The 57,671-nt window shown below is 37.6% G+C and carries 51 protein-coding genes (2 of these 51 running past the window's edge); 26 read left to right on the forward strand and 25 right to left on the reverse strand.

All coding sequences use genetic code 11. The features are described from left to right. The 4 genes from IW16_RS01850 to IW16_RS01865 all read left to right on the forward strand — a co-directional run. Nucleotides 1-2,334: the 3' portion of a TonB-dependent receptor gene (locus IW16_RS01850; RefSeq protein ID WP_034739111.1), read on the forward strand. 240 nt of this gene lie to the left of the window's left edge; only the last 2,334 of its 2,574 coding nucleotides appear in the window; the start codon falls outside the window, past its left edge; the stop codon is at nucleotides 2,332-2,334. A 94-nt stretch (nucleotides 2,335-2,428) separates the two neighbouring features. Beyond that, complete coding sequence (locus tag IW16_RS01855; protein WP_034739113.1) at nucleotides 2,429-2,866, forward strand: hypothetical protein; 438 nt, start codon at nucleotides 2,429-2,431, stop codon at nucleotides 2,864-2,866. 76 nt (nucleotides 2,867-2,942) lie between these two features. Further along, the gene (locus IW16_RS01860; RefSeq protein ID WP_034739116.1) at nucleotides 2,943-3,935 is read left to right on the forward strand and encodes an aspartate-semialdehyde dehydrogenase; all 993 of its coding nucleotides are present in this window, start codon (nucleotides 2,943-2,945) and stop codon (nucleotides 3,933-3,935) included. Between the two features lie 53 nt (nucleotides 3,936-3,988). Next, on the forward strand, nucleotides 3,989-5,005 hold the full coding sequence (locus IW16_RS01865; protein ID WP_034739118.1) for a cation diffusion facilitator family transporter: 1,017 nt from the start codon (nucleotides 3,989-3,991) through the stop codon (nucleotides 5,003-5,005). Here the strand turns inward: IW16_RS01865 and IW16_RS01870 are convergent. Together IW16_RS01870 and xrtF are read right to left on the reverse strand one after the other, a co-directional pair. Next, the gene (locus IW16_RS01870; RefSeq protein ID WP_034739120.1) at nucleotides 5,002-5,436 is read right to left on the reverse strand and encodes an exosortase F system-associated membrane protein; all 435 of its coding nucleotides are present in this window, start codon (nucleotides 5,434-5,436) and stop codon (nucleotides 5,002-5,004) included. The genes IW16_RS01865 and IW16_RS01870 overlap by 4 nt on opposite strands. Further along, nucleotides 5,423-5,953, reverse strand: coding sequence for an exosortase family protein XrtF (gene xrtF, locus IW16_RS01875; RefSeq protein WP_034739122.1), 531 nt, complete (start codon nucleotides 5,951-5,953; stop codon nucleotides 5,423-5,425). Before xrtF ends, IW16_RS01870 begins: the two co-directional genes overlap by 14 nt. A 231-nt stretch (nucleotides 5,954-6,184) precedes the next feature. Here xrtF and IW16_RS01880 point away from each other — a divergent pair, with 231 nt between their 5' ends. From IW16_RS01880 to IW16_RS01905, 6 genes are all read left to right on the forward strand, one after another. Further along, nucleotides 6,185-7,204: an aminoglycoside phosphotransferase family protein gene (locus IW16_RS01880; RefSeq protein ID WP_034739125.1), complete on the forward strand. Its 1,020-nt coding sequence runs from the start codon at nucleotides 6,185-6,187 to the stop codon at nucleotides 7,202-7,204. A gap of 109 nt (nucleotides 7,205-7,313) precedes the next feature. Next, nucleotides 7,314-7,721: a RapZ C-terminal domain-containing protein gene (locus tag IW16_RS01885; protein ID WP_034739128.1), complete on the forward strand. Its 408-nt coding sequence runs from the start codon at nucleotides 7,314-7,316 to the stop codon at nucleotides 7,719-7,721. Between the two features lie 19 nt (nucleotides 7,722-7,740). Then, a complete protein-coding gene (locus tag IW16_RS01890) occupies nucleotides 7,741-8,454 on the forward strand; it encodes a nucleotidyltransferase family protein (RefSeq protein WP_034739130.1) in 714 nt (237 codons plus the stop codon). An 8-nt stretch (nucleotides 8,455-8,462) separates the two neighbouring features. Continuing rightward, nucleotides 8,463-9,215, forward strand: coding sequence for an LOG family protein (locus tag IW16_RS01895; RefSeq protein WP_083536094.1), 753 nt, complete (start codon nucleotides 8,463-8,465; stop codon nucleotides 9,213-9,215). Between the two features lie 58 nt (nucleotides 9,216-9,273). Next, the gene (locus IW16_RS01900; protein ID WP_228376895.1) at nucleotides 9,274-9,744 is read left to right on the forward strand and encodes a DUF6702 family protein; all 471 of its coding nucleotides are present in this window, start codon (nucleotides 9,274-9,276) and stop codon (nucleotides 9,742-9,744) included. A 196-nt stretch (nucleotides 9,745-9,940) separates the two neighbouring features. Further along, nucleotides 9,941-10,396 (forward strand): hypothetical protein, encoded by a 456-nt coding sequence (locus tag IW16_RS01905; RefSeq protein ID WP_034739134.1) that lies wholly within the window; start codon nucleotides 9,941-9,943, stop codon nucleotides 10,394-10,396. A 108-nt stretch (nucleotides 10,397-10,504) separates the two neighbouring features. Here the strand turns inward: IW16_RS01905 and IW16_RS01910 are convergent, their stop codons facing one another. Together IW16_RS01910 and IW16_RS01915 are read right to left on the reverse strand one after the other, a co-directional pair. Continuing rightward, complete coding sequence (locus tag IW16_RS01910) at nucleotides 10,505-11,932, reverse strand: DUF5689 domain-containing protein (RefSeq protein WP_034739137.1); 1,428 nt, start codon at nucleotides 11,930-11,932, stop codon at nucleotides 10,505-10,507. Between the two features lie 25 nt (nucleotides 11,933-11,957). Next, nucleotides 11,958-14,834 (reverse strand): carboxypeptidase regulatory-like domain-containing protein, encoded by a 2,877-nt coding sequence (locus IW16_RS01915; RefSeq protein WP_034739139.1) that lies wholly within the window; start codon nucleotides 14,832-14,834, stop codon nucleotides 11,958-11,960. 246 nt (nucleotides 14,835-15,080) lie between these two features. On the opposite strand from IW16_RS01915, the gene IW16_RS01920 reads away from it, so the two are divergent. Then, nucleotides 15,081-16,268, forward strand: a complete 1,188-nt coding sequence (locus IW16_RS01920) for an endonuclease/exonuclease/phosphatase family protein (protein ID WP_034739142.1) — start codon at nucleotides 15,081-15,083, stop codon at nucleotides 16,266-16,268. Between the two features lie 56 nt (nucleotides 16,269-16,324). Further along, nucleotides 16,325-16,744: a DUF6146 family protein gene (locus tag IW16_RS01925; protein ID WP_034739144.1), complete on the forward strand. Its 420-nt coding sequence runs from the start codon at nucleotides 16,325-16,327 to the stop codon at nucleotides 16,742-16,744. A gap of 93 nt (nucleotides 16,745-16,837) precedes the next feature. Here the strand turns inward: IW16_RS01925 and IW16_RS01930 are convergent, their stop codons facing one another. Both IW16_RS01930 and rho read right to left on the reverse strand, forming a co-directional pair. Further along, complete coding sequence (locus IW16_RS01930) at nucleotides 16,838-17,434, reverse strand: superoxide dismutase (protein WP_034739147.1); 597 nt, start codon at nucleotides 17,432-17,434, stop codon at nucleotides 16,838-16,840. Nucleotides 17,435-17,665: 231 nt separating this feature from the next. Next, nucleotides 17,666-19,528 carry a transcription termination factor Rho gene (gene rho, locus IW16_RS01935; RefSeq protein ID WP_034739149.1) on the reverse strand — a complete coding sequence of 621 codons (1,863 nt, stop codon included), beginning with the start codon at nucleotides 19,526-19,528 and terminating at the stop codon, nucleotides 17,666-17,668. Between the two features lie 145 nt (nucleotides 19,529-19,673). Here rho and IW16_RS01940 point away from each other — a divergent pair, with 145 nt between their 5' ends. The 4 genes from IW16_RS01940 (at nucleotide 19,674) to IW16_RS01955 (ending at nucleotide 23,670) form a co-directional block, all read left to right on the forward strand. After that, nucleotides 19,674-20,063: a DUF4293 domain-containing protein gene (locus IW16_RS01940; protein ID WP_034739152.1), complete on the forward strand. Its 390-nt coding sequence runs from the start codon at nucleotides 19,674-19,676 to the stop codon at nucleotides 20,061-20,063. Between the two features lie 291 nt (nucleotides 20,064-20,354). After that, a complete protein-coding gene (locus IW16_RS01945) occupies nucleotides 20,355-21,275 on the forward strand; it encodes a M28 family peptidase (protein WP_034739154.1) in 921 nt (306 codons plus the stop codon). Nucleotides 21,276-21,462: 187 nt separating this feature from the next. Next, nucleotides 21,463-23,295 (forward strand): ABC transporter ATP-binding protein, encoded by a 1,833-nt coding sequence (locus IW16_RS01950; RefSeq protein ID WP_034739156.1) that lies wholly within the window; start codon nucleotides 21,463-21,465, stop codon nucleotides 23,293-23,295. A 27-nt stretch (nucleotides 23,296-23,322) separates the two neighbouring features. Continuing rightward, entirely contained in the window at nucleotides 23,323-23,670 is a 348-nt protein-coding gene (locus tag IW16_RS01955) for a DUF1801 domain-containing protein (RefSeq protein WP_034739158.1), read from the forward strand. Between the two features lie 153 nt (nucleotides 23,671-23,823). On the opposite strand, the gene IW16_RS01960 is transcribed toward IW16_RS01955, so the two are convergent. The 5 genes from IW16_RS01960 to rsfS form a co-directional block, all read right to left on the reverse strand. Then, nucleotides 23,824-24,477: a phosphatidylserine decarboxylase family protein gene (locus tag IW16_RS01960; RefSeq protein ID WP_034739160.1), complete on the reverse strand. Its 654-nt coding sequence runs from the start codon at nucleotides 24,475-24,477 to the stop codon at nucleotides 23,824-23,826. A gap of 4 nt (nucleotides 24,478-24,481) precedes the next feature. After that, complete coding sequence (locus tag IW16_RS01965; RefSeq protein ID WP_034739162.1) at nucleotides 24,482-25,354, reverse strand: phosphatidate cytidylyltransferase; 873 nt, start codon at nucleotides 25,352-25,354, stop codon at nucleotides 24,482-24,484. Between the two features lie 24 nt (nucleotides 25,355-25,378). Next, nucleotides 25,379-25,960: an LUD domain-containing protein gene (locus IW16_RS01970; protein WP_034739164.1), complete on the reverse strand. Its 582-nt coding sequence runs from the start codon at nucleotides 25,958-25,960 to the stop codon at nucleotides 25,379-25,381. A 135-nt stretch (nucleotides 25,961-26,095) separates the two neighbouring features. Further along, nucleotides 26,096-28,111, reverse strand: a complete 2,016-nt coding sequence (gene ftsH, locus IW16_RS01975; RefSeq protein WP_034739167.1) for an ATP-dependent zinc metalloprotease FtsH — start codon at nucleotides 28,109-28,111, stop codon at nucleotides 26,096-26,098. A gap of 22 nt (nucleotides 28,112-28,133) precedes the next feature. After that, nucleotides 28,134-28,496: a ribosome silencing factor gene (rsfS, locus tag IW16_RS01980; protein ID WP_034739170.1), complete on the reverse strand. Its 363-nt coding sequence runs from the start codon at nucleotides 28,494-28,496 to the stop codon at nucleotides 28,134-28,136. Nucleotides 28,497-28,581: 85 nt separating this feature from the next. On the opposite strand from rsfS, the gene IW16_RS01985 reads away from it, so the two are divergent. Further along, entirely contained in the window at nucleotides 28,582-29,298 is a 717-nt protein-coding gene (locus IW16_RS01985; protein WP_034739173.1) for a biotin--[acetyl-CoA-carboxylase] ligase, read from the forward strand. On the opposite strand, the gene IW16_RS01990 is transcribed toward IW16_RS01985, so the two are convergent. The 4 genes from IW16_RS01990 to IW16_RS02005 all read right to left on the reverse strand — a co-directional run bounded on the left by IW16_RS01990 (nucleotide 29,292) and on the right by IW16_RS02005 (nucleotide 32,703). Then, nucleotides 29,292-30,401, reverse strand: coding sequence for an LptF/LptG family permease (locus IW16_RS01990; protein WP_034740478.1), 1,110 nt, complete (start codon nucleotides 30,399-30,401; stop codon nucleotides 29,292-29,294). The genes IW16_RS01985 and IW16_RS01990 overlap by 7 nt on opposite strands. A 17-nt stretch (nucleotides 30,402-30,418) precedes the next feature. Further along, complete coding sequence (tgt, locus tag IW16_RS01995; RefSeq protein ID WP_034739176.1) at nucleotides 30,419-31,549, reverse strand: tRNA guanosine(34) transglycosylase Tgt; 1,131 nt, start codon at nucleotides 31,547-31,549, stop codon at nucleotides 30,419-30,421. 72 nt (nucleotides 31,550-31,621) lie between these two features. Further along, complete coding sequence (locus IW16_RS02000; protein ID WP_034739179.1) at nucleotides 31,622-31,990, reverse strand: DUF4296 domain-containing protein; 369 nt, start codon at nucleotides 31,988-31,990, stop codon at nucleotides 31,622-31,624. After that, nucleotides 31,987-32,703, reverse strand: coding sequence for a polyprenol monophosphomannose synthase (locus tag IW16_RS02005; RefSeq protein ID WP_034739181.1), 717 nt, complete (start codon nucleotides 32,701-32,703; stop codon nucleotides 31,987-31,989). Before IW16_RS02005 ends, IW16_RS02000 begins: the two co-directional genes overlap by 4 nt. A gap of 76 nt (nucleotides 32,704-32,779) precedes the next feature. On the opposite strand from IW16_RS02005, the gene IW16_RS02010 reads away from it, so the two are divergent. From IW16_RS02010 to IW16_RS02025, 4 genes are all read left to right on the forward strand, one after another. Next, the gene (locus IW16_RS02010) at nucleotides 32,780-33,448 is read left to right on the forward strand and encodes a DUF4271 domain-containing protein (RefSeq protein WP_051889847.1); all 669 of its coding nucleotides are present in this window, start codon (nucleotides 32,780-32,782) and stop codon (nucleotides 33,446-33,448) included. A gap of 12 nt (nucleotides 33,449-33,460) precedes the next feature. Next, nucleotides 33,461-34,201, forward strand: coding sequence for a uroporphyrinogen-III synthase (locus IW16_RS02015; RefSeq protein WP_034740481.1), 741 nt, complete (start codon nucleotides 33,461-33,463; stop codon nucleotides 34,199-34,201). A 177-nt stretch (nucleotides 34,202-34,378) separates the two neighbouring features. Beyond that, nucleotides 34,379-36,424 (forward strand): S9 family peptidase, encoded by a 2,046-nt coding sequence (locus IW16_RS02020; RefSeq protein WP_034739182.1) that lies wholly within the window; start codon nucleotides 34,379-34,381, stop codon nucleotides 36,422-36,424. A gap of 123 nt (nucleotides 36,425-36,547) precedes the next feature. Beyond that, the gene (locus IW16_RS02025) at nucleotides 36,548-36,889 is read left to right on the forward strand and encodes a hypothetical protein (protein ID WP_034739184.1); all 342 of its coding nucleotides are present in this window, start codon (nucleotides 36,548-36,550) and stop codon (nucleotides 36,887-36,889) included. A 174-nt stretch (nucleotides 36,890-37,063) separates the two neighbouring features. Here IW16_RS02025 and IW16_RS02030 read toward each other — a convergent pair whose 3' ends face one another. Further along, nucleotides 37,064-37,549, reverse strand: coding sequence for an SRPBCC family protein (locus IW16_RS02030; protein ID WP_034739186.1), 486 nt, complete (start codon nucleotides 37,547-37,549; stop codon nucleotides 37,064-37,066). 201 nt (nucleotides 37,550-37,750) lie between these two features. Between IW16_RS02030 and IW16_RS02035 the strand changes: the two genes are divergently transcribed. The 5 genes from IW16_RS02035 (at nucleotide 37,751) to IW16_RS02055 (ending at nucleotide 43,958) form a co-directional block, all read left to right on the forward strand. Next, nucleotides 37,751-39,298, forward strand: coding sequence for a sensor histidine kinase (locus tag IW16_RS02035; RefSeq protein ID WP_034739188.1), 1,548 nt, complete (start codon nucleotides 37,751-37,753; stop codon nucleotides 39,296-39,298). 134 nt (nucleotides 39,299-39,432) lie between these two features. Further along, complete coding sequence (locus IW16_RS02040; RefSeq protein WP_034739191.1) at nucleotides 39,433-40,119, forward strand: response regulator transcription factor; 687 nt, start codon at nucleotides 39,433-39,435, stop codon at nucleotides 40,117-40,119. A 79-nt stretch (nucleotides 40,120-40,198) separates the two neighbouring features. Next, nucleotides 40,199-40,825, forward strand: coding sequence for a hypothetical protein (locus tag IW16_RS02045; protein ID WP_034739195.1), 627 nt, complete (start codon nucleotides 40,199-40,201; stop codon nucleotides 40,823-40,825). Nucleotides 40,826-40,844: 19 nt separating this feature from the next. After that, the gene (locus IW16_RS02050; RefSeq protein ID WP_051889849.1) at nucleotides 40,845-41,204 is read left to right on the forward strand and encodes a hypothetical protein; all 360 of its coding nucleotides are present in this window, start codon (nucleotides 40,845-40,847) and stop codon (nucleotides 41,202-41,204) included. A gap of 69 nt (nucleotides 41,205-41,273) precedes the next feature. Further along, nucleotides 41,274-43,958 carry a TonB-dependent receptor domain-containing protein gene (locus tag IW16_RS02055; RefSeq protein WP_034739200.1) on the forward strand — a complete coding sequence of 895 codons (2,685 nt, stop codon included), beginning with the start codon at nucleotides 41,274-41,276 and terminating at the stop codon, nucleotides 43,956-43,958. Nucleotides 43,959-44,124: 166 nt separating this feature from the next. Here the strand turns inward: IW16_RS02055 and IW16_RS02060 are convergent, their stop codons facing one another. From IW16_RS02060 to IW16_RS02100, 9 genes are all read right to left on the reverse strand, one after another. After that, nucleotides 44,125-44,622, reverse strand: coding sequence for a cupin domain-containing protein (locus IW16_RS02060; RefSeq protein WP_034739204.1), 498 nt, complete (start codon nucleotides 44,620-44,622; stop codon nucleotides 44,125-44,127). Between the two features lie 49 nt (nucleotides 44,623-44,671). Next, the gene (locus tag IW16_RS02065) at nucleotides 44,672-46,942 is read right to left on the reverse strand and encodes a GH92 family glycosyl hydrolase (RefSeq protein ID WP_034739206.1); all 2,271 of its coding nucleotides are present in this window, start codon (nucleotides 46,940-46,942) and stop codon (nucleotides 44,672-44,674) included. 4 nt (nucleotides 46,943-46,946) lie between these two features. Next, nucleotides 46,947-47,822, reverse strand: coding sequence for an ROK family protein (locus tag IW16_RS02070; protein ID WP_034739208.1), 876 nt, complete (start codon nucleotides 47,820-47,822; stop codon nucleotides 46,947-46,949). A gap of 140 nt (nucleotides 47,823-47,962) precedes the next feature. Next, nucleotides 47,963-50,377, reverse strand: coding sequence for an endo-beta-N-acetylglucosaminidase H (locus tag IW16_RS26025; RefSeq protein WP_084694482.1), 2,415 nt, complete (start codon nucleotides 50,375-50,377; stop codon nucleotides 47,963-47,965). A gap of 51 nt (nucleotides 50,378-50,428) precedes the next feature. Continuing rightward, on the reverse strand, nucleotides 50,429-51,856 hold the full coding sequence (locus tag IW16_RS02080; protein ID WP_034739210.1) for a glycoside hydrolase family 125 protein: 1,428 nt from the start codon (nucleotides 51,854-51,856) through the stop codon (nucleotides 50,429-50,431). Between the two features lie 32 nt (nucleotides 51,857-51,888). After that, nucleotides 51,889-54,123: a GH92 family glycosyl hydrolase gene (locus tag IW16_RS02085; RefSeq protein WP_034740484.1), complete on the reverse strand. Its 2,235-nt coding sequence runs from the start codon at nucleotides 54,121-54,123 to the stop codon at nucleotides 51,889-51,891. 129 nt (nucleotides 54,124-54,252) lie between these two features. Continuing rightward, nucleotides 54,253-55,224, reverse strand: a complete 972-nt coding sequence (locus IW16_RS02090) for a glycoside hydrolase family 130 protein (protein WP_034739212.1) — start codon at nucleotides 55,222-55,224, stop codon at nucleotides 54,253-54,255. 41 nt (nucleotides 55,225-55,265) lie between these two features. Further along, nucleotides 55,266-56,552, reverse strand: a complete 1,287-nt coding sequence (locus IW16_RS02095) for an MFS transporter (RefSeq protein WP_034739214.1) — start codon at nucleotides 56,550-56,552, stop codon at nucleotides 55,266-55,268. Between the two features lie 190 nt (nucleotides 56,553-56,742). Further along, nucleotides 56,743-57,671: the 3' portion of a SusD/RagB family nutrient-binding outer membrane lipoprotein gene (locus tag IW16_RS02100; RefSeq protein WP_034739216.1), read on the reverse strand. The gene runs 709 nt beyond the window's last position; only the last 929 of its 1,638 coding nucleotides appear in the window; its start codon lies beyond the right edge, outside the window — the gene reads right to left on this strand; the stop codon is at nucleotides 56,743-56,745.

The following is a 57,671-nucleotide window of genomic DNA, read 5'->3' on the forward strand; positions in this document are numbered from 1 at the left end:
ACACCTTCTGTATACGCTACAAAAGGAGGAGGAGGTTTTGGAGACTCTCAAATTACCATGCGTGGTTTCGAATCAAGAAACATTGCAGTAATGGTAAACGGTATGCCGGTTAATGACATGGAAGGTGGTGCAGTTTATATGTCAAACTGGACAGGTCTGTCGGATGTTACCAGCACTATGCAGGTACAGAGAGGACTTGGATCTTCTAAATTAGCTATTGCTTCTGTAGGAGGTACCATGAACTTCATTACCCGTTCTGCAGACATGAAGCAAGGTGGAGCCATCAGATTAGGTATTGGAAATAATGATTTCCTAAAAACATCTTTCGCTTATAACACCGGTAAATCAGAAAACGGATGGTCTGCATCATTCTTGGCAAGCAGACAGTCAGGAGCTACTTACGTACAAAATACAGATTACGAATCATATACTTATTTCTTCGCATTAGGTTATCAGCCAAGTGCAAAGCACAATTTACAGTTTATGATGACGTCTTCTCCACAGTGGCATGATCAGAGATCATATGCACCAACGATCAGCAACTATATTAAATACAACCCAGACCATGACGGTTCACCATACAGACAATACAACTCTGATTATGGATATTATACTACACAGGATGGAGTAAGACAGAATCTGGCTAACGCTATGAACTACTACTCTAAACCGGTTGTAATGTTGAACTGGGATTGGACGATGAGCGAAAAATCTACTCTAAGTACGGTAGCATACATGTCTAACGGACGTGGTGGTGGAGCAAGAAACCTTGGTAAACTTGGAACTAAAACGATTAACGACGCAAGTTTCATTGACGGAGAGGGTCATTATAATTACGATGCCATTTTTGCAGCCAATGCAGCTGTAACTCCAACTGCAGGAGTTGCCGGTAATACATTGATCCGTAGTTCAAGTGTGAATTCTCACAACTGGTATGGAATTTTAATGAACTTCCAGCACAAAATCAATGATAACTGGAACTTCTCTATTGGTACTGATGACAGATACTATTACGGATACCATTATCAGGTTGCTTCAGATCTTTATGGAGCTAAAGGGTATACAGATAATTTTAACAAAAATTTACCAACAGGTAATATTATACGTAATACTTACGACTATCAAAAGCTAAACTGGAATCCTTTCGGTGGAAAAAATGCACCGATGGAAGACAGAGCTGCATTCAGTAATGACGGTGAAGTACTTTGGTACAGTGGTTTTGGACAGGTAGAATATACTACTGAAAAATTAACAGCTTACGTACAGGGGTCAGTATCTAATCAGGGATACCAGAGAATTGATGATTTCGTAAAGCCTGGAACACTTCAGCAAGGTCAGCCTGTTGAGAGAAAAACAGGATTTAAAAATATGTTTGGTTACAACATTAAAGGGGGAGCCAACTATAATATTGACAACCACAATAACGTATTTGCCAATATCGGTTACTACAGTAAGCAGCCAATGATGAGTGCGGTATTTCCAAGTAACCAACAGGTGATCAATCCGACCTTAACCAATGAAAAAATATTCTCTGTTGAATTAGGTTACGGATTCAAAACAGGTAACTTCAACGCAAAAGTTAACTTATACAGAACTGAGTGGAAAGACAGATGGTACAGAAGAGGAGGTGTAGACTTCGGAAACGGTATCAGAGGTTATTCTGAAATCAGCGGAATTACACAACTTCACCAGGGTGCTGAACTTGAGGCAACTTACAAGGTAAATAGGTTCTTAGAATTTCAGGGAATGTTCTCTTGGGGTGATTACCAATATAAAGGGAACGCATCAGGATCTAACTTCCAGGATGACAACACTCCTATCGAAACTAACGGATCAAATACTTCTACACTTTATTTAGATAAAGTAAAAGTTGGAGGCAGCAACAACAGTATTCCACAAACAACAGCTTCATTAGGATTTACAGTGAGCCCGGTTCAGGATCTTAGAATTTACGGTAACTGGCAGTACACAGGAAGAATTTATTCTGCAATGAATATGGCAGACTTCGTTACTCCTGGAAAAGAAGCGTTGCAATTACCTGATTTTAATTTATTCAATGTAGGTGCATCTTACAAAATTAAATTGAAGAACGAGAGTCAGTACTTCACACTTGGTGTAAACGTTTACAACCTGTTTGATACTACTTATATTCAGGATGGTTCAACTAACATCAAAACAACAGATCCAATTAATCCAACTGCTAAGCCAGGTGCTGCTGATTACGGTATAACTTATGAGCAAGCAGGAAGAGTTTATAAGGGTATTGCTGATGGAAACAGAGTTTACTTCGGATTTGGAAGAACATGGTCTACAAGTTTATCATTCAACTTCTAATAAGATCATAATATTAGATTTTATAAATATCAATCCCGGCTTTTCGCCGGGATTTTTGCTATATTTGTGACTAGAAAAATAGAAAAAATTGAATATGGATTTTTACAAGATTTTGCTTAATGCACACAAAGGATTCGGATATCTCGAACTTCTTTTGACCTCATTATTTATTATTGCTCTTTTAACCACGATGTTTGGTTTCAGTGGCAAAGTGAACAAATTTTTAAAGAAGATCACCCTCTTCACGATGATTTTCTTTCATGTACAGTTCCTTTTAGGAATATGCTTACTGTTCACCTCTCCCGGTTTTAAAGCAGCAATAGCAGCCGGAACATTAATGAAAGATGCATACAGCAGACAAACATTTGTAGAACACCCATTTGCTATGCTGATCGCAGCTGTATTGATGACTATCATCAATAAAAAAGTAAAATCCAACGATACGATCTCTTTAGGAATCGTAATTATGGGTCTTATCGCTGTAGGTTTATTTGCATTTGCATTCCCTTGGATGAGAGTCTTTGGGGCCTAAAACATAAAATAATAATTGATTGGCAATGAGCTGGTCAATTGATAATAGTTTAACCTTAAATTTTTTAATTAAATCAATGAAAGTAGCTGTAGTCGGTTCAACAGGAATGGTTGGACAAGTTATGCTGAAAGTTTTGGAGGAGAGAAACTTCCCTGTAACAGAATTAATTCCGGTAGCATCCGAAAGATCTGTAGGTAAGAAGGTGAAGTATAAACAGGAGGAATTTACGATTGTAAGCATGAAGGACGCTATAGCTGCCAAACCGGATATTGCCATTTTCTCTGCCGGAGGAGATACTTCTCTTGAGTTTGCCCCTCTGTTTGCAGAAGCCGGTACCACCGTCATTGATAATTCTTCTGCATGGAGAATGGACCCTACAAAAAAATTGGTTGTTCCGGAAATCAATGCACATGTTCTTACTAAAGAAGACAAGATCATTGCCAATCCGAACTGCTCTACCATTCAGTTGGTCATGGTATTGGGGCCATTAAATAAAAAATATGATCTGAAAAGAGTGGTTGTTTCTACCTACCAGTCTGTAACAGGAACTGGAAAAGCTGCCGTAGATCAGTTGAATGCTGAAATAAGCGGAGACGACAGTGTTGCCAAAGTATATCCTTACCAGATCTTCAAAAATGCTCTTCCTCACTGTGATGTATTCAGCGATGATGATTACACTAAAGAAGAGATCAAATTAATGAAAGAGCCTAAGAAAATTTTAGGTGACGATACATTCAATCTTACCGCAACAGCAGTAAGGGTTCCCGTTCAGGGAGGACACTCAGAAAGTGTGAATATTGAATTCGAAAATGAATTTGACCTTGATGAAGTAAGAAAAATCTTATCTGAAACACCGGGTGTAGTAGTAATGGACAATGTGAAAAACAACGAATATCCAATGCCCCTGTATTCAGAAGGTAAAGACGATGTATTCGTCGGCAGGATAAGACGGGATCTTTCACAGCCCAAAACGCTGAATCTCTGGATCGTAGCAGACAATCTGCGAAAAGGAGCAGCAACAAACGCTGTACAGATTGCAGAATACTTAGCAGCCAACAACTTAGTTTAAACTAACAAAATAAAAAAGAGTCTCAAAATTGAGATTCTTTTTTTTATCAAACAATGGAAAATAAAAAGACAATCAGCACCAAAGACAAAATAGGGTTCCAAAAGCTTATTGCCGTTTTCGGAGTCATCTTATTTATCGGAAAGATTATCGCATGGAAACTCACAAATTCTGACGCTGTGTTTTCAGATGCCATGGAAAGTGTTGTTAATGTGATCAGCGCATTTATGGGACTTTACTCCCTCCATCTTGCAGCAAAACCGAAGGACGAAGACCATCCTTACGGCCACGGAAAAGTGGAATTTGTAACATCCGGCATTGAGGGTGCTTTAATTGCTATTGCAGGGATCATGATCATCTATGAAGGCATCAACAGCCTCGTTGTCGGAAAAACACTGGCTAAACTTGATCTCGGAATATGGATCATCGCTGCAACAGCTATCATTAATTATCTTCTTGGATATATTTCGATTAAAAAAGGTCAGGCTGAAAACTCACTGGTTCTTGTTTCATCCGGAAAACATCTTCAGTCTGATACGGTGACAACATTAGGTGTGGTGATGAGTTTAGTTGTCGTTTACTTTACAAAAATTTACTGGCTAGATTCTGTTGTAGCTCTTATTTTTGGTTTTTACATCATCTATGTCGGGTATAAGATCGTCAGGAAATCTTTAAGCGGCATTATGGATGAGCAAGACCCTGATCTACTGAATCAGATCATCAAAGTACTCGAAGAAAACAGAAGAATAGAATGGATAGACGTTCATAATATGAAGATCCAGCAATTCGGTGCGAACCTCCATATTGACGCCCATATCACGCTGCCCTGGTACTACAGTCTTAGGGAAGCTCACAATGAAATGGAAAAAATGATTATCGTTCTGGCAAAAAACACGAAAAGAAGTGTGGAATTTAACTTCCATATGGACGACTGCAAAACAGTTTCATGTCCGGTCTGCCAAATCAAAGACTGTCCAGTCCGTGAAAAAGATTTTGTGAAACGGGTGCAATGGACTCCTGAAAATGTAACGAGTGTAGAAAAACACACAGTAGATGAACTTACAGACAGTTAGACTGATTGGTCCAGCTGCTTTCTATAATAAAACATCGGAACAATCAGTAACAAAGCCAGAGGCTGGATTACAAACCTTCTCATATAAAAGGAAAAAAGATAACCAATGTCGAACCGGTCATAGATACAGTAAAGATAGATCGGGAAAGTAATCACAAAAATAATCGTGATCAGTAATGCTCCCTGTACCGTCCACTGCCTATTTTTAAAAAGACATTGGATAATCAGGCAGGAAAAAATAAGATTGAGTATAAATCTAAAAAGATGCCCTACAATTAATTTTCCCCATTCAAAACCAGGAAAAGCAATGTTTTTATTGGCCTCATGAAAGTACTCCAGAAAAGGATCATAAAATATTCTGTCTTCAAGGATACGCACCCCCATAAGACCGCAGATTCCTGCTATTACCAAAAGCCAGTTAAGAATTCTCATTTTTTAAAGCAAAGAATTTAATCCATACCAGCCAAAGAACCACCACCGTTCCATAAATAACTGCAGGAAAAATAAAATCATGAAAAATTTTTCCATATTCCTTATAATCCACCATGACGACATTCAGTCCAATGATCCGGAGCAGATTCATAATGTAAAGGAGAACAAGCCCGGCAAGAGCAAAAACAAAGGTTTTTGAGCCCTTATAAAATGCAAAAACGAAGGCTATAAAAAGGATCATAACAGAAATTGCATTACACCCCTCCACCATTCTTGATACATAATTTCCCCTGACATAAAACCACATTTGTTCATTTTTCACATCATCATAAAGTAATGTAGGAAATCCTGAAGCCTTTTGAATCGACACAACCTGGTCAGCGATCATTCTGGAAAAAGGATCCAACCCATCTTCTTTACCTGAATTCAGATAAAACTGATAGGCAAAAAGCAACACCAGATAAATGACGATGAACCTCAGTAAAATGTTTAAGACTGGTTTAAAATCCTTTAGCATAATACAAAGATAAAAATTAGAGTGAAACTTAAGGTAAGAAATTTGAGGTTAGAGATTTCAGACACTAGATATCATGCATGTTATCGAGATGCGAGATCTGGATTACTATTCAAAACTCTATTTTTAAAACTCTCAAACCCGAATCTTAAACCCCACAACTCTCAAGCCTTAAAACTCTCAAACTCCGCAAACACCAAACTCCCATTAAATTAGTATATTTGTTTCCATATTATGACTTCCGAAAACGCAAAACGATTTTTTGAAAATTATCTGGGTGAGCCATCTTCTGAGTTCGTTACACTGGCTCAAAGCGGCTCTGCAAGGGTGAATTTCGTGGCAGCCTCCGGCACCGTAAAATACATTGTTACCAGCAACGAAAACATTCCGGAAAACGAAAGTTTTATTTATTACTCTGAAATATTCTCTGAACTGGATCTCAATACACCTGCAATTTTTGCAGTTTCAGAGGACAGAAAAATATATGTACAGGAATTTCTGGGAGGACAGACACTTTCCGAAATCATTACCAAAGAAGGTCTTTCTCCTCATGTAAGATCACTGGTAAAACAAACTCTGGAAAAACTTTTTCAGCTTCAGACCAAAACTCAGGGAAAAATTGATTATTCAAAAACTTTTGAATATGAAAAGTATGATGAGCTGCCCGTAATCCATGACCTCTACTATTTTAAAAACTTCGTAGCAGATGTCCTCGAATTGGAATACCGTAAATCTGTACTGCTAAAAGAATTTAAGGAGATCGCTATACGTATAGAAAATCTTGAACCGAAAGGAATCATGATTCGTGATTTTCAGGCAAGAAATATTATGGTCAACGAAGAAAGTAAAGTTTCGTTTATCGATTACCAATCTGCTATGGAAGGCCCATTGATGTATGATGTCATCTCCTTCCTGTTTCAGGCTAAAGCGGATTTTCCGGAAAATTTTAAAAGTGAGATGCTAGACTATTACACGAATCACTTTGACAATCAGGAAACTAAAATTAAACTAAAAAAATCGGTAAAACCAATTCAGATGATGCGCTTCCTTCAGGTACTTGGAGCCTATGGTTTCAGAGGACTGATTCAAAGGAAGTCTCATTTTTTAGCCAGCCTTGAAAAAGGAATTCAAAATATTGCCGATTTTGCCGCATCTTGGGAACAGATGAAAGACTATCCCGAACTGAAAAAAGTGATAGAACAGCTTTCTTCAGAGGAATCAAAATTAAAAATTAATGCAATTTTGAACCGTTAAAATTCTTAAGTAACTGCATAATATTAAAAATGTCAGCCTCAGCAAAATCCAAGGCTTTGATAAAGATACAACACATAAACTCTAAGGGTTTATATAAAAAATAAATAAAATGTTACACATCGACATACACAGTTTTTCATACAAAAAAGGAGGAATTCCTAAAGACCATTCAGGGAACGGCGGAGGCTTTACCTTTGACTGCAGAGGAATTTTGAATCCGGGAAGAATTGAAGAATACAAAATTCAGACAGGAAATGATATCGGGGTTCAGGAATATCTTGAAACAAAGACGGAAATGCCCAGGTTTCTGGAGCTTGTGAAATCTATTGTATCCATTAATATTGATAATTATCTGGAAAGAGGATTTGAAGACCTGCAAATTAATTTCGGATGTACAGGAGGCCAGCACAGATCCGTGTATTCTGCCATCAAAATCGCTGAATTCATTAGAGAAAAATACCCTGAAGGGACAGAAATAAGCCTTCACCACGACGAACAGCACCACTTGAATCCATAATGATCAATTATAAATAGAAATGAAAGCTTTAATCTTCGCAGCCGGAAAAGGTACAAGGCTAAAACCTTTTACAGACCATCACCCAAAAGCGCTGGCCAAAGTCAACGGCATTCCCCTTTTGGAGAGAAATATTAATTATCTTAAAAGCTTCGGAATAAAAGATTTTGTGATCAATATCCATCATTTTGGAAATCAGATTGTTGAATTTTTAAATAAAAACAGTAATTTCGGATGCAACATTGAAATCTCGGATGAAGCCGATGAATTGCTGGAAACCGGAGGCGGCTTGATTTTTGCTAGAAGATTCCTCGATCACGGGGAAGATTTTCTGATCATGAACGCTGATATTTTAACGGATATCAATATTGACGCTCTTGTCGAGTATCATAAAAAGATAAAAGATTTTGCTACTTTAGCGGTTTCCGACAGAGATAGTTCAAGAAAATTACTTTTCAACAATGATATGGTTTTAAGAGGATGGCTCAATGTACAGTCGGGAGAGCAGAGGCTTGCGGAATTCAATAAAGGATTTAAGGCTCTTGCTTTCAGTGGCGTTCACTGTATCAACCCTGCTATCTTTGAAAAAATAAAAAGAACCGGCAAATTTTCTATTATGGAGGAATATCTTGACCTGATGCAGACAGAGCATATCCACGGATTTCTGCATGACAGCATTCTGATAGATGTAGGAAGACCAGAGTCTGTAATAGAAGCCGAAAAACATTTTAAATAATTTTTGCAATGGAAATGGATGGAAACAGAGATGAAAGCTTAGTAAATCCGGCATTAGATATAAACGAAACAAAACTTCACAATAGCCTCAGACAGAAAACATGGGACGAAACCATTACCAAGGACAGCTGGATGGTTTTCAAAGTAATGGCTGAATTTGTAGATGGTTATGAAAAACTGGCTAAGATAGGCCCCTGCGTTTCAATATTTGGTTCTGCAAGGCTAAAACCGGAAAGCAAGTATTACGAAATGGCCGTAGAAATCGCAGAAAAGATCACCAGGCTTGGTTTCGGAATTATTACCGGAGGTGGCCCCGGGATTATGGAGGCAGGAAATAAAGGCGCTTTCAATGGAAAAGGAAGATCAATTGGACTTAATATTGACTTACCGTTTGAACAGCATTTTAATCCTTATATTAATAAATCTTATTCTATGAACTTCGATTACTTTTTTGTCAGAAAAGTAATGTTTGTAAAATATTCTCAAGGTTTTGTGGTAATGCCGGGAGGTTTTGGTACCTTGGACGAACTTACAGAAGCAATGACCCTGATACAGACGAATAAAATCGGCAAGTTTCCGATTGTACTTGTCGGCAGTGAATTTTGGGGAGGACTATTGGATTGGTTTAAAGCAACCCTGCTGAAAGAAGGTATGATTGCTGAGGATGATCTGGATTTGTACAGAGTGGTAGACACTGCTGATGAAGCGGTAGCCCACATCAAAGCATTTTATGATAAGTATTCTGTAAATGTAAATTTTTAATTGGCATATTATTTGTGACCTATAACTAGCAAGTATGATTGTAAATCTATTAATTAAGATGAAAAAACTTTTATATATATCAGGAATTTTAACATTTTTTGTGTTAATGAGTTTTATGTATGTAGACTTTTTCTCTTCAATGACAAAAGTGGATTATATAGATGGAAGCAAAACATTGAAGTTTACCACAAAAATGAATACCAACCATATTTCTGATGCTATTAAAATCAATCCTAATACAGCAGGGTTTGAGGCAGAGGTTAAAAAATATGTGAACAATAATTTTGATGTGTATGTCAATGGCTCTCCGAAAACTATAACCTTCACCGGAAGTCAGATAAGCGGAGAAACAGTATGGGTATATTTTGAAACCGGCGGTGTGTCGGACATCAGTACCATGAAGATTAAAAACACGATCCTTTTAAGTGCTTTTCCTAAGCAGATCAACATTGTTAGTGTTGCTTATAAAGGTAGCCAGAAAGTAATGAACTTCCAGCGGGGAAAAGAAGTGAATGAAGTTTCTTTCTAATAACAGATTAATTTAAAAAATATAGACCACTGCTGACGCGGTGGTTTTTTTGTGTAATTTTTCCTGAATTATTTTTTTACCATCCACTGAACTATTTGTAAATTTATAAAAGAGTTATAATGCCCTATCTATGCTAAAAACTCTCTTAAATTCAATATAGCTGAATATATCAGTAGTGGTAATTAAATAATATTTCATGGAGGGAAAAATTGTCATATCGGTAATAATCATCTGTTCCCTGGCTTGGGGAATCTATTTTTTTACATTTTTATCCATAAAGCCGGCAACGGCAGTAATCCTTAAAAATGCCAAATATACGGTAGGAGAAGTAACTTCTGCCTATTATGGGGACAGAAGATATAGAAAAGGTAATGATTATCAATTCAAATTTCAAGATGGTACCGTAAAAGAAGGTCATCAGGATGGAGAATTTACTGAAGGAAGAAAATATCTTGTGGTATATGATTCTACAGATTTGAGAAATGGGTTTTTAATACTGGACAAATTTGATATAACGGATTCTTTGGAAAACGATCATATCCATAAAAATTACGATTATTATGATCTAGGTTGGTCACTACCCCAAATACCATTCAAATATGATAAAGGCGACATTGACTATGAGGTAAAAATGCATCTCAGATGTGAATAAGGTGATTTTTGAAAATCTTAAATATTATCTTTACAGAATAAAAGAAGCCTGCTCATATGAGCAGGCTTCTATATCTTAAAGTTGTAACAGAAGTATTACATTAGCGTATTACTCAATTTTGATATTGTCGATCTGAATATCATAATTTCCGTTAGAACCAGTTTTGATAGCAAACATATCTTTTCCAGCTGTTAGATTAAGCTCTCCCAGACCTGTAAGATTAAGTTCAACCAATCTCCACTGACCATTGGTGTTAATTGTTCCTGTATATGAGTTTGCATTAGCAGAATCCGCATCTAAAACAGCTCCTGTACTGAATGTTCCCAGGTTGAATGTGTAGAAAGCAGAGGTGCTGCCCATTGTTTTATATACGTTGAAAGAAAGTGACTTTCCGGTTGAAGTACCTTTGATATAAAAAGTAATTCTTTTTGGAGTGGCCGGTAACCCTGAAGCTGCTATAGATGTAAATACGTAATCATTAGCTGTTGGAATACCCTTGATCTGAAGTGAGTTTGTTCCATTAAATCCTAAACCAACACCTTGAGTTGCATATGGCTTCAGGCCAAAACCGTTCACACTTGATAAGAAAGTAGTCCAGTTTTCAAAATCAGAACCTGCAAAAAGATTGATAGCAGAAGGTGATGGATTCTCTGGAACTCCTGGAGAAAATCTTTCGCCATTAAAGACAAGATCATCCAGGTTTCTGATATATGCCTGCTCGGTAAAGATAGTAGCCGAAGGATTACTTGGACTTGTATAACGGCTTAAAAGAAGTACAATATCACCGCTTTTTGCGTACTTAGGAGAAATCGGAGATTTAGCAAACGTTGCAAAATTACTGAAACGAAGGTCTAATCTTGCTGCTTTTTTATCTGTGATATAACGATCTCCTGTTGCAGCATCATCCGCGAAATTTTTGGTCAATTCTGCATCTTCAAACTGAACATTTTTAATTTTTACAAGTTGGTTGATGTGAGCTCCATTTTTAAGTGCTTCAGCTATTGAATTAAATTCCAATGGCTTCATAACAGCAACGACAGGTTTCTGGCCATCACAAACTCTTGCCATATAATCTGCAATTCTGTTTGGATTGATTCTTCCTACAGAATAGTTTGGATCATAAGATCCTATTTTAATGTTACCATTGGAAGCCTGAACGATAAGTCCCTTAAGATTAATTCTAACCAAAGATCCTGTCGGAAAAGCCAGATACTGATTCCCTCCGTCTATATCAACTTCAATACCCTGAGTTGGATTTTCAGGTTTATCCTGAAGAAACAACATTTTGTAAATATTCCCTGATTCATCACTTGAGCCAACATAAGCTTCAACGATATAATCTTCTTTAATAATATCCGCTTCACCTGGTTTTGGCTTTGCGATAGTAGCAAGATCTGTTAATGGGTGATTAGCTGCAGGAAATCTGTTTGTACATTTAATTTCCGGAACATCATAATCATCGGATTTTACACAAGACGATAACGCCAACATTGAAATGGCACTAAATACAACTGCCTTAAAATATATATTTTTCATTGTTTTCGATTTTTAAATTTATTGATTAGAATCTAAATTGAAGATTAACAAAGTAAGATCTTCCCTGAGAGTACCAGTATTTAGGAGCAAATACCATATTTCCACTATCGTAATCATTTGAATAATCCGTATAGTTTACATTTCTCGTCTGCTCAAACCCTCCAGTAATATAGTTTTTATTATTAAGGATATTATTAACAGATGCAGACACCAATACATAGTATTTACCGATCATCCATGATTTACCAGCATTGGCATTCAGGAAGAATTCACTCGGAAGTTTTGTAGGAGTAAGTACTCTGGCCAATTCTTCAGGGGTTACATTATCGTAAGGTACTCCCGGTGTACTTGGATTAGAATAAAATCTTTCTGTTCTGGTTACAGGAGATGGATCCAGGAACGAATGTCCAAAATAGTTCCAGCTTGCTCCTACCCACCAGTATTTAGGACTGCTATATCTAAGACCTAAGTTATAAGCCTCCTGAGGCGTTCCTCCCTGTCTGTAGTTTTTCAAGGTAGCTTCTCCCATATTGGTATAAGATCTTGATACAAGATTTCCATTTCCATCAAGTTCTCTGAATGTTCCAACAGCGTCTGATGCAAAATAAACAGTAGGATTATTGGTATACGTGTATTGTCCTAAACTTAACAAACCATTGGCCGTTAAGGTAGGCGTAATTTTCACCTGTGCACCAAGCTCAATACCCATATTTCTCTTATTAGCACCTGCAAGTACCTGAGTAATAAAAGCACCATCCTGAACAGGAGCCTGTTCTCCACTTTCTGTAAGTGTCGTTAATTTAACTCCTTGCGCAAAATATCTTTGAACGCTTGTTTCATTCTGAGTATTAACAAGATATCCAGTTAACCTAATTTTAACAATTGGCGTAGATATTACGTAACTTAAATCATTGGCATCAATCACAACATTCTTGATATTTGGAGTGGTAACCCCACTTACTCTTGTATTAAAGTAAATATCATTCAGGAATGGAGACTGAGAAAAGTAAGCTCCGTTATATACCAAGAAATTTCTACCATTGATTCTATAGGTAACCTGACCTTTTACCCCTACATTCCAGAAGTTTTTATCCCCTCCTTTTCCGTAAGATGACGGATACAGGTAATGCTGGAATAAGCCTTCTCTGCTGTTGTTCGTATATCCGAACATTCCGGAAACAAAAACATCAAATTTACCTGTTGAGAATTTAAATGCAGGATTTATTTTTACTTCCTGTCTTCTGAAAATATAACTGTATCCAATCTTATCTCCTTCTCTTTTCGCAACAGAAGCATCATCTTCATTGACGTTATACTTGGCGTAGAATTTACCTGCATTGGTATTAGGTCCAAACGGATCCATATTCAGGGCAAAATCAGCACCTAACAAATCGTTTACCTCTCTATACTGCTCAGATTTATAATTTTGATAAGACAGGTTTAAAATGAAACGTGAAGTATCAGTAAAGTTATATGTATAATGGGTAGACGCATTGAATGTTTTATCATCCTTTACATCATCCACAAGATAATATGCCGCTCTGTTCCCACCAAATTGAGAATCGTAAAGATTTTCACTTCTGTTGGCAGCATAAAGATTATCCCAGTTGATCTGTGTGTAGGCCTCATCATTATTAGTCCATCTGTCATTCCAAATTCCTATATTCTCAGCCTGAGACGGAGCAGGATTCTTGAAATTCAACCAATAGCTAGGCAGATTACGGTAATAAGTAGGTGATGGGTTATTAGCTCTGTACCAATCAAGTCTTGAACTATAGTCTTTACCAAACTGATAGGAAACAGAGGTCCATAATTGAGAGTTCTTGTTAATTTTCCAGAAATCCTGCAATTGAAGCAGCGGCTGGAAACCTCTTCTTACCCTCTCATTTCTTTTCTCTCCACCTTGCCATCCCCAATAGGAGTTGTAATGAATTCCTCTGAAATCATATACTTCCTGAGTATTCGGACTGGCAGTGCTTCTTGTGTATTTGGAACCAATTGCATTAAATGTCAGGGTATGATTGTCACTGAATTTCTTTTCAATTCCAAGATAACCACTGTATGCGTCATAAGAAGTTCCATCCTGTATTCCTTCCTGAGCCCATCTTCTGGCGATCATTCCGGTAAAAGCCCATCCTTTTTTATTCATCCCTGAAGAGAATCTGTAAGAAAGTCTGTTGGTATAGTTTCTGTTAGTCAGTGAATAGGTCAGTTGACTTCCCTTTCTATACTCACTGGCTTTTGTATTTTTATAAATAACCGAACTGTTTCCACCAAATGCATATTCTGATGGCGCATGATTTGCTGAAATTTCAGGATATCTTGTGATCTCATTAAGTCCACCCCAGTTTCCAAAATCAACATTACCATTATCAGATTCCACCATAGAAACACCATTCATCATAGATTCTACTGATCTCCCGTCGATTCCTCTTGGACGGAACCAGTAAAAACCCAGATCAAATGCTGCAATTCTACTGAAAACATCCTGAGAAGACTGCAGTAAACCTACTGTAGAAGTCTGTCCGCTATTACTATCTTCGCCATCTCCACTATTTTCAATAATGGCCAATCCCTGATCTGCGTTTGTAAGTGCAGAATAAAGGGTAATTACCCCTAAATCCTTTCTTTTCTCATCGGTTACGTCAAACTCCATCATTTTGGTTTCGAAGTTTGGTTTCGTAATCATAATTTGATAATGGCCCGGCTTCAGGTCTACAAACTGGAAATATCCAATTTTATCAGCCGTTACATCATTTTCACTCTCTTTAAGATCTACCTCTGCCCTTTCAACAGGCTTTCCGTCAGCATCCTTAAGATACGCAAACACAGTGGTCTGCGCAAAATAAAATGAAGCAGGAAGTAAAGTAAACAAAGAGACTAATGATAGTTTTTTAATCATGAGTATATTTATTTTTTTTAATACTTTTCTTATTAGTTTTCAACAGTTTAAAAGTTGGGGGCACAAATTTAGTCAAAATTTAGAATTTCCAACTTTTTTAACTTTATTTTTTCTTAACATTGCAAACTTTTATGATTCATTATGTAAGAGAATTATTTTATATTGTTTTAAATTTACAAATATTTAAAATGGGTTGAATTAAAAAAAAGTAAATTTGTCGTTTAAATAATATTAATACTCTAGAGGATGAAGAGATTTATGAGTTTTATGGCCGTCGTTTTTTCGATCATGGCTTTTGCACAACAGGGGAAACTGAGAAAAGTGGCTGCTGTTGGTTTTTTGAATGTAGAAAACCTTTGGGATACTATACGTTCTGCTGATTATATTGATGGCACCAAAGACATTCGTAATCCGGCTTTCCACAGAAGCATCCCCATTGATTCCATCCAGTTTTTAGAAGCAGAAAAATATGATGGGCCATGGAGTGATGGTGCCCTAATTGGCAAAAAAGCAGTAAGATACCAAAGTGGAGCTGAAGAGTTCACGCCAAAAAGCGCAAAAAATTATACTACTAAAATATATAAGGCTAAATTGGCCAATGAGGCAAAAGTAATTGCTGAAATGGGTGCACAATATACCAAAACAGCTCCTGCTGTAGTAGGACTTATTGAGGTAGAAAACAGACAGGTAATAGAGGACCTTGTAAAGCAGCCTGCTCTTGCTAAATATGATTACGGAATTATTCATTACAATTCTTATGATTACAGAGGAATTGATGTTGCTTTAATCTATCAGAAAAGAAGATTTACCCCAACCAATTCATTAAAAAAAGAATTGAAAATCTTTGGTGACAACGGAAAAAGAGAATACACCAGAGATATTTTGGTGGTAACAGGTTTCCTTGACAATGAGAAAGTGGCATTCTTTATGAATCACTGGCCTTCAAGAAGAGGGGGTGAAGCTATTTCATTACCTAAAAGAAATGCCGCTGCGGCTTTATTGAAACAGCAGATGGACAGTATCAGAACAGCAGATCCTTCTACCAAGCTTTTTGCTATGGGTGATTTTAATGATGATCCGGTAAGTCCAAGTTTAAAGAACCATTTAAAAGCAGCTGCAAGCCCTAAAGATCTAACTGAAGAAGCTCCCTATCTTAATTTAATGTATCCATTATATAAGAAAGGAATTGCTTCATTAGCGTATCAGGATGCGCCTAACCTTTTTGATCAGATCATTGTTTCTAAAAACTTAATGTCTGACCAGGTAACCAAAGAATATTCAGTATACAAAGCAGAGATCTTTGCTCCGGCTTATCTGGTGAATAAAGAAGGAAATTACAAGGGTTATCCTTTCAGATCCTGGAACGGAGATCAGTTTACAGGAGGATACAGTGACCACTTTCCGGCATTTGTAATTCTTCAGAAAGAACCATAAAAATTTAAATAAGCACTCAATTGAGTGCTTATTTTTTTATACTGATATTTGTTGTTATGAAAAATATAATCACAATCGTATTATTCCTCTTTGTTCCTTTGAGCTGCTTTTCTCAAAGCAAGACTAAGAACAGTGATGACCCATCCGAAATAAAGCCATCAAAAAATGATGATGATGAATGGGATCTTACAGTGATTGATACTCAGTTCGACTACTTTTTAAATGCAATAGCCCAACCCATAAGCCAGTATTCAGAATCCTATTTGAAATCCAAAAACAGATTCCTGGTCAGTGAATGGAATTCTTACTACAGTTCGGGAAAATACCGGAATATTATAGAATCCGGAATAGATTATGACCCCAGAGAAAATTACGGGATCAAATTTGAATACAAACTCTATCAGGTTTTTGCTTTTGTAAGCTGGAAGTATGGATTGAAAATGAATGGACTTTCCGGAATTGATGCAACCCGATAAAATCGGCCGACTCAAGAATACCAATTCAATTCATTGATAATAAAAAAGGTTCAGAAGAAATTCTGAACCTTTTACTTTTATAATAGCTGAAAATTATTTGTTAAATAACTCTTCTACTTTATCCCAGTTTACTACACTGAAGAAAGCAGAAACATAATCAGGTCTTCTGTTTTGGTAGTTTAAATAATAAGCGTGCTCCCAAACATCTAATCCTAAAACCGGAGTTCCTTTAACGTCTGCAACAGGCATTAATGGATTATCCTGATTTGGAGTAGAAGAAACAGATACAGATCCGTCTGCATTTTTTACCAACCAAGCCCATCCTGAACCAAATCTTGTTTTAGCTGCATCAGAAAAATCTGTTTTGAATTTTTCAAGACCTCCGTAAGCTTCAATGGCTGCTTTTACGTTTCCTACAGGCTCAGCACTTCCGCCAGGAGTTAAGATCTCCCAGAACAAAGAGTGGTTGAAATGTCCTCCTCCGTTATTTCTTACTGCCGGTTTATCAGTTCCTGTCTGGCAGATCTCTTCGATCGTTTTACCTGCCAATTCAGTTCCTTCGATTGCTTTATTTAAATTGTCAATATACGCCTGGTGATGTTTTGTATAATGGATCTCCATAGTTTTTGCATCGATAGTCGGCTCCAATGCATCATATGCATATCCTAGTTTTGGTAATTCAAATGACATAATTTTTATTTTTAATGTTATAATCCAAATTTAGCCAATATTTAAGCGATTATCAACAATTAGGGATTACTTTAATAAATCTTTAACATTGATATATTGATTTAGAATGAATTAAATTTTAAGGGAATGAAAATAATAAATCAGACGGAAGTTATTACAACCTCCCTTTCAATAAAAAAGCACGAAGATATGTGATCTCCGTGCTTTTTATTTAACAACAATTAAATTAATCTATTTATTCATAGACATCAGGAATTCTTCGTTATTTAAAGTTCCTCTGATGTTTTTATTGACAAATTCCATGGCTTCTACTGGATTCATTTCAGAAAGGTATTTTCTGAAAATCCACATTCTCTGAGAAGTTACTTCATCTAAAAGAAGATCGTCTCTACGTGTACTTGAAGATACAAGATCGATCGCAGGATAAATTCTTCTGTTCGCAATTTTTCTGTCCAGCTGAAGTTCCATGTTACCCGTTCCTTTGAATTCTTCAAAGATTACTTCGTCCATTTTAGAACCTGTATCGATAAGTGCTGTAGCAATAATCGTTAATGATCCACCCCCTTCAATTTTTCTGGCCGCCCCGAAGAATCTTTTCGGTTTGTGCAATGCATTGGCATCTACCCCACCGGAAAGAACTTTTCCTGATGCCGGAGTAACTGTGTTGTATGCTCTTGCCAACCTCGTAATAGAGTCAAGCAGGATTACTACATCATGTCCGCATTCTACCATTCTCTGGGCTTTTGCTAAAACAAGATTAGCCACTTTTACGTGCTTATCAGCTGCTTCATCAAATGTAGATGCGATCACTTCAGCATTCACACTTCTCTCCATATCGGTAACTTCTTCCGGACGCTCGTCGATCAGAAGGACCATCATATATACTTCAGGGTGATTGGCTGCGATAGAGTTCGCAATATCTTTAAGCAACATCGTTTTACCTGTTTTAGGCTGAGCAACGATCATTGCTCTCTGTCCTTTCCCAATAGGTGCAAAAAGATCGACAATCCTTGTTGAAAGTGTTGATCCATTTCCAGTAAGATTGAATTTCTCTTCAGGGAAAAGCGGAGTTAAATATTCAAATGCAACACGGTCTTTGATAAACGCAAGATCGCGTCCGTTTACTTCCGTAGGTTTTAATAAAGAAAAATATTTTTCCCCTTCTTTTGGAAGTCTCACAATTCCTTTAACTGTATCTCCTGTTTTCAGCCCAAAATTTCTGATCTGTGCTGTTGACACATACACGTCATCAGGAGAAGAGATATAACTGAAATCAGATGAACGAAGGAATCCGTAATTATCCGGAAGGATTTCTAAAACACCTTCAATACTTACCATCCCATCAAAACTGAACTCTTTTCTGTGTTCAGAATGATGTTCCTCATTTCTATCAGCATGTTGTCTGTGCTGATTTTGGTTTGGATTCTGATTCTGATTAGAATTTTGATTCTGGTGTTGATTAGGATTTTGGTTTTGGTGCTGGTTAGGATTCTTATGTTGGTTTCCGCTGCTTTGCGGATTATTGTGTCCTTTTTGTTGGGATCTGGCCTGAGGTTGAGGGGTATTAGGCTTTTCTTCTGATGGAGCAGATTCCTGAGGTTCTGCATTTTTAGGAGCTTCTGCTCTTTCTTGTGGAATTTCTGTATTGCCAGTGTTGGCTACCACTCTTTTTCTTTTTTTCTTAGCCTGCGCTGAATTGTTTTCTTCAGGAGCAGCAGGAGTTTCAGCCTTAGGTTCTTCCTGTTTCACTTCTTCAGAAGCTGGCTTCTTTTCTTCGGCTTTTTCTTCAGCCTTAGGGCTTTCTTCGACCGGCGCTTTTACTTCTGCTTTCGGTTTGGCAGGTTGTCTTTTTGGCGCTGCTTTTTTTACAGGAGCCTTAGCAGGTTGGTCTGCCGGTTTTTCTTCAGTATCCATGCTGGTTTCTGTGGCGTTGAAATAATCTTTTGCAACTTTAGGGTTAGAAGCCTGAAAGTCAAGAACGGCAAAGATCTTATCATTATCATTGCTGTTTCTAGCAACTTTAACGCCTAAATCTTTTAAGATTTTAGTCAGTTCCGTTACGGATTTTGACCTTAACGTTTCTATGTTAAACATACTTAATGTAAAAATGTAATTAATTGTGAGTAAGAAAAGTAAGTCCGGTGACTATTGTTTTCAAGTACATATGTATAATGCAAATCTACACTAATTTTTGAATTGTGCAAAATTTATGTTATTTTTGCCAGGTATTTAATAATCAATGTTACAGAGAATACAGACTATATGGACTCTTTTGGCAGTTTTAGCCGCAGTTTCCCTTTTCGTTACAGGACAGGATGTTGACGTTTTTGGCAATATTCCGGTGATTGATATAAGCTGTATCGCCCTTGTTTTGGCAGGTGCATTAAGCATTTTCAGCTTTAAAAACAGAAAAAGACAAATTCTGCTGAATACATTCAGCATTATTATAAACGTTTTGTTGATTGGTGTATTGGCGTACTGGTTACTAAACTTATCCGGAGGAATTCAGATTCCTGAGAAGGGTATTGAGCCGGTTTTCCCATTGATCTCGGTGATATGTCTGCTTATTGCAAACGTATTGATCCGCAGAGATGAGAGGCTCGTAAAATCTGTAGACCGACTTCGATAGCCTTACAACGATTTTTTGAGTGAGAACAGTTCCGAAAGGAGCTGTTTTTTTATGCATCAATTAAGCAGAATTTTTTAAATTAAAATTGACAGCTTATTAATTATTAACAAGTTATAATAATAACCTTGAATGAAATTGCTTAAAAATCAAATGATTTTCTTAATTTCACCTAAGAGTTTAAAATCTTTTAATGGTTCAAATGCACTCTTTATTGTGATTAATTTATATCATTTCATGCAACATTTCCGTTAAGAGTACGACTGATTCTATTACAATATAATTACATTCAAAATGAAAAAACTATCCTACCTTGCCCTGTCGCTCTTCTCTGTATTTACCTTTGCACAGGAAGTTTCCAAAGAAAGAGTAACTACGATACTTTCAACACTGGCTTCCGATGAAATGAAGGGCCGTGAAATTGGAACACCGGAAAATGACAAGGCTGCAGAATACATTGCACAACTTTTTAAAGAAAATAAACTCGAATACTGTACTGGCAATTCTTATCTGATTCCTTTTGATTATAATGGAAAGAAGGTATATAATGTATGTGGTATCAAAAAAGGTAAAACAGATCAATATCTTGGATTCTCAGGACATTTTGATCATATTGGGACGAGTAACAAAACCGGAGACAATATTTACAACGGCGCAGATGATGATGCGAGCGGAATTGCAACTTTAGCAGGAATTGCAGATTATTTCAAAAATAAAAAACCTGAATTTTCAATGGTTTTTATGGCCTTTAATGGTGAAGAAAAAGGAATGCTGGGCTCTCAGGCGATTTCAACAGATGCCAAGTTAGATAAGATATACAATAATATGACCGCCCTTTTCAATTTTGAAATGGTGGCCACAGAATCTCAGTTTGGAAAAAATGCACTATTTATGACAGGTGATGAGTTTTCTGATTTTGATGAACTGTTTAACAAATACGCAGCAAATGGTTTAAAAATAAATCCTGATCCTTATGCGTCACAAAAATTATTCTACAGATCAGATAATGTAAGCTTTGTAAAGAAAAAAATTATTGCCCATTCATTCTCAACGGTTGATATGACGAAGGCTTCTCATTACCATAACGAAAGTGATGATGTGAGTGTTGTGGATTTTGATAATCTAACAAGTATTATCAACAATGTTGGAAAAACACTTGAAAAATTAAATCCCAGGAATTTTGCTCCAAAATATAACGACACCGTCAAATATTAAATAAACCTACCATAAAAACCGCCAAAACAGCGGTTTTTTTCATATCAAGAATATTTCTGCAGGTAAAAACTAAACAATCGTTTGTAACAAAATCTACCGAATTGAAACATATTAGTCAAAGTAAAGCAGTATTAAGAACGTCTTTTCTTTTAATTTTACGTAATTTTGCTATCCAATTTTTCATTGAATGAAACCATTACAAAGAATACTTTATTTCGCTAAACCCCACCAAAAATACCTTTTTGGAAGTATGTTTTTCAATATACTTTACTCCTTACTCAATATCCTTTCTGTTGGAACAATGCTTCCTATCTTGGGACTGATGTTTGGGACGATTGAAAAACAGGGAAAAGAACCGGTATGGAGCGGAGCTTTCGGAGACTATTTTAATTATATAAAAGACAAAGGTTACTATTTTGTACAGACACAAATTGACCAGCATGGTGCCGTAAATGTACTTGCCGTTTTGTGTGCAATAACTGCCGCTTCCTTTTTATTAAGAAATATTTTCAGATATATAGGGGCTTTCCTTTTAGTAAATTACCGTGTAGGCATCACTACAGATCTTCGTACGGCAATGTATGATAAGTTTCTACAACTTCCGGTTTCTTTCTTTACAGAACAGAGAAAGGGAGATATGATGTCCAGAATTTCCAATGATATCGGAGGTGTAGAAGGTGGAATTATGGGGGTACTTGTGGACATTATCAATGCTCCGTTTATGATTATCTCTTCATTGATCGCCTTATTTTTACTTTCCCCTCAGCTTACTTTATTTTCATTAATTGTTTTTCCTGTAATGGGCTGGCTTATATCATGGACTGGGAAAAGTCTAAAAAAACAGGCACATCAGGCACAGGCAGAACTTGGAAATCTTTTTTCACTGGTGGACGAGACCTTAAAATCTTCAAAAGTGATCAAGATCTTCAATGCAGATAAAATTCTTAAGAACAGATTCAGCGAAACAACCAGCAATTGGCAGAAATTTGCCATTGATATGAGTAGGAGAAGAGAACTGGCATCTCCTATGAGTGAATTCCTTGGGTCTATTACGATCCTGATCATCACATGGTATGCTGGGACTCAGATTTTAGAGGAGCAGACTATGAAGCCTCAGGCTTTCCTTGTTTTTATCGGAATGTTCTTCCAGATTCTTGACCCTGCGAAAAAACTTTCTACTGCCATCTCATCTATTCAGGGAGGTATGGCCAGTTTAGAAAGAGTAGCTGAAGTTCTTGACTATGATCTGAAAGTAGAAGAAATTGCAGAACCGATTTCTATCTCTACACTCAGCAATCAGATTGAATTCAAAAATATTGGATTCTTTTATGATAAAGATAATGTTATCCTTAAAAATTTCTCACTGATTATCCCGAGAGGAAAAACCATAGCCCTAGTAGGACAAAGTGGAAGTGGAAAAACTACCATTGCCAACCTTCTGGCCAGATTCTATGATGTGAGTGAAGGGGAAATTTTAATTGACGGAACCAATATAAAGCATTTAAAATTAAAAGAATACCGTCAGCTTCTGGGAATGGTAACTCAGGAATCTGTATTATTCAATGATTCGGTATATAACAATATCCTGATGGGTAAACCAGAGGCTACAAAAGAAGAAGTCATTGAAGCTGCAAAAATTGCCAATGCTGATACTTTTATATCCAATCTTCCTGATGGCTATGATTCCAATATTGGTGATGACGGAAATAAACTTTCCGGAGGACAGAAACAGAGAGTTTCTATCGCCAGAGCTGTATTGAAAAACCCGCCGGTCATGATCCTGGATGAAGCAACTTCTGCCCTGGATACTGAATCTGAAAGATTTGTTCAGGATGCCTTGGATAAAATGATGGAAAACAGAACATCTCTGGTCATTGCCCACAGATTGTCAACCATTCAGAAAGCAGACTGGATCGTAGTAATGGAGAAAGGAATCGTTGTAGAACAGGGAACACACCATGATCTTATTGCTAAGAAAGGGATGTACCACAAGCTTGTGGAACTTCAAAATTTTGACTAATCGTTTATTGAATTAAATTTCACTTAAATGAATCCCATACAAGAGTACTTCTACAGAATCGATGAGCCTGAAAGAAGTACTCTTTTGTTTTTAAGAAAAAAGATTCTCGAATCTGATACAGAACATATTACGGAAACGCTAAGTTTCGGACTTCCTTTCTTTAAATATAAAAAGAAGATGCTGTGCTACCTTTATTACAGCAAAAAGTATAAACAGCATTACGTAAGCTTTTATCATGGAGACCGGCTTGACCATCCTCTACTGATTCAGGACGGCAGAAAGAAGTTTAAAATCCTTCTGATCAATATGGAGGAAGATTTACCTGTTGATATTATTATAAGCCTTACAGAAGAGGTTAAAAAACACATTAAATAATGACTTCGGCATGGTTTCACCATGCCGAAGTCTTTTTAAGTCATATCATACGAATTAAAATGTCAGAGGATAAAAATTAATTCCTTTTAATAAACATTAAACAAAAAAGGAGAAAACTGAGTTTCTCCTTTTGATATTTTGACCGTATGTATTTTAATCTTTCATTCTGGCGATCACATCCACACCTCCTTTTGTAATGTCTCCGATCTTGCAGATAATCTCTGTATCCAGGGGCAGAAATACATCCATTCTTGACCCGAATTTGATGAATCCGAACTCATGTCCGGCTTTTGCCTGATCTCCTTCATTACAATAGAAAACAATTCTTCTGGCCACATATCCAGCGATCTGTCTGAAAACCACTTTGTGATTCGTTGCCGTTTCTACCGCGATCGTTGTTCTTTCATTCTCTGTAGATGATTTCTCATGCCAAGCTACAAGATATTTTCCTGGATGGTATTTTTTATAGATTACGTTTCCGGAAACCGGGTATCTGCAGATATGAACATTCAACGGTGACATAAAGATGGAAACCTGAATAGCCTTTCCTTTCAGAAATTCAGTTTCTTCCACTTCCTTGATCATCACCACTTTTCCGTCTACCGGGGCGATCACATTTTCTCTGTGTTCTAAAATATCACGTTCCGGAACTCTGAAGAACCAAAATACTAAACTGTAAACAACCAATAATGGCATAATGATCAGTAACGACCACATTTTAAGAAAATAAATAGCCAACACACTTATTATAATAAACAGTATCGTTGCTACGGTAATCGTTCCTTTTGACTCCTTATGTAGTTTCATGAGATTAAATAAATTTTTCTAAAATAAAGTACAAATATACGACAGGAACGCAAATTAAAAAACTATCGAGCCTATCCAATACACCTCCATGCCCCGGAATGATGTTTCCGCTGTCTTTTACACCGAAATTTCTTTTAAGCTGGCTTTCTACCAAATCGCCCAATGGAGCGAATGCTGCAACCAGAAAACCTACGACCATCCAGTTGCCACGAAGCTCTGGCTGGTAATGCTGTATAAAGTAGGATAAAACCAACGTTAAGACAACCCCGCCTGCGTATCCCTCCCAGGTCTTCTTTGGAGAGATTTTAGGGGCCATCTTATGCTTCCCGAAAAACTTCCCGGTAAGATAGGCGAAAGTATCACTGCTCCAGATCAGAATAAACAGAAAAAGAACTTCCAGCGAAAATGTTCCATCATAACTCGAAAATTTAGGCAGCCCCAATGCAAAACTGAAAGGCAATGCTACATAAATCACTGTAAAGATCAGCTTTCCGCTGTCGTAATATAGTTCGTTGGGATATTTGAATAAAGTTACCACCGCAATGGCTATCAGGGAAATTGCCAGTATTTCATTCAGTCTGAAATCGAAAAAGAAATCGTGGTGGAAATATCTTTTAGAAAAAACATAGTAAATAAAAATCACCAGGGGGAGTACGATCCATTTTTCGTAGCCTTTCCCAAACTTCATGATTTTAATGCATTCCCAAGTACCTACCAGCAGCAAAAGAGTGATCAGACCATGATACAGATATTCCTGCTTGATAAGGTCCGGATGGATCTTGTTGATCAGCTGGGCACCCAGCGGTGTTGTGCAAAGAATAATAACGGCAACGTAAACAAGTCCGGAAATGGTTCTTTGAATAAGGTTTTTGTCCAAGATGTAAAATTTATAAGTTGATGCTTAATCTTCAAGCAGCAATAAAAACAGTTTTGTATTTGTATTGGAAGAAGTATCTAAACTTGACTGTCCTCCACTAATAGAAGTAAGATTTTTGATATTCCCGTTTCTTTTTATTTTTCCCATTGCATCATTAAGATTGTTTACAATCTGTGAGACATTGGCCATGATAATAATCTTACCTGGAAGTCTTGAGGAATGGTAATGAAGGATATTGTTATGTGAAAGCATAATCCTCCCATCATATGCAATAAGATATTCACAGGTAATGAAAGCGGCATCATTAGAATGTTCCATTTCTGAGGTATATGGAATCTTCACCACATTCAAAAAGTTTTGAAGCTCTTTGTCCCAGCAGAAAACATTACTAACTCCTTCTATTTTGACAATTTGATTTAAAGTCTGTAGAGCTTCCGCTTCATCTGCACAATAATTAAAGAATCCCCCTGAATGCGTAAACAATTGGGCAAACTTATAGTCAAGATCTGCATTTTTCAGCGAATCCCCGAGCTTCTCCAGACTCTGTTTTTCCTCTTCCTCAGGCTGGTTGGTAAGTTTGCTTACAATCCTCTTGAATAAATTCAACTTAATCTTTTTTTAGTCAACTTTATACAAAAATAGAAAATAATTACAATAGATTCTAAAAATGTAGCTTTAAATATGAAAAAACCTGACAATTCTAAAAATGTCAGGTTTTTTATACTCTGTTTTGGAAGTATTTTAAAGTTGAGTCGGGCTTTCCGGAGCCTGAATTTCACTTTCTTCTTCCTTGTCTTTAATTAGGATCTGCTCATCAGGTTCCTTTGCTGTACCAATTGTACTTGTTACAGGTCTTTCCGTTAATTCAGGATCCCATGCTCTTTTACCGAATATATCTTCAAGGTCTTCACGGAAGATCACTTCTTTTTCTAAAAGTTTATTCGCTAAAGCATCAAGCTTATCTTTATTTTCTGTAAGAATCTGAACTGCTCTCTCGTACTGATTTTCGATAATCGATTTAATCTCAACATCAATCTTGTTCGCAGTTTCTTCAGAATATGGTTTTCCGAAATTGTATTCAGACTGTCCTGAACTGTCATAATAAGAAATATTACCAATCGTCGGGCTCAGACCATATACTGTAACCATAGCCTGCGCTCTTTTCGTTACAGATTCCAGATCAGACAAAGCACCTGTTGAAATGTTATTAAAAATAACCTGTTCTGCGGCTCTACCTCCTAACGTTGCACACAATTCATCCAACATCTGTTCTGTAGTTGTCAACTGTCTTTCTTCCGGAAGATACCAGGCGGCACCTAGAGAACGCCCTCTTGGAACGATCGTCACTTTTAAAAGTGGTGCTGCGTGTTCTACCAACCATGAGATGGTAGCGTGCCCTGCTTCATGATAAGCGACTCTCCTCTTTTCAGAAGGTTTGATCGCCATATTTTTCTTCTCAAGACCACCGATAATTCTATCTACTGCATCAAGGAAATCCTGCTTAGTAACTGAAGTATGGCTATTTCTGGCTGCAATCAATGCTGCTTCGTTACATACATTAGCAATATCTGCTCCACTGAATCCAGGGGTCTGTTTTGCTAAGAAGTCTCTGTCAACAGTATCATCCAACTTGATTTTCAGCAAGTGAACATCAAAAATCTCTCTTCTTTCGTGTAATTCAGGAAGGTCAACATAAATTGAACGGTCAAAACGTCCGGCTCTCATTAGGGCTTTATCAAGGATATCCGCTCTGTTGGTTGCCGCCATTACGATTACATTCACGTCTGTTCCAAACCCATCCATTTCTGTAAGAAGCTGGTTAAGGGTATTTTCTCTTTCGTCGTTTCCACCTGAGAAATTATTTTTTCCTCTGGCACGTCCGATTGCATCAATTTCATCGATAAAGATAATGGCTGGAGATTTAGCTTTTGCCTGAGCAAAAAGGTCTCTAACTCTTGAAGCCCCTACCCCAACGAACATCTCTACGAAGTCTGAACCTGAAAGAGAGAAAAACGGAACTTTAGCTTCACCTGCGACGGCTTTCGCCAATAATGTTTTACCAGTTCCCGGAGGACCTACCAAAAGGACTCCCTTAGGAATCTTACCTCCCAGCTTGGTATACTTCTCTGAATTTTTCAGGAAATCTACTACTTCCTGTACTTCTTCTTTAGCACCTTCAAGACCTGCAACATCTTTAAATGTTACCTGAATTCTTTCTTTTTCGTCAAAAAGCTTGGCTTTAGATTTACCGATTGAGAAGATCTGCCCACCAGGGCCGCCTCCACCACCCATCTTTCTGAAAAGAAGGAAGTAGAAAAGTCCTAAGATCGCGATCCATATCAATGCTGAAACCAGAATATCCATAAATGGATTTTTACCTGCTCCATAATCTTTTGTCGTCTTGATATTAGCGTCTGTCGCTTTTATCTGATCAAACTTTTGAAGGAAAAGCTGAAGGTCTCCGTATTTTACAGAAAAATCTGCTTTAGGAGCCATTTCGAACGCAGAAAGAGGATTGCTTTGGTTGGCCGTTTTATTGACCATCGCTGTCTTTGCTGCTTTTGTCAGGAAAACATCAGCTTTCTCTGTGTCTTTGTATATTATAACGTTTTGGACCTTTCCTGCCTGCATTTCCCTAAAGAAAGCATCCTCATCAATAGATTTTGCACTGTCGCTTCCTAAAAAATTGGAACCGAAAAATAACAAAAGAGCCACGATTGCAATTGGAAAAAACCAGTTGAATCCTTTATTGTTCATTTATACTTTTTAAAATTTAAAATTAATTTTCAATTTTGGTAATGACTGCATCTCCCCAAAGTTCTTCAATATCGTAGTACTCACGTACTTCTTTTTGGAAAATATGCACTACCACCGTTACGTAATCTACCAAAACCCACATTGAGTTTTCGGTACCTTCTACATGCCAAGGCCTATCTTTAAGATCGTTTCTTACTTTCTTCTCCACACTTCCTGCCAACGCAGAAACCTGTGTATTTGAGTTTCCGCTACAAATTATAAAAGTTTCCGCTACAGAGTTTTCAATCTTCGAAAGATCGAAAATCATAATATCTTCACCCTTTACGTCCTGGATGGCTTCAACAATTTTATCTATTAGTGCCTGCTTTTCTGCTGTTTTATTCATTAAAATATCTATAATCTGCAAATTTATTGTTTTTCTTTTACTTTAGCCTTATTTTTAGCCCTTTAAAGTCTTAAAGTTTTCTTAAATGGATCAATTATTTTATTTAAAAGAGTGCTCTTCTACTAATGACGAAGTTTCAAAGTTTTTACTTTATGAAAATTCAGATTTTATTGGAGTCTCTACATTCAATCAAACTAAAGGCCGCGGACAATATGGAAATACATGGGCAGCGGCAGCCGGAAAAAATGTCGCGTATACGCTGGCTGTCAAAGCCGATCGCTTTCTGCTGTCTGATTTTATATTCAATTACTATACCGCAGTCGTAATCCGGGATTTCCTTGCCAATTTGACTGATAATGATGTAAAAATAAAATGGCCGAATGATATTATCCTTAAAAGTAAAAAAATAGTTGGGATTTTGATTGAAAAGAAAAAGATTAATCAGGATAATTATTACATTATTGGTGCCGGCTTCAATGTTCTTCAGGATAATTTTGGCGAAATATCACACGCAGGATCACTTCTAACACAGACGGGACAGGTTTTCGATCTTGATGATTTTGTTTTCAAGCTTCACGAATATCTCTCAGAAAGACTAAAAAAAGTTCCTTCTGAACAAGACATTATTGACAGATTCAATACTAATTTATACCGAAAAGGAGAGATCTCAGTCTTCGAAATCGAAAAAGAGAGACAAAATGGCATCATCAAAAGGGCCGACGAAAAAGGAGAGCTATGGATAGAACTCGAAAAAGACGGGTTAAGACCTTTTTATCACAAACAGATAAAACTCCTTTATTGATTTGCTCTTTTCAGATACAGATATAGGGTAAGTGGGAAGAAAACCATATTGGGAAGCCACATTGCAACCGCAGGCGAAAGACTTTTATTTTCTGAAACAACTTTTAGTGCTTCAAAAGAAAAAACGAAAACAAATGCCAAAGAAATCCCTATTGCCAGGTTAACTCCAAGACCTCCCCTTTTTTTCTGAGAAGCGAGAGAGAGTGCAAGGAACGTTAAGATAATAATAGAAACAGGCATAGACGTTCTCTGATGCAACTCGTTAAGGTAGGAGTTCAGGTTACTGTTTCCTCTGTTTTTTTCTCTGTCAATAAATTTGATCAGTTCAGGAGTGGTTTTATTCTGCCCTAGAAGTTCGTTCGGGAAAAGCTCTTCAGGAGAATGTCCGTAGCTTTTTCTCATTTCAAGGCCGTTGCCCAGCTTTTCCGTATTATTTTTATTGATTGTTTTTTCGAGGTAATTGGTAAGGACAAACTGTTTTTTGGCTTTATCCCAGTACACTTCTGATGCTTTCAGTTCATAAATCATCTTTCTTCCTTTATCATACTTCTGATAAACAAAGCCAGAACCTCTGGTTTCTCTTTTGTTCCACGAATTTACAAAGATGTATTCTGTTTTACTGAATTGGGCGGATGCAGGTCCTGTTCCCAAGATCTTTTCTTTATTGGCTGCATTATAGGTATATGCTTCCAGTTGATTCTTCTTGATATTGGCCCATGGAAGAACCATGTGGTTTACCGTAAGTGAGATCAGTGCAATTAATATAGAAGTATACAGATAAGGCTTTGCAAATCTGTGAAAACTTGCCCCACTGCTTATTACCGCTACAATCTCTGTATTATTTGCCATTCTGGATGTAAAATAAATAACAGAAATAAAGACGAGAATAGCCAGGAAGGTTACTACAAGATTAATGATCCAAAACGGATAGAAATGAATAAGAAAATACATGAGATCCAGCTTCGGATCGAGTGCTTTTGCATTTTCTATCCTTGGGATCTTCTGTTGCACATCGATCACAAGCACAACAATAGACAGCAGTATCAGCATGAAACTGAATGTTCCAAGATATTTTTTAATAATATACCTGTCTATAATTTTGATCATGATCTTTCTCTATTTTAAAGTCTCTGTCTAAGAACCGGCAATACAGATTTTTTCCATTCATAGAAATCACCTGCTACAATATGCTCTCTTGCCACTTTTACAAGGTCTAAATAAAACGCAAGGTTATGAATAGAGGCAATTTGTTTCGCAAGATATTCTTTAGACACAAATAAATGACGCACATACGCTTTCGAATATTCACGGTCTACGAAGCTGGTTCCGAATTCATCTAAAGGCGAAAAATCCTGCTTCCATTTTTCATTCTTTAGATTCATGACTCCCTGCCAGGTAAAAAGCATTGCATTTCTTGCATTTCTGGTAGGCATTACACAATCCATCATATCAATTCCTAACCCAATAGATTCCAGAATATTCCATGGAGTTCCTACCCCCATTAAATATCGTGGTTTATCTTTAGGTAAAATATCGGTTACTTCATCAGTAATTCTATACAGTTCGTCTTCCGGTTCTCCTACAGACAATCCGCCAATAGCATTCCCTTCTGCACCGGCTTCAGAAATTACTTCAGCAGATATTTTTCTCAAATCGGAATATGTTGAACCCTGTACAATAGGAAAAAAACGTTGTTTATGCCCGTATAATTCAGGATTTTGCTCATTCCAGTCGATACATCTTTTCAACCAGCGATGGGTCATTTCCATGGAAGCTTTTACCTGATTGTATCCGGAAGGGTAAGCTACACATTCGTCAAAAGCCATGAAGATATCTGCTCCGATTTGTCTCTGGATTTCCATAGATTTTTCGGGAGTAAATAAGTGATAACTTCCATCGATATGAGATTTAAATTTCACTCCTTCCTCAGACATTTTTCTGCTTCCTGAAAGTGAAAACACCTGAAAACCTCCTGAATCCGTCAGAATAGGAAGATCCCAGTTCATGAACTGATGTAAACCTCCTGCAGCCTGCATTGTTTCCATTCCTGGACGAAGGTATAGGTGATAGGTATTGCCGAGAATGATCTGGGCTTTAATGTCTTCTTTTAATTCTCTCTGATGAACTGTTTTTACACTTGCTACAGTTCCAACAGGCATGAAGATAGGGGTTTGAATCTTCCCATGGTCTGTGGTAAGTTCTCCTGCTCTTGCTTTTCCTTCAGAGGTTTTTTCTATATTAAAAAATTTCATTCGTATATTCTTTTAATTCATCAGCATCAGTGTTTCCATTTTTACAGAATGGATCACGTTCCTGTATTTCAATTATCTTACTAAGAAGGGGGTGTTCTCAGTCTTTTTCAGTTTATCTTTAATGTATTTATCAGCCTTCGGATCTTTTTCCACAACAATTTTCTGTGCGTCTTCTGCAATATCTTTCATTTTATCTTTAATGACATAATATTTAAAACTCGCTACAAAATCATCAGGTTTTACCTTATGAGTTTTGAGCACAAATCTTGTGCCTGCTTCTAAATTTTTGTTCGGATATAGAGACACGGCCTGATCAGCAACAGCAAGATCGGCGAGAATTTCAGCCATAACTGCAGGCTCGATCAGATTCTTTGGCTTATCGATATAATCACCGCATGAGAACATGCACAGTGTAATGAAAATGAAGACCAGCTTTTTCATAATCTATTGATTAATGATTTCCATTTTAAATTTAAAACTCCAAAAACAGCTTCATGAATAATTCCTCCATTCATTTTACTTTCTCCTAAAATTCTGTTTGTAAATATAATGGGAACTTCTACAATTCTGAATCCTTTCCGGGAAGCACGAAACTTCATTTCGATCTGAAAACCGTATCCTTTCAGCTTCACATTATTCAATCCGATCTCTTCAAGAACTTTCCTTGAAAAACAAACAAATCCTGCTGTGGTGTCATGAATCGGAAGACCTAAAATAAATCTCACATATTTGGATGCAAAATAAGAAAGAAGTACTCTTCCCATTGGCCAATTTACGACATTTACTCCTTTGGAATAACGCGATCCAATAGCCATATCTGCATTCCTGCAAGCTTCAAAAAGTTTGGGCAGATCATTCGGATTATGTGAAAAATCGGCATCCATTTCAAAAATGTAGTCATATTTGTTTTCGATAGCCCATTTAAATCCGTGAATATATGCCTTTCCCAAACCGTCTTTTACATGTCTTACCGACATATGAAGATGATGAGGAAATCTTTTCTGGAGCTCCCTAACGATCTCTGCGGTTCCGTCCGGAGAAGAATCATCCACCACTAAAATATGAAAGTCATCCTCCAATGCAAAAACCGCGGAAATAATATTTTCAATATTTTCCTTTTCGTTGTATGTAGGGATGATGACGAGTTTTTTCATTTCAGTTTGCAAAGATAGTTTATTTAACCTTTTTATTTTATACAAAATAATCTATAATTTTGCAAAAAACATTCCTTTGCCGTTATCACAAAACTTTATCAACCACGTAAGAATACCTGAGAACAATGACTGGGTAATTTTTATATTGACAGGCTGCATATTCTTATATGTATTCATGATGAATATAATAGAAAGAGATGCAAGTCTGAAAGACTTTCTTCTTCAGAAGTATTTTGACGCGAGCAATAATCTGCCAAGCTGGATGATTACATCCTGCGTAACTGCTCTTACCCTTTCGGTACTGCTTTCACAATACATTCCAATCGTTCCTAAATATATTGCCGACCTACAGCTTATGGGTTATCAGCTTAATAAATTTGGATATACACTTTTGGCGGTGATATTTTTTTATGTCACAAAATCAGCCTTGGGCTTTTTATTTTACCAGAGTATAGGTGATGGAAAAAAGTGGACTATTTTCTACTTCACCTCCACAAAATTTTACTTCATCCTTTCATTTTTACTAATAATTCTCTGTGTAACCCACTACTATTTCCCTGTTGACAGAAATAAAATGTTTTTATACTACATCAGTTTCTTCGTATTTGTCGCAGTTTTCAAGATTTTCTTCTATTTGTTTCACAAAAACAACATACTTCCCGAAAAATGGTATTATAAATTTTTGTATATTTGCACCCTCCAAATCGCACCTTTATTGCTGCTTTGGAAGTTGTTATTTTTTTAATAAAAGTCAATGATGAGAATAAAGTCTATATTGGTTTCTCAACCAGCGCCTAGTGAGTCTTCTCCATATCTGGATATAGCAAAGAAGGAAAAAATAAAGATTGATTTCCGTCCTTTCATCCACGTCGAAGGAGTTGACAACAAAGAACTCAGAACACAGAAGATAGATCTGACGCAATTTACCGGGATTATTTTCACGAGTAAAAATGCGATAGATCATTACTTCAGACTTGCGGAAGAGCTGCGTTTTGCTGTTCCGGATACGATGAGATACATCTGTCAGTCTGAAGCAATTGCCAATTATCTTCAGAAACATATTGTTTATAGAAAAAGAAAGATCAGCTTTGGGGAGAAAAACTTCTCAGACCTTCTGCCTCTATTCAAAAAATTCCCTACTGAAAAGTATCTTTTACCATCTTCAGATGTTTTGAGCCCGGATATTGTAAAAACAATGGATACAGCCAATGTGGACTGGACAAGAGCAATCATGTACAGAACGGTATGCAGTGATCTGACGGATATCAAAGCTAAAGATTATGATATGCTGATTTTCTTCAGCCCGCAAGGGATCAAATCTCTGCAGCAGAATTTCCCGGATTTCAAACAGGATGAAACAAAGATCGGTGTTTTTGGAAACACAACTTTAGCAGCTGCCGAAGAAGCAGGCTTAAAGGTAGATCTTATGGCTCCTACAAAGGAAACTCCATCCATGACTATGGCACTAGAAAAGTATATTAAAGCACTTCATAAATAGTCTTTAATACTTAATATAAAATCGGCCGTCTTTTCAATACAGGAAAGATGGCTTTTTTTTAACTAAATTTGAACAAGAATTAATATTGAATGAAATGTTCTTATATTATTATGCTCAAAAAGTGAGAAAATGTATAGAAACATTCCATCCGGCCCAATAAAAACTTAAAATATTCGGATGAAAGCTCCACAGGCAAAAAAAATAGAAAAAATACTAGAAATACACGGCGACAGAAGAACTGATAATTACTTCTGGCTTAACGAAAGGGAAAATCCTGAAGTCATTAAATATCTGGAAGAAGAAAATGCTTACGAAGAGCAGATGATGAAAGATACGGAAGCTTTTCAGGAAGAACTTTTCGAAGAGATGAAAGCCCGTTACAAAAAAGACGATGAGTCTCTCCCCTATTTCTTCAACGGTTACTGGTACATTGTACGCTATGAGGAAGGAAAAGAATATGCTATATTCTGCAGAAAGCATAAAAGCCTGAACAATGAAGAGGAAATTATTGTCGATGTGAACATTTTAGCAGAAGGCGAAACCTATTTTGAAGTAGGTAGTGTCGCTGTTTCTCCCAACAATGAACTGGTTTCTTTTTCGTCTGACAATGTCAGCCGAAGAATTTACACCATCAATTTCAAAAATCTTGTTACCGGAGAAATTTTCTCAGACCAGATTCTGAACACAACAGGAAAAGCTGTTTGGGCGAATGATAATGAGCATGTTTTCTATATCAGAAAAGATGAAAGTCTACGAGCTTTCCAGGTATACAGACATAAACTGGGTACGGATTCATCAGAAGACATTCTGATCTTTCATGAAGAAGATGATACTTTTGACGTGAATGTTTTCAAAACAAAGTCGATGGAGTATATTTTCATTGCCAGTTCAAGTACCATTTCTGATGAGCACAGATTTATTCCATCCAATAATGTTTTTGCAGAATGGAAAATTATCCAGCCAAGAATAGATGATCTGGAATATTCTGTAGAGCATTATGAAGATGAGTTTTACATCATTACCAATGCAGATGATGCGTTCAATTTCAAGATCGTAAAAACTAAAATTGATAATTGCGGAATGGAAAACTGGAAAGATGTTATTCCACACCGTGCTGAAGTTTTACTGGAAGGTTTTGAAATTTTCAGAGATTATCTTGTTCTTGAAGAAAGAGAAGAAGGGCTTCTGCAGATCAAAATTATTGATGAAAAAACTCAGGAATCCTATTATCTCCCTTTTTCTGACCCTACATATACCACGTATATCGGAATCAACATGGAGTTTGACACTGAGGTTCTTCGCTATGGCTATACTTCACTGACTCAGCCAAGCTCTACCTATGAATATAATATGAAGGACAAAACCACTGAGCTTCTGAAACAACAGGAAGTACTTGGCGGAACATTCTTTCCTGAAAATTATATCTCAGAAAGAATTTGGGCAGAATCCAGAGATGGAGAAACAAGAATCCCAATCTCACTGGTATACCACAAAGACACTCAAAAATCTGCTGATACCCCATTACTTTTATACGGTTACGGCAGTTACGGACATACGGTAGATGCAAGTTTCTCGAATGTAAGGCTTTCTATTCTGGACAGAGGATTTATTTATGCTATTGCCCACATCCGTGGAGGGGAATATCTGGGTAGAGAATGGTATGAAGACGGAAAAATGCTGTTCAAGAAAAATACATTCTTTGATTTCATTGATGCTGGAAAGCATTTAATTAAAGAAAATTACACATCATCCAATCATCTGTATGCCATGGGCGGAAGCGCCGGTGGACTTCTTGTAGGTGCTGTAATTAATTATGAACCTAAGCTTTTTCATGGAATTGTAGCGCAGGTTCCATTCGTAGATGTAGTTACAACCATGCTGGATGAAACAATTCCACTAACGACCGGGGAATATGATGAATGGGGTAATCCTAATGACAAGGAGTATTATGACTACATGAAGGAGTATTCGCCATATGATAATGTTGAAGCAAAAGATTATCCTCACATGCTGATCACCACAGGTCTCCACGATTCTCAGGTGCAGTATTGGGAGCCTGCAAAATGGACTGCAAGATTAAGAGAACTGAAAACAGATGACAATCTTTTATTATTCAAAACTGATATGAGTTCAGGTCACGGCGGGGCCAGCGGAAGATTTGAATCCCTGAAAGAAGATGCATTGGAATATGCATTTTTATTGAAAATCAATGGTAATCTCTAAACACATAAAGAGATCTTACCGGAGACAAAAATTGGAGTGGAAGAAGTTTTAAAAGCAACTTCTTCCTAAAGGAAAATGATAAAAGATTGGTTTTATCATTGATCACTTATTATTAATAAAATTATGATTAACGAAGGAGATTATTGGAAAAAGATAGAACAGTTTTTTGAAGAGAATTTCGAAACTGAAAAAAATCCACCGATTGAAACACTTTTATTTCTGATCGGATTGCAGGAGCTTGGAAGCGGCCAGCAAAAGTATACAAAAGAAGACAAGGTCAATTTAATTCATATCGCGGTCTGCAGACTGCTGGAACCATTTGGGTACTATAAATTTACGCACTACGAAGACGGATGGCCACAATATGACAAACTGGAAGAACTTCCGGAATTAAGACCTAATGAACAGTCTCTTCTGATGAAAAAAGCGATTATACAGTATTTTCAGGAGGAAGAACTGATTTGAAGTACACAAATCATTTGAAAATGGGCTCATTTGAAAATTAAATTCCAAATGCTCTTTCAGACTATACAATTTAACAGAGACGGGCTTTAGCCCGTCTTTTTATTTAAAAAATTTCAAAGCTTAATTTAGACGCCTATTTAAATGAGCCCATTTTCAAATTAATAATTCTTTAGATTATTTTAGAATTTCCTCAAGTTGCGTCAATCCAGTCTTGAACCCTTCTTCAAAACCCATTTCCAGCAATTGGTTAATGGTTTCCGGAGATGGAAAATGAATATTGACAGTCACTTTTGTTCCTTCTTCTACTCCTGTAAATCCGAACAGCCATTTTGCCTGACCAAAATCCGCATTGATGTTTCCTTTTTCGTCACAGAAAGAATCTACCCCATCAAAGCTTCTATGCTCAGTGATTTCACCGTACTGTACCTGTGCATAAGATTTTTCACCATCCGGGCCAACCATTGCGTAGTGCCAGATTCCGTCATTTTTAAAATCCTGACTTACCGTTTCACATTTCCAGGGTTTAGGAGCCCACCATTGATCCAATAATTTGGATTCAGTAAAATAATCCCACACTTTTGAAACGTCCGTATCATAGATTTTCATGACATACACGGTGTGCGAATCAAAATCTTTGTTGAAAATGATATTAGATTCCATAATAATTATTTTTAACAAAGCTAGCTAATTAATCAGTTTGCAGGACTTTCCATAGGACAAGTAATTTATAATTCATAAATAATTGTTAAAAAACGTCCTTTTAAGATAAATTAAACAATTTTTTGGCTCGTTTTTTGTTTATCAAGTCTTAAAATAATTAATTTTAACATTCATTTTTCGCAATACATTTAAAATCAAATAATGAATAATAAATTCATACCAATAATTTCGGTGTTTATGACGATCTCACTGATTGTCTTTGTTACGCTCCAATTTTATTGGCTGAAGGGTTATTATGGTGCTCTGGAGCAGGAATTTTCGAATAAAGTATATTCTGCTTTAGAAAATACTGCAAAAAATATTGAAGAAATTGAGGCTGATAAATACCTGAATCAGAACTACAATAATTTAAAAAACAATGTTCTTGCCAGTAAAGACCAGCCCTCTTTAACGACAATTCAGCAGGTGGAAGATTCCGGTACACAGCGCCAGATCATCTATTCTAAAAATATCATCTCAAAAACACAACTTCCGATTTCTCAGAAAGGGGATACCATTAAGCTGACCACTCTATATACTGACAATGCTGCCTACAAAGTAAAGAAGGATACCACGAACCGTGAACTTCTTACAGCAGAATTGAACACTGATATTGAAAATGGAGATTATGCTGTAAAAGAATTTGTAAAAGTTGTTGCAACCAATCTTCCCATTAACAAAAGGGTAAATCCTACTGTTCTTGATTCTGTCATCGCAAAAGAACTTAAAATAAAAGGGATCACCGCCAAGTTTGGATATGGGGTCATTGATAAAAACAACAAACTCACAAGTGTTGTCAATAAAGCATTTAAAGAGAAAAAAGATACCAATACCTATAGCTATCCTCTTTTTACAGATATAAAACACCGGACTTTATACAGTCTGGCTTTGGTATTTCCTAAAAAGGAATATTCTCTGGCGATGAACAACTGGCCTATGCTTTTGGGAACTTTCCTGTCATTATTAACCATTCTTGGAATTTATATCATTTCCATCAATTATATGATGAGGCAGAAAAAACTGGCTGAAGTGAAGACAGACTTTATCAATAATATGTCTCACGAATTTAAAACGCCACTAGCCACTATTTCAGTAGCTACCGATTCTCTGGCCAATGATAAAATTGCTACAAACCCTGAGAAAGTAAAATACTACTCGGAGCTGATCAAGCAGGAAAACCTCAGAATGAAAAAACAGGTCGAAAACGTTCTGAATATGTCTAAGCTTGAAAGAAATGAGGTCGAACTATTTTTACGTGAAACCAATGTTCGCGAGCTGATTAAAAGAACCACCGAATCTTTTAACCTTATTGTAAAACAGAGAAACGGCTCATTGACCCAGGAATTCAATGCAACGAATTACACCTTTAAAATAGACGAATTCCATATCTCAAATATGCTGGTGAATTTACTGGACAATGCCAATAAATACTCCCCTGAGGCTCCGGAGATCCATGTAAAAACCAGAAATGAAGGAAACTGGTATGTGATCGAAATTTCTGATAAAGGAATGGGAATGGAAACGGAAAATAAGACAAAGATTTTCGAAAAATTCTTTAGGGAAGAAACAGGAAATATTCACAATGTAAAAGGACAGGGACTTGGACTTTCTTATGTAAAGAAAATCGCAGAACTGCACAAAGGACAGATCATCGTAGACTCCCATAAAGATAAAGGAAGCACGTTTACCATAAAACTGCCGATGAGCTAGAGCAACAAATGACAGATGATGAAATTACAGATAAGAGTCATTTATAAAAAATAGAACCAAATAACAAAATATAGAAGATAGAGTGAGAACGTTCATTCTTAATTTTTAATTATTAATTTATAATTATTAAAATCATGAGCAACAGAATATTATTAGTAGAAGACGATCAGAGTTTCGGGGCGGTGCTGAAGGATTATTTGACAATCAATAACTTTGAAGTAACCCTTGCTACAGATGGAGAAATGGGTTTAAAAGAATTTACAGAGAATGAATTTGACATCTGTATTTTTGACGTAATGATGCCTAAAAAAGACGGGTTTTCATTAGCTGAAGACGTAAAAAAAATCGATAAAAACACCCCTATTATATTCCTTACTGCAAGAAATATGAGGGAAGACATCCTGAAAGGATACCAGTTGGGAGCAGACGACTATATTACAAAGCCTTTTGATACGGAACTTCTATTGTACAAGATCAAAGCGATCCTGCAAAGAAGCTCTACTTTAGAAAATGAAGAACAGGAGCAGTTCAAGATCAGCAATATTTTCTTCGACTCTATGCTGAGACAGCTAAAGGTAGGCGATAAAGAATATAAGCTTTCTCCAAAAGAAAATGAACTCTTAAAACTTCTTTGTATCCACAGAAATGACTTCATGCCCAGAGATCTTGCTTTGAGAAAGATCTGGAAAAAGGAAAATTATTTTACAGCAAGAAGTATGGACGTTTATATTGCCAAGCTTCGTAAGCTGCTAAAAGATGATGAAGGATTGGAAATCATCAACGTTCACGGAGAAGGATTTAGACTTTTAGTTAAAAATTAAGTCTAAATACTGATTATAAATATAAAATTAGCAAAACAATTAAAAATGTTTTGCTAATTTTGTTTCATACCGATTGGATATGAAAAATACATTCTTGGGCGTTATCGCCATTTCCTTATTAGCTATTTCATGTAATAAAGATGAAAAACCTACTTACCTAAAAGATGAAGCAGGTTCTCAACAACCAAATATGGCAGTCAATTCGGCTCCTAAAGCTTCTCTGATGGATCAGGCAGGTATACAGTCCAATCCAAATCCCTCTGCTATAGCAGCTGCACCAGGGATAAAGAATCCACCTCACGGACAGCCTGGCCACAGATGTGATATTCCCGTAGGACAGCCTCTTAATGTAAGCCCGACTGCTATACAAACCACTCCCGGCCAAAATCCAAACAATCCTGTTAAAATAGATGCCAATTCGATGTCATCCGGAAAAATGGTGGTTGATGGCAATGGACAACCGGTGAAGACGGCTCCAGGCATGAATCCACCTCACGGACAGCCCGGCCACAGATGTGATATTGCTGTAGGACAGCCTTTAAACAGCAAGCCTGCTCCGGCCCCGCAACCCAACCAGAACTCAGCACAAAATACTCCTGCTCCCGTACAGGCTCCCTTACCAACAGGTGAAAAACCAAAACTGAATCCTGCCCACGGAGAACCATGGCATAACTGTGCTATAAAAGTTGGTGATCCTTTATCATAATTTTTGTACTTTTGCAGAGATGAAGCTGTTTCACATTCTTGCAGTTATTTTTTGTCTAGGAATTTTTTTAGTTCCTAAAGACAGCTTCTACTCTCAATCTATGCAGGATACATGCTGTAAAGCAAAGGCTGAAAAAAGCGACTGCTGCAAAAATCACACTTCAAAAGATAGCAAACACGACAAAACAAAGTCTTCATGTAATGATGACTGCTGCTCAACGTGTGTTGCATGCTATACCTATATAGAAACACCGTTTTCAAAAAATTTACATTTTGAACTGTCTTACTACAAAGCGAGTAAGAATCCTCAGTTTCAATACACCCCGCCGCATTTATCAGACCGTTTAAAAGAGATCTGGCAACCGCCTAAGATAGGTTAATTATAACATATTGAGTTCATTATACATTTTAATGGACCGTTTTTTAATTAATCAAAACTTTTAAACAAAATGAAATTATATATTTCCAAGTTCATTCTTGGTCTAATGATCCTGTCTGTACAATTTATATCAGCTCAAAACCTTTCAAAAAGCCAGTTTAAGGTCAAAGGAAACTGCGAAATGTGTCAATCCAGAATAGAAACTGCAGCCAAAAAAGCAGGTGCTAAAACTGCTGTTTATTCTATTGATCTACAGACTTTAACCATTGAAACAGACCGTGACGTTTCTACAGACGAAATTTTAAAGAAAGTAGCTGATGCAGGACACGATAACGAAAAGTTCAAATCACCCGATGACACATATAAAGCCCTTCCCGGATGTTGCCATTATGAAAGAAATCTTCAACCTTCGTCTGCAGAAGCTCATCAGCATCATACTAAAAACGCAAATGAGTTCTATGTAAAAGGAAATTGCGCTTCGTGCAAAGCCAGAATCGAAAAAGCAGCTAAGGCGGCGGGTGCAGATTCAGCGGAATGGAGTGCAGAAAAGCAAACGGTAACATTGAACTTTGATGCTTCTAAAACCTCATCAGATAAAGTTTTAAAAGCTATTGCAGATGCAGGTCATGACAATGAAAAATACAAAACATCAGACGAGGTTTACAAAAACCTTCCTGGATGTTGCCTGTACGACAGGAGCATTCCTTTTGGAGAAGCTAATCCTAATGTTCATTTCGAGGAAGAAGCAAAGCATAACGACCATGCACAACATCAGCCAACTGTTGCTGACACCCATGAACCATCAGAAAAAAAGATTGACGGTGTTGTCATTACAGGCTCAAAAGCAGCAACGGCATTAAGTAAAAAAGAAGCAGGTCTTGTTTTTAATATTGATAAAAAAGAATTACTAAAAGCGGCTTGCTGTAACCTGTCAGAAAGCTTTGAAACCAATGCTACCGTAGATGTTTCCTTCAGTAATGCTGTTACAGGAACCAAACAGCTTAAAATGCTTGGCCTGGATCAGAAGTATACAAGTTTAACCAAAGAACTTCTTCCTGAGATCAGAGGGCTTGCTTCAGCTTATGGGCTGAACTTCATTCCCGGACGATGGATCGAAAGCATTCAGCTGACAAAAGGCGGAAGTACCGTAACCAATGGCTACGAGAGTATCACAGGGCAGATCAATACTGAACTTCTTAAAAATTCTAAAGAACCTGAAACATCGTTAAATATTTTCGCTGATTTCAATGGAAGAGCAGAGGCTAATATTACGAGTGTTTCTGCTATCAATGATAAATGGTCTCAGACCTTTTTGCTGCACGGAAACGGAACTTTTGGAGATACGGATATGAATGATGATACTTTCCTGGACAGACCAAAAGGAACACAGATCAATGCTGCCTATCTTCTCAACTATAATGACCTTGAAAAATCAGGATTCGGATCTCATTTCGGAATCAACTTCATTAAAGATGAGAGAACGGCCGGGCAGGTCGGTTTTGACAAAAAACTTCCTCAGGATAAACAGGGTGCCTACGGTGTAGGAATTGATATTTCAAGATTTCAGGTTTGGAATAAAACAGGATATGTTTTTAAAGGAAAGCCTTACCAGAGTTTAGGCTGGATGAACCAGTATGTGTATCATCAGCAGGACAGCTTTTTTGGAATGAGGAATTATGCAGGAAAACAACACACTTATTATTCCAATTTAATCTTCGAGAGCATCATCGGAAATACGAATCATAAGTATAAGGCGGGTGCCAGTTTTTTATATGACGGATATGAGGAAACCTATTTAAAGGACGACATGAAGAGAAATGAGATCGTTCCCGGAATCTTTGCTGAGTATACTTTAACTGGTTTAAAATATACTTTAGTAGCAGGAGCGAGAGCGGATTTTCATAATCTTGCAGGTACTCAGTTTACACCACGCGTTAATTTTAAGTACGATTTCACACCACAGACTATTCTGAGACTTTCTGCAGGAAGGGGATTCAGAACGGCTAATGTTTTTGCGGAGAATCAGCAGTATTTTGCTTCGAACAGAAATATCCAGATTCTGCAAAACGGTGGGAATATCTATGGTTTAAGACCGGAGATCGCATGGAACTACGGTGCAAGTTTGCAGCAGGAATTCAAACTTTTCGGAAGAAAATCTTCTATTGTTGCCGATTTTTTCAGAACCGATTTTCAGGATCAGGTACTTGTTGATCTGGACCGTTCTCCACAACAGCTTACTTTCTATAATTTAGAAGGCAAATCTTTTGCGAATTCTTTTCAGACACAATGGGATTTCACTCCTTTCAAAAATTTTGATGTAAGATTAGCTTACAAATATTATGATGTTCAGGCAGATTATATCGATGGCAGAAGAGAGGTTCCTTTTATGGCAAAACACAGAGGTTTTGTGAATCTTGCCTATGCCACGAATAAAAATAACAATGGTGGATTCTGGAGCTTTGACACGACCTTGAACTGGGTCGGAAAACAGAGACTTCCTGATACATCCACTAATCCTTCTGAATTCCAGCTACCGGTATATTCTGATTCTTATGCGGTATTGAATGCGCAGATCTCGAGAAACTTTAATAAGAAGCTGAGAGCTTATGTAGGCGGTGAGAATCTTACGTCTTACTATCAGAAAAATGCAATCGTGGATTTTAGAAATCCTTTTGGAAATTATTTTGACGGAGGGATGGTGTATGCGCCTATTATGAAGGCCAATTTTTATGTGGGTCTGGATGTGACTTTCTAATCATTAAATGTTTTCTAAATACAAAGTCAATTTGATGAAGGAGACGATATACTTAGTACAAACAAGCCTTATCGGTTTTCGAAACCTATAAGGTTTATATACCCTCACAACATAAAAAAACCAGCATCGAGTCGATGCTGGTTTTTACTTTTTATATCATAAAGGACTATCTTCCGAAGTCATCCTGTACTCTTACAATATCGTCTTCATCTGAAGGATTGGAAGCATCGGTATGCTGCCAGATTTCGGCCACTACACCCCAACCTGTCAAGCCAATCAGTCTGTGTCTTTCTCCCTGCTGAAGCTTGATCTGATCTTTTGGGTGGTATTCTTTCAGTTCGCCTTCTTCATCGGTATTGCTTATTTTGATCCCAACGGTCCCTTCTACGACCTGCCAGATTTCAGCTCTGCGGTGATGGTACTGCCAGCTAAGGCGGGCATTCGGGGCAACAAGAAGAATTTTAGGACTGAGTTTTCCGCCTATTTTCAGGCTTTCTACATCAATTCCGTCAAAATACTGATTGGCAAAATCCTGAGCCTGATTTTCATCAATAACGAAGAAACCTCCCCAGGGTCTTGTATCGTCTTTTGCCGCAATAGTAAAACCCTGACTTTCCAGCATTTTTTCTACTTTACCGAATATTTCTGTTTTCTCTGCACTCATAATTTATTGCTGTTCTAAAATTATTTTCAAATATAAAGTTTGTTAACGATTAATCCTTGGACATGGAGTATGGAAAGTCTTTTTCCTGTGATCCTCTTTCTTTGTTAGGCTTATTATCCATCTGGAAATCCAATACTGCTCCTTTCATCAGTTCTTTGTGACTGAGCCAGTTTTTAGGATAAGACCGAAGGTTTACGTTTAACGATTTAACATATATGTTTTCTGCACTGTTTTCCGGTGCTTTTATTTCAATTTTCTTACCATTCTCAAGGTGTATTACTGCTTCCTTGAAAAGCGGTGTTCCCAAAACATACTGATCGGTCGCAGGTGTTACCGGATAAAATCCCAAAGCAGAAAATACATACCATGCAGAAGTCTGTCCGTTATCTTCATCTCCGCAATATCCGTCAGGGGTGGCAAAATAAAGCTTATCCATCACCTGCCTTGTCCAGTACTGTGTTTTGTAAGGCGCTCCTGCGTAATTATACAAATAGATCATATGCTGAATCGGCTGATTTCCGTGAGCATACTGTCCCATATTCATGATCTGCATTTCGCGGATCTCGTGGATTACACTTCCGTAATAACTGTCATCAAATACCGGAGGAAGAGAAAATACCTCATCCAGTTTGGCTTCAAATTTCTTTTTACCACCCATTAATTTAGATAATCCATCAATATCCTGAAAGACGGACCAGGTATAATGCCAGCTGTTTCCTTCTGTAAAGGCATCGCCCCACTTAAAGGGATTGAATGGAGACTGGAACTTTCCGTCTTTATTTTTACCACGCATAAGACCTGTTTCGGGATCAAATACGTTTTTATAGTTGTTTGCTCTTTTCTTATAAATATCAATTTCAGAAGCGGGTTTACCAAGAGCTTTTCCCAGTTCATAAATTGCAAAATCGTCATAAGCATATTCCAGAGTTCTGGCAGCATTTTCATTGATCTTTACATCATAAGGAACGTAGCCTAAAGTATTGTAATATTCAACGCCTCTCCTTCCTACTGCATCAATCGGACCTTCATTATTGGCTCCATGTTTGACTGCCTGCCAAAGTGTCTCTATATCATATCCACGAAGTCCTTTGATATAAGCATCTGCCACTACCGAAGCTGAATTGTTCCCAATCATAATATCAGAATACCCTGGACTGCTCCATTCCGGCAAAAATCCTCCTTCTTTGAATGTATTGGCCAAACCTTCCTGCATTTCAACATTAATGCCTGGATATACAAGATTGAGGAAGGGATACAATGCACGGAATGTGTCCCAAAAACCTGTCCCTGCAAACATTTTCCCATCGAGTATCTTTCCGTTATAAGGGCTCCAGTGTTTTACTTTGTTATCAGCATCAATCTCGTATAGTTTTTGAGGGAAAAATAATGTTCTGTACAGAGAGGAGTAAAATGTTCTGATCTGCTGATCTGTTCCTCCTTTTACTTCAATTCTGCCCAGGGTTTTATTCCAGATATTTTTAGCATCTGTTTTCACCTGGTCAAAATTTCTGCTGCCGATTTCTCTTTTAAGATTCAGCTCAGCCTGCTCAAAACTGATGAATGAGGAAGCTGTTCTTGCATAGACACTTTCTTTATTTTTTAATTTAAATCCAACGATGGCTCCTGCATGATCGCTTGTTATTTCCAACTGGTTTTTCACGAAAGTGCTGTCTTTCCAGGTAGTCGTCAAATCAAAATCTTTATCAAACTGAATGACAAAATAGTTTTTGAAATTGGTATATTTCCCTCTCGCATATTTTGTGGTATAGCCGAGTATTTTTCTTTCTTTCGGAAGAATTTTAATATAAGATCCTTTGTTTAAAGCATCAATAACAATATAAGCACTGTCTGTCTTAGGAAAATCAAATTTAAAAAAAGCAGCTCTTTCCGTTGGAGTCAGCTCTGTTGTTACATTGATATCGGCCAGATAAACACTATAGCTGTATGGTTTTGCATTTTCTGCTTTATGACTGAACCAGCTGGCCCGTTCTTCTTCCTTAAACTTCAGTTTACCTACTCCCGGCATAATGGCGAAAGCTCCATAGTCGTTCATCCAGGGAGATGGCTGATGGGTCTGTTTAAATCCTTTTATCTTATCTGCGTCATAGGTATACGCCCATCCGTCACCCATTTTGCCCGTTTGCGGTGTCCATAGATTCATACCCCAGGGAAGTCCTATAGCGGGATAAGTATTTCCATTGGATAACGATGGTTTGGATTGAGTTCCCATTAATGGATTTACATAATCTGCAGGAGCTATTTCCTGCCCAAAAGTAAAAATATTTAATACTATAAAAAAAGTTGAAAATAGATGCTTCATACTATCATTTTGTTAAATTGATCCCAGATTTCTTCCACGCATATCCTGCGGCCCCAAGAATAGCTGCATCTTCAAAAATAGCTGAAATTTTAATAGGAAGATTGATTTTATGCTCTGCCAAATGCTGATTCAGCCTCTTTTTAAAGTAAGGATAGACTTTGGCGATATTTCCTCCTATGACCAAAACCTCAGCATTATAATTCTGAACATATTGAACAATAAATTCTGCAAATAAATCTGCATAATCATCAAACATTCTTGTTTGTAACTCCTGTGGTTTATCCAATAAATCTTTGGTTCCGGAAATTTCATCGCCGGTTAAAGCTTTGTAATGATTCACAAACCAACGGGTCGCCAGATAATCTTCACAGATAGAATCTTTGAAAGGAGAGTCCCACAAATCTTCATCCGACGCTGCTTCTCCATTATAAAAAGCTGTTCCCAATCCTGTTCCCAATGTCACTCCAAAAATTCTGCTGTATTCGCGTACACACCCACCAAAAACCTCTCCTTCCAGAAAAGCTCCGGCGTCATTCACAAAATAAATCCTGTCGGTTGAAATTGATAGTCTCGCAGCTAACTCTTCTTTAATGCTGACCTGATACATATCTATAAACTTTCCCTGCTGCATCAGCGAGATCCCATTTTCATAATCAAAAGGACCCGGCATCGCAATGCCAATAAGAACATCTTCCCGAACAAGATCATGGATTACTTTTTCAATGGCAGAGATCCAGGCAGAAAAAATAGTTTCACGAGCCCCGAATGAATCAACATGCTCCCTTACATAAGTGGAAGTAATAATTTCACGCTTCTCAGGATCTACCTGAGCCATGGTAATATGCGAACCTCCAATATCTATTCCTACTATATTTTGCATATACTTTTAATTTATTTTGCTAAAAACATCTTTTAATCTTAAAAACAGACAGACAAGAAAGCCGTTCTGCTCCCTGTCTGCCCGTCATAAAATCCCCTAATTTATTTTTACTTTTTATATGTCCATTGAGGATTAAGCTTTTATTCTATGATTATCTTTCCAGAAGATTTTATGGTACTGTCTTTTGAATTTATTTTATAGATATAAGTTCCTGTGGATAAATTCTGTGTATTGATGATCACATCATTTCTTTCAATTTTCTGATTGACTATTAATTTCCCCGCCATATCGTATAATACGATCTCACCTGCAGAGCTGTCTTTGATTGTAAAATGAATATTATTTCCCTTCTTAACAGGGTTCGGATATACATTCATTACTCCATTTTTGTCCGAAGCAATATCTTTTGTGGACAGTCCTGCTGCACAGGCTACATCTGTATTCCAGTTCGTATTTGACATATTGATCAGCGTTGCAAAGTGGGTATTGGCTGTTGTATCCAAAGCTCCGTTTCCGCTACCTTCATTCATTTTCCAGTTGGCTTCAAGTCCTAACGCGGTAGCTGGTACATTACAGTTGTTGGCCAAAATTTCTGTAGCGGTCAACGCTCTTTTCCATACTCTGAATTCATCCAGGAATCCATTAAGGGTACGGGAGTTGTCATAATTTCGGGCAAGATATAGAATACCATTGGCGGTAAAATTACCTGTCACCGGAACACTTGCATCCAAAACGCCATTTACATAGAGCTTCATAGCAGAACCGTCATAAGTCGCGGCTATATGATACCATGCGTTAGTATTAAAAGCTGTCACACTGTTAAGCTTTACCTGAGCAGTTCCAAAACTTAATATAAACTGCAGTTTATTATTGGCCAGATTTCCATCACCAAATCTCAGCATGGCAGAGTTACTGTCTCCTACTTCAATACCCATTACGGATGAGATAAAAGGAAAACCGGGCTTGAATGCATTTACTTTTACCCAGCCTTCAAAGCTCACTGCATTTCCGCTCAGGTTAAACTGTCCTGCATTCAGATAATGGGTACTCCCATTGAAAGAAAGTGATCTTGCACCAAGGCTTTGTACCGGGGCAAATCCACTGTTGAATGCTGACTCCGCTGAATATACGCTGGTATTTGTACCCCCACATACAGCCTGAACTTTCCATACATAATTTGTATTTCCCGTTAAAGCTGGTAGTGTATAAGAGTTCATGGCAATATTTTGAACTTCAGTCCAGACTGTCGCTGCTGCTGTTTTATATTGTAAGTTATAAGCAGAAGCACCAGCTACTGCATCCCATGATACTTTTGTTGTTGTTCCCAGATAACTTTCAGACTTCAGAGCAGATGGGGTTCCACATGCACTGCCGGAATTAAAACGGGGAGCAAACAGATAAGTACTCTTTATCGTTGCTGAGCAGTTGGTCTGGATTCTCCAGTCATAGTCTGTATTCAAGGTCAGACTGTTGATCGTGATATTATTCCCTGAATAATTAGCAGCTGCGTTTACCCATGAGGTTGAATTCGCTGGTTTATAATCAATATTATAAGTTTGGCTGCCATTTCCTGTCCAGTTTAGTTTAGCCGAAGTTCCTGTGGTATTTGTTACTTCAAGTCCCAGAGGCGGATCACAGGCATCCCCCTGAGTCCATGAGTACAACTGACCGGTAAGCAGTGTATTTTCGTTGTAAAGAATATTGGATCCTGTACTTAGGTAGTTAGCGTTGTTGGCTCCATTAAGATCATACCACATAAACACCCCATACCCGTCATTTTTGGTATTGGTGGCAAGCGTAGAAAGTGTTGCAACAGAAGTTGACTGAGGATTACTGTTCTGGATCCATGTAGCAGCTGCCGAAAGCTTTGAATTATTAAGTGGTGGTACTACAGGAGCGTCATACGTTCCATAATACGGATTCCAGGCGTAATTGATATAATTTCCAGCAGCATCACCATTGTAGCTCTGTCTTGTTGTTGCCGGACCTATATAATAAAAAGTGATCAGTTTGTCAGGCATTGCCAGTTTTAGCTCCTGCAACAGCATCACAAAAGAACTGCTATTAGGCTGTCCCGTCCCGTTGTTTCCATAGCCTGCATATTCGTCATCCAGATCTACTCCATCCAATCCGTAAGTGTAGACTGTGTGGGCAATCTGCAAGGCAAAATCACGTGCTGCTTCACGGTTCGGGAAATTGGAGATTCCAGCGCCCTGATGATTTCCTAAAATATCCAGTAATACTTTAATTCCTTTCTGTTGTAAAGGTCTTACATAAGTATCAACATTGTTCAGAACCTTTGTTACATTATTATTATTGGAAATGTAAGCTCTGCTTTTAGAAACATCATAGTTGATGTTGGCTGCAAAAATAATAGCAACATCAAAAAGCTGTCTGTTGGTATTCTGTAATGTATAAGATCCTGCATTCAGCATATTGCTGTTATTTACCTCAACATAGCATATTCCTACAGGATTAAGCTGTTGTGCCTGAAGCACGGATGCTGCCTGAATGACCATGAAGATCAGGGAAGCAAAAATGGATTTTTTTCTCATAGTATAGTTTGTTTTTGTTGTTTTTAATGGGTAGAACACAGTCTGAAGGCTCTATGTCAACAGGTCCTGATTTTCGTTAAAGGTCTTCCACAGCAGTTCCCCGAACAGAGTATTTGCCCATGCAAACCATTCTCTGGTAAATTTTTTGGAATCATCTTTATGGAAAGATTCATGCATAAAACCTGTTCCACCGTGGGTTTTCTGTAAAGTATCTATACACCATTTGATCTCATTCCTGTCCTTGGTGGTAAGGGCTTTCATAATGATACTCATAGGCCAGATCATGTCAAGACCAATGTGCGGACCGCCAATTCCTTCGGCTAATTTTCCTTTGAAGAAGAATGGATTGTTTTCGGACCAAATGTATTTTCTTGTATTAAGATAGACCGGATCATCTGCTTTTACAGCATCCAGATATGGAAGTCCCAAAAGACTTGGACAGTTGGCATCATCCATTAAGTTATAACTTCCAAAACCATTGGTTTCAAAAGCATAAATCTTTCCGTATTCAGGGTGATCATAGATTCCATATTTTTTGATGGCTGCATCTACCTCATCGGCCAGACTATTTAACTGCTGAGCGAGTTGTTTTTCATTCTTTATCTGTGACACCATCTCTGCTGCCTGTCTTAAACTTACAACTGCAAATAAATTGGAAGGAATCAGGAAGGCATAGATCGTTGCATCATCGCTCGGACGGAACATCGAATTGATAAGTCCCACAGGTTTTGTAGGATAGCCATAACCACCCATCGGAATTCCGTCTGTAGCCCATGCTGTTGTACGCTCAAATTGGTACGGTCCTAAACCTGTTTTTCTCTGCTGTTCGATGAAGGTCTGCAAAGTAAGTTTGATTCCCTGTAGCCAATTGTTGTCAAAAGGCTTGGTATCCCCTGTTGCCTTCCAGAAATGGTAAGCCAGACGGATCGGATAGCAAAGTGAGTCTATTTCCCATTTTCTCTCATGAATCCCCGGTTTCATGTCAGTATGGTCGTATTCTTTCCACTTGCTTATTTTATTGTTGTCGTTATAAAAAGCGTTGGCATAAGGATCTTTAAGAATAAATTCTGTCTGTTTATGAATAACTCCGGAGATCAGTTTGTGAAGTTTCTCATCTTTCCTGGAAAACTGCAGGTATGGAAAAACCTGCGCAGAACTGTCGCGAAGCCACATGGCATCAATATCTCCTGTAATAACGTAAGTATCCGGAGTTCCATTTATTTCTTTATAGAAAACGGTGGTATCTAAGGTATTGGGAAAGCAGTTTTCAAAAAGCCACGACAGCTCTTTATTCTTCACTTTCTTTTTAAAAGCAGCAATGGCACTTTCTACCGTTTCACTGGTAAAATGTCTTTTATCTTTGGGAACACGTACGACAGGGAAATCTTCTATACTTAATGTTTTAGCAAAAACATTTTGAGTAAACAATAATCCTGCTCCTGCAATTGCACTTGTCTTTATAAACTTTCTCCTTTCCATTATACTTTTATATTTCGTTATTTTTTATTGACCTATTTCACTGGTTTACTACCCATTACAAATTTCAGCTCGCCACCATTCATGATGTCACTGTGGCTGATTTCCCAGCTTTTAAATTCTTTTCCGTTTAAAAATGTCTTCTGAACGTAGATGTTTTTATCAGATATTTTATCTGCTTTCACTGTGAAGGTTTTTCCGTTTTCCAGCTGTAAGGATACTTTTGGAAACTGTGGGGCACCAATCGCATAGACAGGTTTGCCTGGAGTTACCGGATAAAATCCTAATGATGAAAAAATATACCACGCTGACATCTGACCACAGTCTTCATTATTGACAATCCCATCTGGTTTTGCGGCGTACATATTGTCACGGATGTATTTGATCATTTTCTGGGTTTTGTAAGGAGCTCCTGCATAATTATAAAGATAAGGAACATGATGTCCCGGCTCATCACCAAATCCCAGAGAACCTATGAATCCGGAAATATCCACGTGTTGTTCGCCTTCCATTTTAAGTGCTTCGCTAAAGGTCTTATCCAGTTTCTCTTCAAAGCCTTTCTTTCCTCCATACAGTTTCATCATCTCGTCGATCTGATGGGGTACGAAGAAATCATAGGCCCATATATTTCCGGAAACCCAATGCGGCTGCAGTTTTTTCCAGTCGTTCAACGTGAAATCCGGAAGAAATTCTCCATTTTTCTGTTTTGGCCAGAAATGATTATTTTCTTTGTTAAATGTATTAAGGAAGCTCATGGAACGTTTCTTATAGACTTCTGCCTCTTCTTTCTTACCCAGCTTTTCGGCTAGCTGCTGAATACACCAATCATCGTACGCATATTCCAAAGTTGCAGAAACTGAAGCTCCGTTTTCTGATGGAGTGTATCCTAATTTAATATAATCATTAAGACCTCCTCCCCCGTCGCTGCTGCTCATTTTATCTGTTAAAGAAGCATCTTTCATCGCAGCAAATGCTTTCTCCTCATCGATTCCCGGTACTCCCTTGGAAATGGCATCCCAGATTACCGATACACTGTGATAGCCCAACATACAAAAATTATCGTACCCACAGAGTTCCCAGATCGGCATATGGTCTTTACGGTCTGTATACCTGCTGATCAGAGAATTGGCAAATTCTTTTGTATGTTTCTGATCCATAATGGTCAGCAGAGGATGTGTTGCCCTGAATCCGTCCCAGTAAGAATAGGTACTGTAATTGGTAAACCATTTGGTATTCATGTTTTCTTCAGCGGCCACATAATCTCCATTGGTGTCCATATAAAGATTAGGAGCAATAAAGGTATGATACACTCCGGTGTAGAATGTCTTTCGCTGATCATCGGTTCCGCCTGTTACCTGAAATCTGCTGATAAGATCTCGCCATGTATTCTGAGCAGTTTCTTTAGCTTTCGCAAAATCGACGTTCTTTGCTTCTGCATCAAAGTTTTCCTGGGCACCTTCGGTACTTACGGGAGATATAGAAACCTTCACTTCAATGCTTTCATTCTCTTCAGTTGAAAATCTCACAAAAGCTTTGGCATCTTTAGCTAGAGCTATTTTTTCATTCTCTTTTATTTTGCCTTCTGAATAAGTTCCATAAGATTTAAAAGGTTTTGAAAATTCCATCACGAAATAAGCAAATCTTTTTCCTCCCCAGCCATTGCTGTAACAGTAACCTTTGATTTTATTATTTCCTTCCACACTTACGAGAGTATGGTAAATATTTCCGAAAATTTTGTTGGTAGGATCAACGATCACATTGGATTCTTCACTCTTCGGGAATGTGTATTTGTGAAAGCCTACTCTTGGTGAAGCAGTAAGCTCAGCTTTGATTCCGTAACTGTCCAGCATGACAGAATAGTAGCCTGGTGATGCCGTTTCTTTTTCATGACTGAACGTTGAACGGTAACCGGTTTCCGGCTTTTCTTCTGACCCCGGAAGCATCTTTATTTTCCCGACCGTTGGCATTATTAAAATATCTCCAAGATCTGCCCAGCCTGTTCCGCTGAGATGATTATGACTGAAGCCCATGATGGTTTTACTGCTGTAATGATACCCAGAACACCAGTCCCAGTCGCCACTCTTGGTATTCTGATCCGGACTGAGCTGGATCATCCCAAATGGCGTTGTCGCCCCGGGAAATGTATGACCGTGTCCACCTGTTCCAATGAAAGGATCTACCCACGAAAGAATGTCATTCTTCCGCTGCTGGGCATTTCCGGCATGAGAAAACAGGATCATTGATAAAAATATAAGCAGTTCTTTTTTCATAATCATAATACGGAAATCTTAAAAATTTTTCAAGATAGGAGTTTATTTAACAATATAAAAACCATAACAATGATTTCAACAAGCAGGAAAATAAAGTTAACCGGCATCTTTTATATATTTTTAATCCGCTTAAAGCGAATTCTTTTTCATAAAATCAATAATTTCAGAAATATATCCAAACGCAATAGCCACAACCGTGTCAGCTGCACCATAATAAACCGTTACCTTATCCCCTTCTGACAATGAAGCACACGGAAAAATCACATTGGGAACATCTCCCGTAAGCTCATACAATTCTGCGGGAGCCAATAAATAAGGTTTTGTTCGATACAATACTTTTGAAGGATCTTCAAGATCAAGCAATGAGGCTCCCATAGAATATCTGAAACCGCTGCACGTATTGATTACCCCATGGTAGAAAAGCAACCACCCTTCATCCGTTTTTATCGGAACCGGACCACCGCCTATTTTCGTACATTGCCAGGCACTATCTTCGAAAGGAGCAACTTTCATTACACAACGGTGTTCGCCCCAGTATTTCATATCAGGGCTGTAGCTGATATAGATATCTCCAAACGGAGTATGTCCATTATCACTTGGACGGCTTAGCATGGCATATTTACCATCTATTTTTTCAGGGAAAAGTACACCGTTTCTGTTAAAAGGCAGAAAAGCATTTTCGCACTGAAAAAACTCTTTAAAGTCAAAAGTATACCCTATTCCTATTGTTGGTCCGTTATATCCGTTACACCATGTAATCCAGTAGCGGTCTTCTATAAAGGCAACCCGGGGATCATATTTATAATCGGATTCTATCATATCCGTATTTCCGGCTTTCATGTCAATAGGATCATGATTGATATCCCAATTGACCCCATCCTTACTGAAGCCTGCAAAAATATTCATCTGCACAGCTTTATTATCGCAACGGAAAACACCTGCGAACCCATCTTCAAAGGGAACCACAGCGCTGTTAAAAATGCTGTTGGATGTCGGTATTGCATATCTGTTGATGATCGGATTTGCAGAGTAGCGCCACATAATATCACGGCTGTCTTCCGGACGATCCTGCCAAGGGATCTTTGCTGGTTGAAATGTCATAAAGTATTTTTACTTTTTGTTTAATGTATTTAATAATTGATTTAGTGTTCTTTTAATTTCTCAGGATGTGAGAACGGAACGAGAAGGGTTACAACAAAAGCCGGTATAGTAGCAATGAGAACCCAGATGAAAAACATTTTGTATCCTATCCAGTCACTGATCATCCCGCTGAACATTCCAGGAAGCATAACACCAAGGTTCATAATACCTGTTGCAAAAGCATAATGAGCTGTTTTATGTTCACCCGGTGCAATCTGCTGCATGATGTAAAGCATCAGCCCCACAAAACCGAATCCGTATCCAAAATATTCCACCACCACTGCGACACCTACCGGAAGCAGTTCCGTCGGTTGGAAGTAAGCCAGCAATGCATAGACTACAAATGGAATATTAAAAGCCGAACACAGCCAGATCAGAGATTTTTTTAATCCTCTTGCAGCAATGAAATAGCCTGCTAAAACAGATCCGAGAATAAACGCCGCTGAACCATATGTTCCATAAATAAGCCCAATATCAGACGTGGACAAACCTAATCCTCCTGAGCTTCTGGGTGCTTTGAAAAACAGGGGAGCAATTTTTATGGCAAATCCTTCTGCAAAACGATACAGGATAATGAACAGTACCGCCCACATGATATTCTTTTTTTTGAAGAAAGAAGTGATCACTTCCAACAGCTCCTTACGGATGTTTCCTGCTTTCCTTATTTCTTTTTCTTTTTTGTTTTCTTTAGGTAAAACAGCGTAGTGATATACTGCCAGAGCAAAAAACAGAAGACCATAAATTCCCATGATGATCATCCAGGCATTCACAACTCCTTTTGTTTTTTCTAAAACACCTGCAAAATAAACCAGCACTCCGCTGCTTATGATCTTAGCCAGGTTATAAAAAGCGCCCTGCCAGCCAATATATTTTGCCTGTTCTCTGTTTGTTAAAAAATTGATATACGTTCCATCTGCCGCAATATCATGAGTCGCACCACAAAATGCGACCACCGCAAAAAGAGCAATACTGTATTTGAAAAAATCCGGCAGAGGCAGCGTCAAGGCAACCAGAGCAAATAGAATCCCTATAGCAAACTGTGTAGCAACAACAAAGAACTTCTTTGTTTTATAAATCTCGAGAAAGGGGCTCCACAGAGGTTTTAAGGTCCAGGAAAACATAATAAGTGCTGTCCAGAATGTAATCTTGGAATCTGAAACTCCCATATCCTTGTACATAATTCCGGAAACTGCATTAATGGTCACAAAGGGTATTCCCATTGCAAAATATAATGTTGAGATCCAGAAGATCGGTTTTACAGAACGGAGTTCAGAGCTTTTGTTTTCCATATTCAAACTAAAAAAATTAAAGATAAAGAGAGCCTCTCAAAAGAGCCATTCCGGATTGAAACGAAACTAAAATTGAAGAATCCTGAAACTACGCTGTAAAAGATTTCTTCTACCGGAATGAAAAAAAACCAAATTAAATCTAACTTTTGAGACGGCCTCTATATCTTTATGATTGATCTGCTTAAAATTATTACTTTTTATCCCACCAAAGTTTGGTTCCTCCGGTATCAGGACCGCCTAATTGCTGAACCGCCTGTGCATAATTAAAAGTCGAATTTTTTGTATCATTGGTAAACGGAATTCGTCTAATCATCTGATCTGTATTAATTAATCCTCCGCTATCATTTTTTCTGACTTTGAATAAAACCGGATATCCGGTTCTTCTCTGTTCAGCCCATGCTTCAGGACCATCCGGATAAAGCGCCAGCCACTTTTGAGTGATAATTCTTTCAAGTTTCTTTTCGTTAGAATCACTGTTGTTCCAGGCAATTGTAATCGTACTTAACTGCGAATCTCCAGCAAGTATATTGTTATTTGCATTTTTAGGGTCAATATAGGGAGCTTCGGTAGAAACACCATCCGCAAGATAAGCAGCTACATCAGAACTTTTACCCCATTCTCCAAAAGACTGACCGACACCAGCCTGATAATCAGCCTGTGCATCACCTGCACCTGAATAACCTTTCAAAGCTGCTTCAGCTTTTAAAAACCAGGTTTCAGCGGCAGTAAACAATTTAAATTTTCCATTTACACCGGAAAAATAATCTCCACTGGCTGCTCTTGCTGCCGGTTGAGAATAACCGCCATATGTAGGCTGTCCATTTATTAAATCAATACCTTGACGTATTCCTATATATTGAGGTTTACCGTTGATATAGGTTGCCGGATCAGTTGCAGGGTTGGCATACGCAGAAAGTCTGGGATCTTTGAATCCATTCATATAGGCCATTATTGGTGCCCCTACAGAACAGTCACCCCACGAATAAATAATAAAGCTTAATTCGTGCTGTCCAACACTGATCAGTGCATTGTCTGCATTATCCGATATCAATCCAGCGGATGAGGCCAGCGCTTCTTCAGCATACTGTTTTGATTTTGCGGGATCAGCATAGCTCATAC

Source organism: Chryseobacterium vrystaatense (genome assembly GCF_000737765.1).
In the GTDB taxonomy this organism is placed as follows: Bacteria; Bacteroidota; Bacteroidia; order Flavobacteriales; family Weeksellaceae; genus Chryseobacterium; species Chryseobacterium vrystaatense.

What these genes read in the sequence shown, in the direction of transcription:
- IW16_RS02060 (WP_034739204.1), bottom strand. Translation starts at nt 44,622, where the DNA reads ATGAGTGCAGAGAAAACAGAAATATTCGGTAAAGTAGAAAAAATGCTG.
- IW16_RS01925 (WP_034739144.1), top strand. Translation starts at nt 16,325, where the DNA reads ATGAAAAATATAATCACAATCGTATTATTCCTCTTTGTTCCTTTGAGC.
- IW16_RS01985 (WP_034739173.1), top strand. Translation starts at nt 28,582, where the DNA reads ATGGATCAATTATTTTATTTAAAAGAGTGCTCTTCTACTAATGACGAA.
- IW16_RS01905 (WP_034739134.1), top strand. Translation starts at nt 9,941, where the DNA reads ATGGAGGGAAAAATTGTCATATCGGTAATAATCATCTGTTCCCTGGCT.
- IW16_RS02065 (WP_034739206.1), bottom strand. Translation starts at nt 46,942, where the DNA reads ATGAAGCATCTATTTTCAACTTTTTTTATAGTATTAAATATTTTTACT.
- IW16_RS01930 (WP_034739147.1), bottom strand. Translation starts at nt 17,434, where the DNA reads ATGTCATTTGAATTACCAAAACTAGGATATGCATATGATGCATTGGAG.
- IW16_RS02035 (WP_034739188.1), top strand. Translation starts at nt 37,751, where the DNA reads ATGAATAATAAATTCATACCAATAATTTCGGTGTTTATGACGATCTCA.
- IW16_RS02050 (WP_051889849.1), top strand. Translation starts at nt 40,845, where the DNA reads ATGAAGCTGTTTCACATTCTTGCAGTTATTTTTTGTCTAGGAATTTTT.
- IW16_RS01870 (WP_034739120.1), bottom strand. Translation starts at nt 5,436, where the DNA reads ATGAGAATTCTTAACTGGCTTTTGGTAATAGCAGGAATCTGCGGTCTT.
- IW16_RS02030 (WP_034739186.1), bottom strand. Translation starts at nt 37,549, where the DNA reads ATGGAATCTAATATCATTTTCAACAAAGATTTTGATTCGCACACCGTG.
- IW16_RS02025 (WP_034739184.1), top strand. Translation starts at nt 36,548, where the DNA reads ATGATTAACGAAGGAGATTATTGGAAAAAGATAGAACAGTTTTTTGAA.
- rho (WP_034739149.1), bottom strand. Translation starts at nt 19,528, where the DNA reads ATGTTTAACATAGAAACGTTAAGGTCAAAATCCGTAACGGAACTGACT.
- IW16_RS02015 (WP_034740481.1), top strand. Translation starts at nt 33,461, where the DNA reads ATGAGAATAAAGTCTATATTGGTTTCTCAACCAGCGCCTAGTGAGTCT.
- IW16_RS01920 (WP_034739142.1), top strand. Translation starts at nt 15,081, where the DNA reads ATGAAGAGATTTATGAGTTTTATGGCCGTCGTTTTTTCGATCATGGCT.
- IW16_RS01855 (WP_034739113.1), top strand. Translation starts at nt 2,429, where the DNA reads ATGGATTTTTACAAGATTTTGCTTAATGCACACAAAGGATTCGGATAT.
- IW16_RS01890 (WP_034739130.1), top strand. Translation starts at nt 7,741, where the DNA reads ATGAAAGCTTTAATCTTCGCAGCCGGAAAAGGTACAAGGCTAAAACCT.
- IW16_RS01885 (WP_034739128.1), top strand. Translation starts at nt 7,314, where the DNA reads ATGTTACACATCGACATACACAGTTTTTCATACAAAAAAGGAGGAATT.
- IW16_RS02005 (WP_034739181.1), bottom strand. Translation starts at nt 32,703, where the DNA reads ATGAAAAAACTCGTCATCATCCCTACATACAACGAAAAGGAAAATATT.
- rsfS (WP_034739170.1), bottom strand. Translation starts at nt 28,496, where the DNA reads ATGAATAAAACAGCAGAAAAGCAGGCACTAATAGATAAAATTGTTGAA.
- IW16_RS01915 (WP_034739139.1), bottom strand. Translation starts at nt 14,834, where the DNA reads ATGATTAAAAAACTATCATTAGTCTCTTTGTTTACTTTACTTCCTGCT.
- IW16_RS02000 (WP_034739179.1), bottom strand. Translation starts at nt 31,990, where the DNA reads ATGAAAAAGCTGGTCTTCATTTTCATTACACTGTGCATGTTCTCATGC.
- tgt (WP_034739176.1), bottom strand. Translation starts at nt 31,549, where the DNA reads ATGAAATTTTTTAATATAGAAAAAACCTCTGAAGGAAAAGCAAGAGCA.
- IW16_RS01865 (WP_034739118.1), top strand. Translation starts at nt 3,989, where the DNA reads ATGGAAAATAAAAAGACAATCAGCACCAAAGACAAAATAGGGTTCCAA.
- IW16_RS02095 (WP_034739214.1), bottom strand. Translation starts at nt 56,552, where the DNA reads ATGGAAAACAAAAGCTCTGAACTCCGTTCTGTAAAACCGATCTTCTGG.
- xrtF (WP_034739122.1), bottom strand. Translation starts at nt 5,953, where the DNA reads ATGCTAAAGGATTTTAAACCAGTCTTAAACATTTTACTGAGGTTCATC.
- IW16_RS01880 (WP_034739125.1), top strand. Translation starts at nt 6,185, where the DNA reads ATGACTTCCGAAAACGCAAAACGATTTTTTGAAAATTATCTGGGTGAG.
- IW16_RS01945 (WP_034739154.1), top strand. Translation starts at nt 20,355, where the DNA reads ATGAAAAAACTATCCTACCTTGCCCTGTCGCTCTTCTCTGTATTTACC.
- IW16_RS02055 (WP_034739200.1), top strand. Translation starts at nt 41,274, where the DNA reads ATGAAATTATATATTTCCAAGTTCATTCTTGGTCTAATGATCCTGTCT.
- IW16_RS01895 (WP_083536094.1), top strand. Translation starts at nt 8,463, where the DNA reads ATGGAAATGGATGGAAACAGAGATGAAAGCTTAGTAAATCCGGCATTA.
- IW16_RS02085 (WP_034740484.1), bottom strand. Translation starts at nt 54,123, where the DNA reads ATGAAAAAAGAACTGCTTATATTTTTATCAATGATCCTGTTTTCTCAT.
- IW16_RS02040 (WP_034739191.1), top strand. Translation starts at nt 39,433, where the DNA reads ATGAGCAACAGAATATTATTAGTAGAAGACGATCAGAGTTTCGGGGCG.
- IW16_RS01955 (WP_034739158.1), top strand. Translation starts at nt 23,323, where the DNA reads ATGAATCCCATACAAGAGTACTTCTACAGAATCGATGAGCCTGAAAGA.
- IW16_RS01940 (WP_034739152.1), top strand. Translation starts at nt 19,674, where the DNA reads ATGTTACAGAGAATACAGACTATATGGACTCTTTTGGCAGTTTTAGCC.
- IW16_RS02045 (WP_034739195.1), top strand. Translation starts at nt 40,199, where the DNA reads ATGAAAAATACATTCTTGGGCGTTATCGCCATTTCCTTATTAGCTATT.
- IW16_RS02080 (WP_034739210.1), bottom strand. Translation starts at nt 51,856, where the DNA reads ATGGAAAGGAGAAAGTTTATAAAGACAAGTGCAATTGCAGGAGCAGGA.
- IW16_RS01860 (WP_034739116.1), top strand. Translation starts at nt 2,943, where the DNA reads ATGAAAGTAGCTGTAGTCGGTTCAACAGGAATGGTTGGACAAGTTATG.
- ftsH (WP_034739167.1), bottom strand. Translation starts at nt 28,111, where the DNA reads ATGAACAATAAAGGATTCAACTGGTTTTTTCCAATTGCAATCGTGGCT.
- IW16_RS02090 (WP_034739212.1), bottom strand. Translation starts at nt 55,224, where the DNA reads ATGACATTTCAACCAGCAAAGATCCCTTGGCAGGATCGTCCGGAAGAC.
- IW16_RS01900 (WP_228376895.1), top strand. Translation starts at nt 9,274, where the DNA reads ATGAAAAAACTTTTATATATATCAGGAATTTTAACATTTTTTGTGTTA.
- IW16_RS01950 (WP_034739156.1), top strand. Translation starts at nt 21,463, where the DNA reads ATGAAACCATTACAAAGAATACTTTATTTCGCTAAACCCCACCAAAAA.
- IW16_RS02070 (WP_034739208.1), bottom strand. Translation starts at nt 47,822, where the DNA reads ATGCAAAATATAGTAGGAATAGATATTGGAGGTTCGCATATTACCATG.
- IW16_RS01910 (WP_034739137.1), bottom strand. Translation starts at nt 11,932, where the DNA reads ATGAAAAATATATATTTTAAGGCAGTTGTATTTAGTGCCATTTCAATG.
- IW16_RS01960 (WP_034739160.1), bottom strand. Translation starts at nt 24,477, where the DNA reads ATGAAACTACATAAGGAGTCAAAAGGAACGATTACCGTAGCAACGATA.
- IW16_RS26025 (WP_084694482.1), bottom strand. Translation starts at nt 50,377, where the DNA reads ATGAGAAAAAAATCCATTTTTGCTTCCCTGATCTTCATGGTCATTCAG.
- IW16_RS02020 (WP_034739182.1), top strand. Translation starts at nt 34,379, where the DNA reads ATGAAAGCTCCACAGGCAAAAAAAATAGAAAAAATACTAGAAATACAC.